We start from the raw sequence: 51,926 nt of genomic DNA on the forward strand, positions 1-51,926 counted from the left end.
GTTAGGAGAGGAAGATAATGTATAACTTTTATTATGATGAGTCCGAACATAGCCGTATTATCAATCTCTCCACAATTACTGGAGAAACCTACTATGATAATTTCCTTGTCGCTATTGTAGGATGGAAATCAGACAAAGAAGCTGAGATAAAGCAGAAATATTTGGCTTTTGAAGAAAAGTATGCTGAGCGTAAGAAAAAAGGTGAATTAAAAAGTGATACCTTCAAAAGCAATCAATTTAAATGTGGCTTTGCTTCGTTTAACAAACAAAACATAGAATTACTTGATGAATTGCTTGAGATTATAGATAACAATATTTATATCTATTTTTGTATAGAAAGTAAGCTTGAATTCATAATATTGCAACTGTTCAAGGATTACCATAATAACTTCTTTGTTGACATGGATGCAATAAAGTATTCAATCGTAAAAACTGTTCTAACATATCATCCTGATTGTGTTTTACAGAATATCTATAGCTTGCCAGAAGTGTTTGTGGAATCTTTGATATTATTTTTCAAGGAACGAATTGAGTTAAATAAAAGAAATCCTGTTCTAAAAGCATCTGAAAATGAAGCTCTTTCAAATATTCTTATGGTTTTACAAGATGTTAAGCCGCCTCAAACGCTTAGTTGGGATTATCATATACCATTTGTTGGATTTGACTATTATCTAAAGAGCAAGAAAATCAATGATTATACTCTTACAATTGATAAAGAAGGCAAAGAAGGAGAGCAAAGTAAAACGCTTTTAGCAGCGATAGAAGTCGGTTTAATGAATTGTGGAGAATTAAACTCAAAAAATCACTTTGGGCTAAGAATTGCTGATATGCTGGCAGGTATTGTTGGTAAGTTGATGAAATCATTGTTTCATTCATTGCATAACGACAGTAATAACTCCGTAGTTTCAAAAACTTTACTTGATAAAACTTGGTTTAAGTTGAATGAAAAACAGCTATGCTTATATAAAAGGCTGTACCATATTCTTTTAGAGATTAACAATGATTGGTATAAAATCTATGCCGGCAATTATTCTGACGATCTTATCTGCCTATTAGCGCTGTTGGATTATATGAATCATTTCAAGTCGGCTGATGAGATACAGAAAGACTTTGATATGCACCCTGAGTATTGCAATGCTTGTATGTGTAGCAGACTTGAAGAACACTTTAATAGGATACACAATAAACTGCCTGTTGAGCCTGTTGTTCCCGAAACAGATGAGTATTTCCGAGACAATAAGGGCGCAAAGATTTACTTTGATGTCAATAAGCAGCCTGAATTGGTGATAAATGAAGGGCATACCAAGTATCTTGTACTGTCTGTTGGGTTTGATAAAGACTGTAATCCTTTAGCAACTATTGCAAGTGAACCTGAGAACAAGTGTTTTAGATTGCCTGAGCAGTTGAGCGAATGGGCGATGACCGTAATAGGAATGGCAAAATTGGGACAAAACTTGTTTCCATCTGAGGTTGTCTTTAGTAGAATAAAAGGCAGATACTATGTAGACATTTTATAGATAAGGAGCTGATAGAATATGCCCTACACCGAAGAAAAATACGAAAACGCTATTATACAGCTATTCGAGGAAATGGGCTACACCCACGCCTACGGTCCGGCGATTGACCGTGATTATCGTATCCCACTGTATATGGACGAGCTGACAGCGGCACTCTATCGGCTAAATCCCACACTCCCCGATGATGCGATCAGCGATGCGCTTTTTAAGCTCCAAAACTTTGAAAACGGCGAGCTGGTGCAGAAAAACGCTGTGTTCATGGACTATCTGCAAAACGGCATTGAAGTCCGTTACACCGATAAGGGCGAGGAACGCTCTGCAATCTGCTACCTTGTGGACTACTCAAACACGGACAACAACTCCTTTATTGTGGCGAATCAGTGGACTTTCATTGAGAATGACGAGAAGCGCCCCGATGTCCTGCTGTTCATCAATGGTCTGCCCGTGGTGCTTATGGAGCTGAAATCTCCGTCCCGTGAGGAAACGGACGCTTCCGAAGCCTACACACAGATCAGGAACTATATGCACTCCATTCCGTCTATGTTCATATATAATGCGATCTGCGTTATGAGTGACCTCTCGGAGAACCGTGCAGGCACGATCACTTCGGGCGAAGATCGTTATATGGAGTGGAAAACAAAGGACGGCAGCTATGAAAATACGCAGTTCGCCCAGTTTGACACTTTCTTTGAGGGTATCTTCACAAAAGACCGTCTGCTCGATATTCTGAAAAACTTTATCCTGTTCTCCAACGAGGGCTTGCAAAGCTATAAGATACTTGCAGGCTATCATCAGTATTTCGCCGTTCGCAAGGCTATTGAATCCACCAAAAAAGCTACTGTCACGGACGGTAAAGGCGGTGTGTTCTGGCATACGCAGGGTTCGGGTAAGTCGCTGTCTATGGTGTTCTATGCCCATTTACTGCAATCAGCTCTTGAAAGCCCGACTATCGTTGTTATCACGGACAGAAACGATCTTGATGATCAGCTCTATTCGCAGTTTGCAAAGTGTAAGGCTTTTCTACGACAGGAACCGGTACACGCTGAGAGCCGTGAACACCTGAAAACTCTGCTCGAAGGTCGCAAGGCAAACGGCATTATCTTCACCACGATGCAGAAGTTTGAGGAGTCGGGCGAACCGCTGTCCGAGCGCAGAAATATCATCGTTATGGCTGATGAAGCTCATAGAGGACAGTACGGTCTGACAGAAAAAATCAAGATGACAAAGAATGAGGACGGCGAGCTTGTTGCCCGTAAGGTTATAGGCACGGCTCGAATTATCCGTGATACGCTCCCGAATGCTACATATATCGGCTTCACGGGTACGCCTATATCCAGAGAGGATAGGAACACCCGTGAGGTGTTCGGCGACTATATCGACATTTACGATATGACGCAGGCGGTTGAAGACGGTGCTACTCGTCCTGTTTATTACGAAAGCCGTGTCATGAAGCTGAAGCTCGATGAAAGCACCCTGAAACTGATCGACACCGAATATGAGATCATGGCGCAGAATGCCGATGCTGATGTTATAGAGAAAAGCAAGCGTGAGCTTGGACAAATGGAAGCAATCCTCGGTCACGATGATACTATAAAATCCCTTGTTGACGATATTCTCGATCACTATGAGAGCTATCGTGAGAACCTGCTGACAGGTAAGGCGATGATCGTTGCATACTCCCGTGCTATCGCAATGAAGATATACAAGCGTATCCTTGAAATTCGCCCAGGGTGGGAGGAAAAGGTTGCTGTTGTTATGACGGCTTCTAACAAAGATCCCGAAGAATGGCACAGTATCATCGGAAACAAGCGCCACAAAGAGGAGCTTGCAACAAAATTCAAGGACAATGAAAGTCCGCTGAAAATCGCTATCGTGGTCGATATGTGGCTGACAGGCTTTGATGTGCCGTCCCTTGCGACGATGTACGTTTATAAGCCTATGATGGGCTATAATCTGATGCAGGCTATCGCCCGTGTTAACAGAGTGTTCCGTGACAAAGAGGGCGGTCTGGTCGTTGATTATGTCGGCATAGCAGGTGCATTGAAGCAGGCTATGAACGATTATACCGTTCGTGACAAGAAGAACTATGGCAATACCGATATTGCCAAGGTCGCATATCCGAAGTTTCAGGAGAAGCTGCAAGTCTGCCGTGATCTACTCCATGAATATGATTATTCTGCATTTTTCGGCGGTAATGAGCTTACGGCAGGACGCACGATCACAGGTGCAGTCAACTTCCTTATGGACAGAAAGAGGGAGAAAGACAGAGAAAGCTACACCAAAGAGGCTCTGCTGCTGAAACAGGCACTTTCGCTGTGTTCCTCTATCGCTGAGGAAGATGAGCGTGAAGAAGCTGCTTTCTTTGAAGCGGTGCGTGTTCTGCTGATGCGCATTCTCAACCAGGGTGGCGGAGGCAAGAAGCTCTCACTTCCGGAGATCAATGCTAAAATCAATGAATTGCTGAAACAGAGTATCAAGAGTGACGGTGTTATCAATCTTTTCTCGGACAAGGAACAGGACTTCTCACTGTTTGATCCGAAATTCTTGGAGGAAATCTCTAAGATGAAAGAAAAGAACCTTGCTGTTGAGTTGCTGAAACGCCTGATAGCTGAACAGGTGTATATCTATAAGCGGACAAACCTCGTAAAATCGGAAAAATTCAGCGAGATAATGCAAAGTGCTATGAATCGTTATCTCAATGGTATGCTTACCAATGAGGAAGTAATACAGGAAATGCTCAACCTTGCAAAGCAGATCAGAGAAGCCCAAAAAGCAGGCGAAGATCTTGGACTTACCGCTGATGAACTTGCATTCTACGATGCACTCACCAAACCTCAGGCAATCAAGGACTTTTATGAGAATGAGGAACTTATCGCTATCACAAAAGAACTTGCTGATAAACTCCGCAAAAGCCGCACAATTGACTGGCAGAAACGCGAAGGGGCAAGAGCAAGAATGCGTATGATGATACGCAAGCTCCTGAAAGATCATCGTTATCCGCCAGAAGGTATGGATGATGCGGTTACTACGGTTATGCAACAATGTGAGCTATGGGCGGATAATATCATGAACATATAATTGTAAAGACAGTATTATTATTGGAGGAACAGGAATGAAACTCGGCAAAATAAAAGAAGTTGATATCAGAAAAGTATGGGCGCATGAACAGTATGACTTCTCAAAGTGGCTGGCTGAAGATGAGAATATAAAAGCGCTCGGAGAAGTTCTGAATCTATCGCTATCCGACGTAAACACCGAGCAGTTCGTTGGCAGCTATCGCTGCGATATCATCTGTAAAGACGAGCTGACTGGAAAATCTGTGCTTATAGAGAATCAGCTTGAGCAGACAAACCACGACCATCTTGGAAAGATTATTACTTATGCTTCCGGACTTGATGCAAGTGTCGTAGTATGGATAGTAGCTAATGCAAGAGATGAACACGCCAGTGCTATTGAATGGCTGAACAATCACACAGATGACAACGTTTCATTCTTCTTGATCGAGATTCATGCTTATAAAATCGGTGATTCCGATCCGGCGCCGATGTTCAAGATAATCGAACAACCGAACGATTTTGTAAAGAACGTAAAAGCTCTCGCAGAAAAAGGTGAGCTTAATGAACGTCAAAAGCACCGTCTCGACTTCTGGACGAAGTTTAATGATGTCATTGATGAGCGTGGGAAACCTTTCAATAAACACAAACCTTCTACTGATCATTGGTACACTGTAGCTGTAGGTTCCTCAAAATGCCACATCTCCATAGATTTAGTTCATAAAGACCATAAAATTAGAGTGGGTCTGTGGATTGATGACAGTAAGGATATGTTTGATTATTTCTTTGAAAACAAAGACACGATAGAATCTGCAGCTAAGGTAAAACTCGAATGGGATAAGCTGGACAATAAAAAGGCTTCTGCCATCTATACATATATTCCTAAACTCAGTTTTAATGACCAAAGCAATTATCCAGATCTGATGAATAAAGCCATCGACTTGGTAATCGCAATCAGAGAGGCTTTTTCACCATTTGTAAATCAGTATTCAGGAGATTGACTATCTATACAAAGGAGTAACCACATATATGCACACACAGAACAGTATAAATTTAACCTTCCTAAATCTGAAGGGTTTTGATACATCTACACTCACAGGTCTCAATGCCGCTCTCCATTGGCTCAAAACCACTGACGCAGACTGCTTAATGCACGGAGAAGGAACCGGAGATCCATTTGATATCATGGTCGGTGAGATGAGAAGGCCAATGTTGATAGCAAGTGTAGAGGAAGCAATCACAACACTTAAAAAAGAATGAATAGCGTTACCAAACAAGGTATGCTTCACGTTGGATTTTGCTGTGTAAACCGTTACGGTTTTAATCACTAAAGTGCGACTGCTAAAGATAATCCTCGAAGAGTTGTGAGTTTTCACATTTCTCTCCGAGGATTATTTTTTATTCCTTAGTATTGTTCTCTAGCATCGTTCCAATACCATCAATACATCTTACTCGAATGTACTCGCTGACAGACTTACAACCAGCTTCTCTAGCTTTTCTTTTGAACAGTTCAACTTCTGCCTCCGTTACCCGGAGGCGTATTACTGTTGAACGTACTGTGGATGGATCCGGAGTTTTAGTTCTCATTGATTTTGGCCTCCTTTTTTGGCATCTCTCCTAATCATATCGCGTTTCTCCAATACTCAAGTGCATCATTGATAATCGCATCAAATCCAATTTCAGGATTCCATCCTGTATGTGCTGTTAACTTATCGTGGTTTCCGCATACCACTGGTGTATCGCTTGGTCTCATTCTAGCTGGATCTTTGCAGATTTCAATCTGAACTTTTGCTAAATTAACAAGCTTGTCGAGTACTTCCTGTGCTGTATGTGTAGAACCAGAACAAATATTATAGACTTCTCCTGCATGGCCTTTTTCAGCAATTAACCTAATCGCACGGCAAGCATCTTTCACATGAGTATAATCTCTTGCACTCTCAAGATTTCCTACAGACAGATATTCTCTCTTTCCTCTCTCAATCTCAACAATACCAGATGCAAAATCAGAGATCATAAACCCTTTAGCTTGACCAGCACCGCCGAGGTTGAACTGACGTACCATACAGATATTCATGTCAAAGGTCTTATTGTAAAGCAACGCAAACTGCTCCTGCGCCTGCTTGGAAATCGCATATGGATTCATAGGGCTAATTAGCATTTCTTCTACCACATTAGCTCCACGTTCTTTAAGATTTCCATATTCATCGGAAGAACCGATTGCAATAACTCTCATTTGGGTATTAACAGTTTTTACTGCTTCCAGTATATTGATCAATCCGATAGTGTTAAGCTGTACAGTAAGCTGTGGTTTCTTCCATGATAATCCAACATTTGCCTGTCCAGCCATATTAACTAAAACATCCGGACGGTGCTGAGATATAATATCCAGCACCATATCCGAATTCAAAATGTCCATTGAAATGATGCTGTTCTCTGCTTTTAGATCACAGCGAATCACTTCATAACCATTTCCTTCGAGCTCAGTGCACAAATTCTTTCCGTAAAAGCCGGCACTGCCTGTAATCAGAGCCTTCACTTGCCTTCTGCCTCTTTTTTAGCAAGCTGCAGATCGTGCTCTGCCATAATAGCACAGAGCTGTTCGTAGCTTGTTTTCTGCGGATTCCAGCCAAGCTTTGTCTTTGCCTTTGTAGGATCTCCCCAGAGGTTTACAACGTCTGTAGGACGATACCACTTTGGATTCACGCAAACAAGCATCTTACCTGTCTTCTTATCGTAACCCTTCTCGTCAAGGCCTTCACCCTTCCACTCAAGCTCAATACCATCATTCTTGAATGCAAGAGTAGTAAACTCACGAACAGTGTGCTGAACGCCTGTTGCAATAACATAGTCGTCTGGCTCATCCTGCTGAAGAATCAGCCACATGCACTCAACATAGTCTTTAGCATAACCCCAGTCACGAAGTGAATCAAGGTTACCAAGTTCAAGATGATCCTGCAGACCACAAGCAATACGACCTGCTGCGAGAGTGATCTTACGTGTAACAAAGTTATCGCCACGGCGCTCAGACTCATGGTTAAAGAGAATGCCGTTACAGGCAAAAATGCCGTAAGCTTCACGATACTGTCTGATCATCCAGAAACCATACTGCTTTGCAACTGCATAGGGACTGTAAGGGTGGAATGGTGTATTTTCGTTCTGGGGAACTTCCTCTACCTTACCATAAAGCTCAGAAGTAGATGCCTGATATACACGGCATGTCTTGTCAAGACCAGCAGTATGTACAGCCTCAAGAATTCTGAGAACGCCAATAGCATCAACATCACCTGTGTACTCCGCTGCATCAAAAGAAACCTGTACATGGCTCTGTGCTGCAAGGTTGTATATCTCATCAGGCTTTACCTGAAGAACGATACGAATAATGCTAGAAGAATCTGAAAGATCCCCCTCATGAATGATCAGCTTATCGAGGATGTGATCTATACGAGATGTGGTAGCTACAGAAGCTCTTCTGATAATACCATGAACCTCATAGCCTTTTTCGAGCAGAAACTCTGCAAGATAAGATCCGTCCTGTCCTGTGATACCCGTAATAAGTGCCTTTTTCATTAGTGTTTTCTCCTTTTACATTCTAGATATTACGATCGATAAATTTCCTTCAACAATCAAAAAAGCATCAGTTGCAGGAATAAATACTGTTTCTCCCGAGTTTATGGGCATTGTCTCGCCCAGCGTAAGAGTACCTGATCCTTTGATACAAGTGATTGAATAGAAGCTGTCGTTTGTCAATGTAATCCGCTGCCTTCCTTTAACATCCAAAAAAACAACATTAAAATACTTGCAACTTACTTTTCCATCGAAATGGATAGACTCATATTTATGATAATTCAGTACATCGAGAGCCTTATCAAGATGAAGTTCTCTCTGATTGCCGAACTTATCTCGCCTGTCATAGTCGTACAATCTATAGGTACTATTACTGCTCTGCTGAATTTCGCAAATCAAATTTCCGGCACCGATTGCGTGGACGGTACCCGCCGGTATAAAGAATACATCACCGGGCTTTGTAAGATTGAAATCAAGAACATCCACTATTGTGTTATCCTTGATTCTCTGAGCTACTTCTTCTCTGCTGACATCTCTGTTAAAACCGACATAGAGACCAGCATTAGGTTCAGCATCAATTACATACCACATTTCAGTCTTACCATAGCCATTTTCATGCTGCAATGCGTATGCATCATCAGGATGAACCTGCACAGATAGATTCTGCTTTGCATCGATGAGCTTTATAAGAAGCGGGAACTCTTTATTAGCATCATATTTCGTTCCAAGAGCAGATAATCCTATCTTTTCAAGATATTCAGTGAAAAGTGTTCCTTTGTACTGACCACTTGCTACTACACTCGTTCCGTCAGGATGAGCTGATAATTCCCAACTTTCAGCAATAATATCAAAATCACAAGGCTTTTCATAAATATCTCTGAGTTTTGTTCCGCCCCATAGATAGTCTTTAAATGCAGGAAAAAGTTTTACAATAGGATCTATGCTCATAGCAATTCCTTCCTGCCAGCCTCATTAAGAGCATCAACAATCTTCTTGACGTTCTGTGCCCTATCTTTCTTACACACCATGATAGCATCCTGTGTCTCAACAATAACAAGCCCCTCAACATCAACAGCAGTTACAGTTTTACCAGAGGAATAAATCACAGAATCCTTAGAATCAATAGCAATAACATCGCCAAGCAAAATATTGCCATCTTCATTAGGCGTATGAAGTACATCCATCATATCCCAGCTTCCTACATCATTCCATCCACAGTCACCAGGAATAACAAGCACATCTCCCTTTGCTGCGCTTGGCTCCATAACAGCATAGTCAATGGATATCTTGCGGATGTTAGGGTAAACATCATTCAATACTTCCTGCTCACTTGGTGTATTCATCGCGTCACCTATCTTCTTCAGATCGGCATATATATCCGGTACATACTCCTTCAACTTCTTTAAAATAAAAGAAGCCTTCCATATGAACATACCGCTATTCCAAGCATAACGCCCACTTTCAATGTACTTCTTTGCTGTTTCTTCATCTGGTTTTTCCTTGAACTCAATAACAGGCTTCACTGCATCAGAAACTGTAGCATCATATTTAATGTATCCGAACCCAGTAGAAGGGAAAGTCGGCTTTAAACCAATAGTAACGAATTTATCCTGTTCTTCAGCAGTTAGAATTGCTGTCTTAAATATTTCAGTCAGCGCTGGTACATTTTCAATATAATGATCAGCTGGAGTAATAATCATTACTCCATCACCATATTTGCGATAAATCTCCATTGCTGCATAACCAATGCAAGCTGCTGTATTTCTTGCAGCAGGCTCAGCCAGAATGTTCATCGGAAACACTTTGCCGTGTGTTGCAGTTATCATTGCTGGTGCCTGTAAATCTGCAGTTACAATGAAGATATTACTTTTGCCTATAACTGTCGCCATGCGTTCTACAGCCTCATTTATCATTAAATCCTTACCAGAAAGATTCAAAAGCTGCTTTGGTGTTTTTTGTCTTGATAATGGCCAGAAACGAGTTCCACCGCCACCTGCCATAATTACTCCATAATGATTCATTGTTTACTCCTTAATAATATATTTAGTTTAGTTCATACCTTCTAACATTATCTCACATTATTTTTGAAAATAAACCATACTTATGAAACTACCCAAGGATCGTATAAACCATTTTCAAGAATATCAGCTATTCGCTCACATGCATGACCATCACCATAAGGATTGCAGGCATGAGACATCTTATGATATTCCTCTTCATTTTCAAGTAGCTCTTTAAAAGCCTTATAAATAACTTCTTCATCGGTACCAACAAGCCTTAATGTTCCAGCTTCAACACCTTCAGGTCTTTCAGTCGTATCCCTCATAACAAGAACAGGTACGCCATAAGATGGACACTCTTCCTGTATTCCACCAGAATCTGTAAGACACAGGAAACTCCGAGCTTCAAAGTTGTGGCAATCAAATACTTCTATCGGCTCAATAATGTGAATTCTATCACAGTCTCCAAGCTCTTCATCAGCAGCTTGCCGAACAACTGGATTCATATGAATAGGATACACAGCCTTACAATCAGGATGCTCATCAAGCACCCTTCGGATTGCTCTAAACATATGATGCATTGGCTCACCAAGATTCTCACGCCTATGAGCGGTAATAAAGATAAGCTTAGAATCTCCAACCCATTCTAGTTCAGGATGAGTGTAATTTTCCTTGACAGTATGTTGCATAGCATCAATAACTGTATTTCCTGTTACATAGATATTTTCAGGATTCTTTCCCTCTGCAATTAAATGATCCGCCGCAAGTTGTGTGGGAGCAAAATTATACTGGCTCACGATACCTACAGCTTGACGATTAAACTCTTCCGGATATGGAGAATAGATATTATATGTCCTGAGTCCAGCTTCTACATGGCCAACTGGAATCTGAAGATAGAAACAAGCCAAAGCAGTTACAAACGTTGTTGAAGTATCACCATGAACTAATACAACATCTGGTTTTTCCTTTTCCAATACTTCTTTAATTTCAATTAATATATTAGTAGTAATATCAAAAAGGGTCTGCCGTTCTTTCATAATGTTTAGGTCATAATCTGGAACAACGTCAAAAGTCTTAAGCACCTGATCAAGCATTTGCCTATGTTGTGCAGTGACGCAAACAATAACCTTAAGTCCAGATCTTTTCTTCATCTCATTAATCAGTGGGCATATTTTTATCGCCTCTGGCCTTGTTCCAAATACTGTCATGATTTTTTTTATCATACTTTTCTCCTTTGTTATTAGACTCTAATTCACTTTTAATTATAATATTATCTAATCTTTAATCACATAAGAATTAATAAGAATGACTATTATTCTTCCTTCTTATAAATTTATTCAATATGTAAATATAATCGGATTTAAAGAATAAAACATTTATAATCAGTCCGACAACAAAAACAATAACACTCTTTTGAATAGCAACAATCATCCATTGACTATATGTTTCTGGTTCTGTTGAAATAACCCTTGAAGCAAATACAGCCACAAGAATAAATATTACATCTACAGCGATATGAACAATAAATGGCTTAATGGAACGCTTCATAATATTACGAGACAAATAATATACAAAATATAATGTTCTATATATAATCGCTGCTATCGTTCCGATTGCAACTCCTATTAACCCATATTTAAACACTAGAACAATTGATAGAACAATATTAATAAGCATTTCTATCATAGCCGATTTTTGTGTTTGCTTATAATGACCAGCAGCAACTATCATAGTATTATATGGTAATCTCAAACAAAAAAGGGCTTGCCCTATAGCCATTAATATTCCAAATAAGGGATAAGTATAATCTACATCATCAACACCTTTAGTATAGATTGAAACAAATGGAACTATCATTATACTCGTAACTGTAAAAACAGATACAACCAAATAATTCAAGAGAGATTCATAACTGTTAAACGTTTTATCTAATAATTCTTTTTCCTTTTTTGCATATATATTACCGAATAAAGCATTAAAACCGTTTGTAAAAGCTTGAACAAATTGCCTTACCCCAATAACAACAAGGTGATAAACAGAGTAAATAGAAACATCTGTTAATGAAGCGAATATAGTCAATACAAATACATCAGTATTATTCATTACAACGCTAGCACAATGCTGTGCTAATCCACTCCATTTTTGATCTACAACTTCTCCACTAGCTTTAATATTTCGATCTATTTTATAGAATTTCTTTACAAAAGCAGAGAGTAATAACGGTCTTAATAAAAATACACAAGACGTCGTTAGTTTTACAATATGGATAGATCCGCCCATTAATATAAAAATAACCGAAAGAACTGTATTAAGAATAACCGTTATGGTGTTAATAATATTCTGAACATATAATCTTTGATCAGCATTCAGTAAAAGCTGATTGGCAATTCCAAAAAAATATTGAGCATAAAGACTAATAGAAATAATAACTATTAAGCTTACGATATATGTTGGATTAAAATTTGATTTGATTTGTGAAGGATAGATAATACACAATCCAACAATGTATATTAAGAATAAGGAGGCAACTGTTCTAAAGAATTTCTTTGAATAGTTTACTATTTCGCTTACTCTTTGCATATTTCCCTCCGAAAGAGGCTTATAAAGAGCAGATTGAACAACTGCGCCTACACCTAAATCTAACAAAGAGATGAATCCAAGGAATTGAGTGAGTGAAGTAACCAAACCATTCACTTCTGATCCATAGGCGCGGAGAATAAATCTTGGTATAATAAACCCACTTACAAAAAGGACCACTTGATATGTGAGTGATGAAACAATATTATATAATAACTTTTTTTTTCGCATATTTACTCTCTCTCATTCTTCCTACTACAAAGTTCATATTCATTATCAAGATTAGCTTGGTATAAACCAAGAACAAGAGCAATAGCCCCAAATAATAATGTTTGATATACACCAACATAAAATAACAACCAAAGAATCCCAATAACCGCCCACGGTGCTTTTTTTACACTTTTAATTCCATATCCAATAATTTTTGCCATTCCAAATAAACCTACTATACCATATTTTAAAAAAATCAAATTTATACTTTCATGTACTCGAATATAAACACCGGCTTCTCTTTGAACTGCAGAAAAACTGCCCGCACCGTCCCAAGACAACGAATTAGTGTGATGAAGAGTACTTCCAACTATACCTTTTCCAAAAATAATATATCCTGGTTTACTAGCATACTCATACATTATATTAATTAATTCATCTAATCTAAATGAAGAGGACGAACCACTTATTACATTCTCATTTTTTCCGAACAATGTTGAAAACAGTTCACTCGCCTCATTATATTTTAATAACAAATAACTATCTGCGCCAAATATGTAACTAATAGCCTCTGTTTGTGTAAGAAAAACAAATGTAACCATTCCTAAAGAAAGCATAGTTAACCCATAAATTGGTGAAGAAGTATAAATTATTAGTGCAAGAACAAAAACAATTGACAAGAACCATTTCCCACCCAGAGGAGTAGGCCTAATGATCATTAAACCAAACATAGCGATTGCACAAATATAAAATACTATCTTTTTATCTCTGAATTGCTTATACTGCGGAAACGCAAATAAACTAAATGCAAAAAAAGCATATAGCGGTAACATTAGCATATTGCTCTGACCAGCCCTATACCCATTAAAACCAATAAGTGTCGCTAATAATCCAGCAGGTACAAGTGAGAATAGTAGATTAGTTAAAGTTACTTCTAATTGCTTACAGAAATCTTTATTAGTTACTAGTAATACAATCGCATTATGAACAGTAAAATATAAAATTGACATTCGATATACTTCGGCAACAGTCATAGTATGGTACCAAGATTGGCCGAATATATTGTTATCATTCAACAAATATGTTATTAACCACATTAACAGGCCAACTATCATCATATAATTGCTAGCCTTATATAAAAAAATCAAACCTTTATTTTGACAGTTTTTTACGTTAGCATTCCAGTTACAACATGCAATGATTAAAAACATAAAAAAATTAATTCCAAACAGCATGTAAATAGTGACATATGGTAAAACAATAAAACTGTAGACAGTTTGACCATCTCGTACACCAGTAGCAAAATAGCTTACCTCTATTGATGCTGTTAAAAAAATAGTGTAGAATCTAAACGATCTACATAAGTCCTTATTTAGGATATAAAACAGGCATAATATGTAACCTAAAACTCCAGTTATAATACCAACAATAGGTAATTGAACCCCCAAAATAAATAGTAACATTAATATAGTATCAAAAATAATAGGAGCTATTTGAATATTCCTTGCACTTAACTTCATTTCATTTTAATCCTCATTATAATCATTCTAATATATTATGTAGCGATTCAATTACTTTGTCATCAGAATGCTCCTCAAGGAAAAGCTCTCTCTCTCTTTGATCAATAGGAGAACAAAAGAAACTCTCATTAATAGTAAATAGATCATTAGGTCTCTTAACAACAGACATGATATGTGGATACTTTTTGCTCTCTGCTTCTCCCATAGGAAATTCATTGAAAATAACTCTTCCATTCTGAGCTATCGCATTAATTAATGTTGAACTGTATCTATTTTGAAACTGTTTGGGGTAACAAATTATAATTGCAGATGCCGAATAATAATACCTATTATATGTTTCATCATCCAAATAACCTTTTATAATTTTAAGAGATTTTCCTTTATATTCTTTTATTTTTGAACGAAGCACTATTGTGTAATTCAAAGGATTTGGCAGTGATTTATCTATTTCGATACAAGAATCAATAAATGCTTCATCATTACTTAATCCTAAACCTACAAGTGTCTTATCACGTTCTTGCAAATCATCATATCCAAATATGCGAGAAATGAGGGGATGCGGAATTGTATGAATCCTCGTAATAGGACAACCTGTCTTTTGAGCGAGTCCCTCGGTTATGAAATCAGCTAAAGTAATATGTTCAACATAATTCATTCCTCTTTTAAACTTTTTAAGCTGCTTTTCTGTTTTTAATGCATCGATATCATTATGATGAATAACAAATACCTTTGTTCCTTTAAACATATTACCTATTATCTTTAGCATTGAGTTATTACAAGACAAAAAGATTATAGCATCATATTTTTTATTTTTTATTATTCTTTTTATAACTCGAAGATTATAGTATATACCAGACTGAATAAATGGCTCATGTTTTTTTATAATAATCTGCTTAGGAAGCTCTACATACTCAATATTGTCGTTTACAAATTCATCCAAGAAACCTTTATAATTCAAAACTGTTAAAGAATTTTCATGCGCAAGCAACTCAATCATTTTTCTATCATATGTTTTATGACCTATAGGATACAGGATCTCTGCTACTATTATCCTTTTCATATATGTATATTTCCTCTCTAATCAAACATTTTCTTGAATTGAATCAGCAAGCCTATTAATCCTTCCATCATAATCTGTAGCTTCTATAAAGCTTTTAGCGCCTTCTACATAATACTCATAATTATCTTTTAAATTTTTTATTGAAGAAGCAAAATCTTCTGAACATACACCACAATGGAATCTATCGCACAAATGCTTTAATGGAGGATTAGTAGAACAAATAATGGGTTTACCCAAAAAAAGACTTTCATACATTTTTCCTGAAGCGCAATACGTATTATTGATTGTATTTTGCAAAAAAAACACAATACTTGCTTTCGAACATTTTAATAAATATCCCCATTCATTTCTATCAATAAAGCCTATATAATCAACATTTGTAATATTGTTGTCTTTTAAATAGGATATAAAGTTTTGTTTATTTCCCCAGTCGTTTCCAACAATAATCAAATTATAATCTGCTCCAAGTTTTTTTAGCGCTGCAGCTATTTCAAAAGTACCGCGATCTTCTCTAATACCCCCTCCGTAAACTATAGTAAAACTGCTTTTTGCAAATAAAGGTGCGTACTTAGTTTCACAAACCTTTTCATCTACCGTTCCATCTATTCTATGCATATTATCAAAAACAATTATATGATTTTTGAGTTTAAAATGTTTTTTTGCAATATCAGCACGCTCTTGATTAGCCGCTATATATACATCAACTTTTTTTACATCTCTCTTTTCAATTCTATCAATTAATGAAAGCCCAAATGTTTTAATTGATTTAACTTTTCTATCAATAACTAATTCGCTTTGATCATATACTATTTTTGTTGATGGAAATGCTTTTTTTAACCATGATATCAGAATTGGAAAATCATGTAAAAGAACAACATCTGGCTTGATTTTTTTTATCATTTTCTTTGTTTCTCTAACATAATTGAAATATCTACTTCCAGGTATTTTAAATACACTTTTTACAATACATGGATGAGTAAATTTATTCTTACACTTATCTGGTATATCAGCATATGTGATAATATAAACTTCGGCAAACTGTTGAAGCGCCTCTAGCACTTCTCTGCTACGTTCTTCCCAACGCAAGTCATGATATACCGAATATACAATTTTTTTCATCTCATTCCTGCTTTCTCAAAATTATGTTATTTGTTGTTTTCCACGAAATCCTCAAAAGAACTATATAACGGTGTGGATGTCTTAAAAAGTGATACCATTTTAGATTTATCGCACCCAATCCATGATTGCTTAGAAACAAGTTGAATACTTTCCTCATTTCTAGGTAAGAATAAAAATGAAAAGTTCATCATTTCTTCCTGCTTTGGAAGCCTTTTTTTTCTATTCATGATCGATTGAATATTATTATGAATTTCATCCTTTAATGATTCTTTCATTTTTTCTCTATATTCATCTAAAGACATAATCTTCTTTGCAGGAACGCCAGCATACACACTATTGTTTTCGCAATTTTTTGTTACTACTGCATTTGCTGCAATAATCACATTATCTCCAATAGAAACATTTCTCAAAATGGTTGAATTTTCACCAATAAAAACATTATTACCAATAATTATTTGCCCGCCTCCTGTTGGATACACCTCATCATACGCTTTCATAAGAACTGTCCAACTATAATCATGAGCGATAATTGACACGCCAGAACAAATAACTACTTCATTACCTATTTTAATAAAAGGCGCTCTATTATAGTCGAATCGAGTTTTTCTTGGATTAACGAAGTATACATTTTCTCCAATTTCAGCTCCAAGGCTTTTTAAATATGCAACAAATTTCTCTCTATTACAAGTAAAAATCACTCTCTTGATTTTTCCCAACATATTTCTCACTCGCATTACTCTTTATATTTTTTTAAATAAAACTCTTGCATCCAAATATATTGTTTACGAATATCAAATCCAGCTTTTTGAAGTATCTGAATATTATCTTTTCTAACGCCATTTTTTATTTTTTCAGTTGCTTTTTTAGCCCAACAAACAGGTGAAGATTTAATAGAAAGAAAATCGACACAATCGCATAGTTTTGTTTCTGAAGGTATTGTGTCACTAGCTATTATAGGCAAATTTGTCATTTGTGCCTCAATAACCACGGTTCCAAATCCTTCATATTTAGAAGGAAATAAAAACATATCTGCTGCTTGGTATAATTCAGCAGCATCTGACCTCGCCCCTAACATAGAAACTGAATCAGAAAGATTGTGATTATTAATATATGATCTAATTTTCTCTTCACACTCTCCAGCACCTGCTAATAAAAGAATTGCATTTGGAATTTTCTTTTTAATCTCTTCAAAAACCATTAATAGATAAATATGGTTTTTCTGTTCCGATAATCTTGCAACATCCAAAAAAACTGTATTCTCTGATACGCCTAACTCTTGACGTTTTTTATCACGTAATGCTGGATCCCACACAAAACGATCAACTTGAAATGCATTTGGTATCACTTTAAAAGTCTTTCCGCGAGAATACTTTTTTCCAAATAACCAATCTCCTGCCATTTGCGAACATCCAAATCTATCTGTAGCATACTTATTAACAAATAATTTGGAAATCATTTTAGGTATTCCACGAAGATTTTTTTCCATACTAGCATTTCTACTATGTGCAATTCGAACAGGCACTCCATGTTTATAAGCTGATCGAAGTACCCATGTGCATAATGAATTAAGATGAGCATGTACTATCCTATACTCTTTGTGTTTACTAAAAAATGCATCCAATTCTTTTATATATCTTATAAAATTTCGGGGTGTTATTCTTGGCATATGATATACTTCTCCGCCTAGTTGCTTAATCTCTTCGCCAAAGTCACCAAGTTCCTCTCTATGGATCATAAAATCAAATTGCACCTTTGATCTATCTATATTTCTATATATATCCATTATTCTACTTTCAAGGCCATTACGATTAAGATGAGTAACAACATGTAATACTCTTATCGGTTTTATATCTTTTTCCATCTATAGGCACTCCTTAATTCTGACATTTTTATTTGAAGAGTTATATTTCATACTCTTCTATACAAGAAAATATTATAAATTAATGCTTCAAACCTTCTCAACCTCATCAACATACTTCTGAACTACAATCTGTCGATCAAATTCATTCTGAACCTTAGTTCTGCCAGCCAATCCCATGTTTCTTCTCTCATCATTTGAAAGTCTCATGAACTTATCAACTGCTTCAATCAGTTTTCTGCCATTCCTGCAAGGAATCATATATCCGTTCACGCCATCATCAATAACCTCTCGGCAGCCTGACCTATCAGTTGTGATAATCGGTCTGCCAGAAGCACTTGCCTCAAGAAGTACATTACTTAGGCCTTCCGGATAATAAGTAGGATGAATAACGCAGTGAATATTTTCTAAGAAATCAGCCACATCATGAATCATTCCATGATAGATGACTGTTCCGTTTTCGTTATATTCATTCAACTTGCCTTCATACTCTGCTTCGCAAAATCCGCATACATGGAACTCGGCATTTGGATATTTCTTCCTGATTACTTTGGCAGCTGCAAGATAGTAGTCAATGCCTTTCTCCTTCATGATACGGCTAATAAAAGCAAATCTAACAACGCCGTTTTCATCAGAAGGATACTCTCTGACAGGAAATCTATCAAGGTTTACGCCGGACCCGGGAAGCATCTTATGCTTTCCCATAGCAATTCTGTTATCAACAAAAAGCTGCCTGTTTTCTGTGTTCTGAAAGAACACACACTGTATATTCTTGAATGCTACTTTGTAAAGATTAATGAAGACCTTCTGCTTCCATCCAGCGTTCTCAACAGCCGTTCCAAGTCCTGTAATGTTTGCAACAAACGGAATGCCGAGGCTGTCTGCGGCCATAGCACCATAGATATTCGGCTTAATAGTAAAACCGAGAACGATATCTGGCTTTACTTCCTTCAACAGTTTTTTATAATCTCTCAGCAGATTCAATTCAGATACAGGATTCAAGCCGTGTCTGCTAATAACTATTTCGTGATATTTGGCACCTAATGCAGTAAGTTCATCAATTCGCTCACCATAAGGAGAGGATATGTGCACTTCATGTCCGTCAGCCAACAAACGCTCAACTATTTCCAGCCGAAAGTTGTAGATTACTACTTCATGATTTACTAGAAACAGTACTCTCTTCTTTGATTTCTTAGTTTCTGACATTTACTTACTCACATCCTCTGTTAGCATAATAGAGCGTCTTAAATTTGCAATTCTATAGTTTTCTTTGTATTCACTTAATGACTGATCATAAGCTAAGTTGCCGAAAGCTTTATCAACAAGCCCAGTGGCTAATCCTGCAAGCTTTAGCGGTACTGTTGCACCTTTCACAAGAACTATTCTCTTACAATGCTCTGCAGCAATCATCTTCACAAGCTCACTTGTATTGCTGTATTCAGCATTCTGCGGCCAGAACGTACCGTGCTCCTCGTTCTCAATCATCAGCCTTACAAATTCCATAAGGTTTTCGATATAAAGCATAGAGCGACAATTATCAACATATGGGAACACAGGCATCTTCTGCGCCAGCTTAGACATCAAAGGATAGTTACCTTTGCTTCCTTTGCCGTAGATCATCGGCGGACGCAAGATAACTACTTTAAAGTTCTCATCTTCAAGCTTCTTTAGACCTCTTTCGGCCCTAACCTTACTATCGCCATAGCAATTTGCAGGAGAAACAGGAGTATCCTTCGTGATTATTCTCTTCTTACCAATCGGCGCACTATCACCATAAACGATAGCAGATGACATGAAAATGAACTGTTTAACACCTGACTTCTTAGCTTTCATAGCAGTCCGTATTGTAAGTTTTGTGTTTACATCATAATAGAGCTTGGCTTTCTCTTTGCTGATTTTACCATTGTCAGAGTGTGCAATACCTGCCACATGATAAACAGTATCATAGCCGGAGAAGTCGTACTTCATCCAGCCATCGCCAATCATATCCACAGTATCTACCTGATACTTATCAGGCCACTGTTTCATATATTTCTCAAATGAAGTGCCAATATATGATCCGGCACCTGTGATCAATATTTTTTTCATACTTCCGCCTTTATATCTTCATCAGGTTGTATATCGCTATTGATAGTTTTAGCTTTTTCAATTTCTTTAGCTATTGCTCCGGTTCCGCCTTCAACTACACCTTTACTTTTAAGAACAGATGTAATCGATCCCATAAACAGCTTAATATCCATCAAGAAGCCTGCTATACTACTGTTTTTCAGAGTCTTAGCATACACACCATCAAGTTTAGCCTTCTCTGGTATCTCCAACTCATCTCTGCCGCTGATCTGAGCCAGACCAGTCAGTCCCGGCTTCACATCATTTGCGCCATACTTATCTCTCTCAGCAGTCAGATAATCCTGATTCCAGAGAGCCGGTCTCGGACCAATAACGCTCATATTTCCTCTGAAAATATTCCAGAGCTGGGGGAGTTCATCGATAGAGGCTTTCCGAATAAAGGCTCCGACCTTTGTAATGCCGCCATTCTGAAGCATATGTGTAGGCACATCCTTTGGCGTATTTACACTCATACTACGGAATTTAAGTAACTCGAAGTAAGACTTATCCGTTCCCACACGCTTCTGCTTGAAGAACACAGGACCGGGATCGTCAGCCTTAATAGCAAGAGCCGTAACAGCGTAAACAGGTGCTAAAACAACAAGGCCACCGAAGGAGAGTACAACATCAAAACCGCGCTTGACGTACTTCTCATAGAATGTCGGGATATGTGTGCTGTTTCCAACAGCTTCAAGGTGTCCCTGTTTTCCGTCTGCGTTCACAGGATCATTCGCATTTTCGACAAACACTACTTTTCTACCCTGTACCGGATTCTGCTCTTCCGGCTGATTAGCATACACAGAGTCGGGATACTGTTTCTTAGCAATATGACGCATAACAAGATATGTAGCCCCCAAAGCCAAACCGGTTACCGTAGCTGCTGTTTTCAGATTTTTCTTAGTCTGCTCTTTCACAATCTCTTACCTCACCTTAATTATTCTATATCTCATAGTTTTGCTATATCAATACTGTGTTCTACACAAGTTCACCATCCAATAAAACCACTCACACAGCAACAGGCAATTTCTCATGCTGTTTCATATGTTCAACTTTCTCGGTATCACATACTTCATTATAGCCTGTCTGCGTACCGGCCTTGATTTCAGCTCTTGCTTTAACAACAGAGCCGCAGTTAACATGGCAGCCTTCGTGAACAACACTGTTGTGGTTTAAGATCACTCCGGCGGATAGTATGCATCCTGTTTCAACACTCACTGCGGTATGAACAACAACCATAGGCTCTATGAAACAGCCCATACCAATTTTAGCTGATGGACTAACATATGCTTTCTCATGTATAAGCGTCGGCACTTCATAGCCGATTTCGCATAATCCTTTTATCAGATTCAGGCGGAGCTCAGTATTTCCAATCGCAACAACCGCCGAATCGTATTCATGAATCAACTTATTAATATCACAGATCTTTCCAACGGCAGACGGATGTACATCATCAACAAAATCGATTTTCTCAAAGCACTTCATCGATTCTGCGATTTCCTTGGCGACCATACCATATTGTCCAGCACCTATGATAAGTAAGTTCTTCATAAACACGCCCCCTAAAAAGATTATAAAAGTGTCAAGATGGATCAATACTACGACTTTTAGAGACCGGGTAATACTCTGGTCTCGGAAATACAATGTATAATAGCCAACCGTGTGCCCTTTACACACTGTGTTCATCAGCAAGCTCATATCAACTGCTAACATATTTAGCAGCTTATATCAACCCGCCAACTTTTATACATCAATACTTCTTATGTACATACTACAACTAATTTACATACCAATGACCTTCTTCAGCTCAAAAGGTAAATTCTCCGCCGATACGTCGGAAGTGTTCATGCGAGGTAATGCAATGATATTACCCTGAAAATGTAACGAAACTATGGTGGTTTTTAATGTACATTTTCCCCGATTTTACGCTGTTTTCGCCATCTTTTCACCTTTTATAAATAAGAGGTTAGGAGTATTCACGCTCATGCTGCGGAACTTTAGCAGTTCAAAGTAACCCTTATTCTGAGCAACACGCTTCTGGCGGAAGAATACAGGCCCCTGGTCGTCCTTTTTGATAGCTATAGCCGTAGCCACATACACGGGAGCCAGGACTACAAGTCCACAGAACGAAAGACCAATATCAAAGCCTCGCTTGACGTATTTCTCATAGAACGTCGGAATATGTGTACTGTTCGCAATAGCTTCAAGATGTCCCTGCTTTCCATCAGCGTTCACAGGATCATTGGTATCCTCCTTGAATACCACCTTACGCCCCTGCATTGGGTTCTGCTCTTCCGGCTGATCAGCATAAACTGACTTTGGATACTGCTTCTTTGCAATATGTCGCATAACCAGATATGTAGCACCTAAAGCTAAACCTGTAACTTTTACAGCTGTTTTTATATTTCTCTTAGTCTTATCTTCCATAATCTCTTACCTCACCTTATATAATCTTCACACCCTAAATTTTGCAACAACCTTAATGTTCTACACAAAATTTGACTCACACGGCAACTGGCAACGGCTGCTTAACTTCCTTGACTTCGGTATCACATATCTCGTTATACCCTGTTCGTGTTTTAGCATCTATTTCTGCCCTTGCCTTTACAACGGATCCACAGTTTATATGACATCCTTTATGAATCGTACTATTGTGATTCAATATCACTCCTGCGGAAATAATGCATCCGGTTTCAACTACTACTTCCGTATGCACGACAGCAAAAGGCTCAATAAATGCCCCCATACCGATCTTAGCAGACGGCGAAACATATGCACGTTCGTGAATCAAACACGGTATATTGTACCCCACATTACGAAGTTCTTCGATGAGCTTTAATCGGAAATCCGAATTGCCTATAGCTACAACCGCAGAATCGTAAACATTGCTTAATTTTTCAAAGTCCCCCAACTTCCCTACTGCAATCGGATTGTTATCATCGAGAAAATCGATATGATCATATTTCCTCATTGACTCGGCAATTTCCTTAGCCACCATTCCGTACTGTCCAGCGCCTAAAATAAGCAAGTTTTGCATACATATACCTCCCTTTTTAAGAAATGAGAAAAATTATATTATGATGATCATTCTTCGGAAAGACTGATCATTTGAAACGAATTAATACTGAAACGACATCTTGTATATCAGTAATACGTATATGTAAAATGAGAAACCATGTTCGTTGCGGTCATGTTCCCCTTAGACCGCCAATTTGGAGATTAACAAACTCATATCAATAGCTATCAATATAGCCTTAAAAAAACAAAAGCAGGCACAAAGCACCTGCATATTTCCCTATTCCGGCTTCAGAATAGTATTCGCCCGTATAAGCGCAGAAATCCCATCTTCTGAAACCTTTAATTTTATTTCCAGACGTAGTCATTTCCTTATGACTTGCTTTCAAAATAAGCAAATTTCTCATACGAACACCCCTAAAAAGCATTAATTAGTTCTAATAAACTGATTATCGATGCGAAACTTGTGCTTTTCGCTGATTGCCCCCACAACCAAAGTCAAGCACTCCAAATAAAATGGAAAGCTATGTGTTTTATGGTCTCCATATGAACTACGAATGCTGATTTCATTATTTTTCTGTGTTGCAAAAACAATGCATTTATTGCGCATTGTTCTGATCCGGAAATCAGCAGCTTAATTCTCAAGATAATGCTTTTTAATATGCTAAATTATATCATATAATAATACTTTATGTCAATATATGGAAATCAATATTGTTTGCTATTTACAAATGGATGCTTATTTTTCTCCTCGTTTTATATATTATTTTATCGATCTTTTTCGCTCTGTATTACGTCATTTAATTATTACATTATGTAAATCATAAATTATTTTTAATAATTAAATTTTAGACAAGAGTTACATTTCCAAATATTAGAAAAGGTATAAAAAATAGATTTATTGTACAAAATTAACAAAGGTGTTTTATAGTACCCCGAACTAAACACAGGTCATAATAAAATTTATATTTCTAACCGTCCTTGTATACGTCTAAAATTCGAACTTTTCAAAAATTGCGGTGACAGTGCATATCGCAAAATGGTACTATCATTACCTTTATTCACTTTGAAGTATTAAGCTTTTTGGGACATCAGCCGAAAGAAACTATTCCATGCATAAAAAACAGCCAATTCATGTGAACTGGCTGTTTTTATCATCGCTGGTCTATATTTATAGTCGCTTACCTTTTACGTTTAATCAAGAAAGGCGAGATCAGATTCATTAACTGCTTCGATTGTACAGGTCTGTTCGTTTTCGACACATACACGTTTAACACAGTCATTAAGTGCAGCTTGTTTGAACTCATCCTTTGACATAGGTAGTGGTTTTGCATCATCTTCTAAAGCTATATCGGTAATTGTGAATGTATAATGCGCGGAACCATAATTTTTTTCTTTAATGTCACTCTTCATCCATATACCTGTTTCATAATCGATCATAATTGTAAATTCACACGTGCATATATCAAAGTTTTCTTCTTCATCAGAAATACTTTCATATGGGATCTTAATATCTGTTGTTCCGTTTATAACTGCACATTTTCTTCCAAGATACTCTTCAAAACCTGTAATATCCCAGTTATCAAGATTTTCAAGGAGATTCTTTCCATCAACTTTAAAATCACAGATTTTAAAGTTCAGTTCTTCATTTTGGAAGGTATAGAATTCTTTTTTGTTGCCTAATTCATTGGTATCAGGCTCGCTAATCCCAGCCGCATCATTATGATGGAAATATTCGATATAATTACTATTGTACACTACACTGCCATCGCCACGATAATATCCGCCATTTACTTTTCGTATTGCTGTATCCTGAGTATTATCGACGTAAATTCCAGTGTTTTCTTCATCATGATAACCGGTTTCATAATAAGATCGATATTCATAAGAATATGATATTTTATCAAAATTCTTTGTCATGCAGTTTTCACATATTGAGAATATCAGCTCCTTGGTTACGTCAGACTGATCAATACTCTGTTCAGCATTGGTTTCATCGATTACACTATTCGCCGTAGTTTCATTGTCATTTATGGTAGTTGTTTCTTCGGTTATTTCAGTAGATGTTTCTTCAGATACTTCAGTTGACGGCGTTATACGGCTGTTGTTTTTCAGCATAATAAAACCACCGCCGACAGCTCCGCCTACAAGAGCAATACTCATGACAGCAGCAGGAACTCTTTTCCACAGCTGACGACGTGTGTATTTTTCAACACCACGGACTTCATCGGTGAATACATTGTCATTGCTGCTCATACGGTCTTTTACTTTTTCATACATTTTATTCTTGTGATCCGGTTCTGCCTGAGGATATTCCGAAGACAGTCTTTCTAAAGTATTTTCATCTGGATTTCTGAGCATATTTATTATTCTCCTTTTACTTTTCATACTTTTTCACTCCTTATCAACAAAAGTCTGCAAGATCATTTTTTAGTTTTTTCATTGCGCGGCTTATTCTGGCACGTACCGCAGTTGACGAAAGCCCCACTATTTTTCCAATCTCTGACGACTTTCTGTCGTAGAAGTATTTTTGTATTATGATTATGGAGTCAGGTTCGCCGAGTGCCTTTATTGCGTTTATAATTGCTTCGGAAACTAACGTATTTTCAGCAGCCTGTTCTACATCCGTACCGGAAACTACCTCACCGAAATCATCGCTGTCAATAGAGATATTATTATATGCTTTTCCATTAGCTTTTCTAAACATATTTATTGAATTTCTTTTCGCCACAGTTCCGATGTATGCTTTCAGTGAGCCTCCTTTGTCAGGATCATAGTTCAGCATAATATTAGCAAATGTGTCGATGACACATTCTTCTATATCGCTCATAGGTACAGTTCCGCGAAGAATACGCAACGCAATCGCATATACGTAGTTGTAGTATTGGTCAAATAAAGCACGCTGGCCATCATTTGGCGAATACTTCAGCTTTTCATTTATTTCGCTTTCACTCATGCGTTGACTCCTTTCATCATTTTTGAGTCTGTTCAGTATAACTGCATTGAATATACTGACATTCTCTAAACAGATCTGCTTTCACTTATACACACACCACAAGTACTGAAACTGTTACACATTTTTTTCAAAAAAACTTTTTGAAATCTCTTTTACCGTACTTCACTATACATTTGCTGTATTATTATATCACAGACGATCCTGATTTTCAAATCAGAAATATCCTCCACATTAATGAATATGCTCATATTTATGGAAAGGTACACTGCGCTAGTATCATTGTCCCTTATTTATATCACAATGTGGAAAAAAGCTACCCCCAATCACTAAAAATGAATTGTTCTGAAATGACTAATACAGGCGATTACTTTAAAATACATAAATCACAAAAGTGTTTTAGGTCTCTTCTATCAATAATACTTGTCAGGGACATTACCCTGATAAGAAATCACCCTGCACAAATGCAAAGTGCAGGGTGATCATTGATGATAATAATATTTAATGGTTGGCAGTTACTGCTTGGTTGATCAATTTTTCTTTTTAAGATATACGTCTATGAATGGAACAAAATAGAAATTCACGAAATTGAATTTCGTATCATTATCATAACCCTGAGTGCAGAAGCCGCGGTCATCAAGAACAATCACCGTATCCTTACTAACACTGTAATTGGCTACATCTCCTACATTAAGTTCAGGAAATTTAAGTTCGTTATCCCGCATAGAATAATCAACTGGATAGTTGAAATTACCTGTTACTCGATATGCACCGGCATAATTTGCTTTTACTATCTTTTCACCAGCAGCATTTCCTTCTAACAACATTTCAACGCCCCTTCTATACTCTCGAGCATCAAGATTTGCTTCGTATCGATTTACACAAACTAACCCCTCAGATGTTGATGTAACAGTTCCACCCTCAACATTCCCCCAATTATTATAAGGTTTTACATCATATTTTTGATGTGATGTAAAATCTATGATTGAATTTGGACTTGTATAATTAAAAGTTCCCATATTATCAGGATCATTATATTCCGTAAGAAGGATACCCTCTTTATTATATACCGCTTCATAATGTCCATTAGTTGATATAAACTTTACGTTATATTCGCCTCTTGGTGAGAAATCGGTATTATTCATATGATACATTGACGTGAAAGGCGACAACAGTTCCCATTCGCCTTTTTCAGCTATAAGGTCATCTAAAGTTGCTGGTGCTCGATTCAGCTTATTTCTGAAATAATGCATCTCCTGTGTAATTTCTCCATATTCTTTAACGCAAAAAACAAATGTTTCGACAAAAGCTTCCCATCGATCATCTGGAATAGTATTCATATCAAATTTGTTTTCATACTTTTCAAAATCTTCCATCATATTATCAGCTAATTGTTTGCAATATTTCTTAAATGGGACTTTTACATCATCAAAAGGATTTACCTGATTTTTGGTTCTTTCAATTAAATCCTCAAAATACTTTTCTGATGCAAAATAGTCAAAATCATCGTTGTGATCGTCATCACTGTTATTATTGTTTTTACTTTCTCCGTCTGTATCATTTGTATTAGTATCCGGAAAATTTATTCCGCCTGTAACATCATCTTTTCCTTTAGTCCAAGTATAAGTGGCTTCATAAACTCCAAAAAGCTCAAAGCTTTTAGCTACACCGGCTGCATCTTGCTCTCTTAAATAATCGTATTTTTCATAGTCATAATAATCTATGATATAATACTTGCATGTCATAGTGATCTTGTTTGTACTTTTATCATATGTATAATGTACAACATTACCTGCGTCTGCAGCATTGAATGTTCCGAACGCAGCAAGATTTAATGCAATGCTTACTCCATTTACCAAAATATCTACACGATTATCAAAAGTACAGTGGCAGAATTCGCCGCCAGGCAGTGGATGTTCTCTGCTATTGGCTATGTATGCTTCATCGTAGCCTGAATTAATTTTATCCTCGACAGCTTTTTTGGCTTCTGCAATATTAGTTATATAATTTTTTCCATACTGATTATAAAGGCCTTGACTGTCTATAAAATATTTATATGCAGGAACGAGTTTTCGAGAAGACCATTGCTCAATGCCTTGTGAATCTCCACCTATTCCTGTATAATAACTATAAAACACATCATGAGCATGGTAATCAAAAAGAGTTGAAGCGCATATTGCAGAATAGATTATAGTATCTTGCATAATATAATCTTTTTTTCTTTGCGCCTTATCCGAAAAAGCATCAAATATATCTTTGTATGAACCATGTACTCCGGCACTGCCATAAACATTTTTATCAGTATGAAAAAATCCTAATTGTATTTCTTTTGTATATTTATCGTTATAGAACTTAGTGGAATATGGAATGTACTCCATTCTTTCGTTATTTGTTTCCCCGTTGGGATTCTCTTTTCCATCTACAAATATGTACTTTGATCCGGATGCTTTGTTTTGCGGATTTCCGTTATTATCAGGTGAGCCATAATATGATAAATACGTATCGTTCATTACATCATGTGCAGCTAATAAAGCCCCGGCTGCATCATTGACCTTTATGTATCTTCCTCCACACAATGAGAGGGTTTTTGCCATATCTGAATCATAGTTTTTTCCGAAATCAATAACATATACGCTGTTATGTGCCTGATCAATAAGCTTTACATAATTATCTACATAGGAATAATGCTCGGCATTTGTGCCGTCTGTCATGATTACTGTGGTATTCAGCACAGAGCTGTTCTTATCATCTTCGGCGTTCAGGCCCAATGTTATAAGATAAGTGTAAGGATCATATCTTTCAGTTCCGTACTCTCCCGATATCATTTTACGACAGTGCTCATTCAGTACACCATCGCTGAAGTTCCTTTTATATCCGCCGCTTCCGCCTTTTCTATGATGAAATATCAGATAATCTTTATTGTCCCATAACTCAAGTATCCTGTCACAAAAAGCAACTGCATTATTATACTTTGTTGAATCGGCACTTTTAGGGAAATAATCCGTGTATATATCGAAATGCCTATTTATACCGGTCAACATATGCTGAGAAATATAAGATTCTATTTGTTGAACACTAAACCTTTTCTTATCTACCACCGCATATGTTGAGAAATGTGTGGTGTCATATGTAACTGTATTGTTTTTCGTATCAACTACGGTGTTATCCAGTAAAACCAGCTGATCGTTTTCAGTGTCATGCCAGATAATTCCAAGATCATTTTCGTCGGTGTCGCCAAGAGCAGCTTCATCATATCTGAATGTTACCTTTGCATTTTCAAAGTCTGAACCAAAATAAATATCTACAGGAACACCTATGAGTCCCGGTGCAGAAGATGCTAACGAATCAATGTCATAAACATTAAGAAGGAACGTATTGCTGTTTATATCTCCGTTTGTTTCTGTATCAATATTTACAGAGAGCAGACCTTCTATCTCAGGTTCTTCCAGGCTTAAGGTTATTTCCTGCTGAATGATCTCCTCTGAATCAGGCACACCATTACTGTCTGTATCAGCTTTATTAGGATCAAATCCCATGTTTATATCTGCAAGATCATTCAGACCGTCTTCGTCGGTATCATATCTGAGAGGATCAGTATTATATTTTAAGACTTCATCACCATCACTGATACCGTCATTGTCAGAATCAGACATATATGTATATGTACCGAGTTTAACTTCTTTTAAATTGCAGAGTCCGTCCTCGTCAGGATCTTCGGTATCATCGGTAATGCCATTTTCATCAGTATCGACCGATAAAGGATCTGAACCAACCAAAATAAGCTCCTCATAATCGGTCAGTCCATCACCGTCTGTATCTGCTTTCTCAGGATCAGTTCCTAATTTTTCTTCAAAATAATTATTCAGCCCATCACTGTCAGTATCTCTGAGATCAGCGTCTGTTCTGGATAGGTTGTCCATATTAGCATTAATAATGATGATGCTGTTTGAGATCTTTTTGCCCTTATTATCAGTTGCTGTTACAGTAACTGTGTTACTTCCTATATCAAGACCGAAATCAAAAATGCTCCAGGTATCATCTATCTTGATATTTCCGGAAGAAACGTTTTTTTCATCTGCATTCTTTATCGTATACTCAAGCTTTGATATCCTGTCCTTGCCTGTTAAAGAGCCTTTAAGCTCAGTTACTGATTCAGATACGGCGTACATATCCAGATCGTTCTTTCCAAAGCCTGTCATATCAAAACTGATACTGATATCTTCTGCTTCGGATTTACTGTTGTCATCGGTATTATCGGAAGGAGAACCGTTTCCTTTTTCGGAACTGGTTGATATATAAGTATAGTATGAAAGAATGTTTGAAGCGTCAACAGCATCTACCTTTCCATCATGATTAAAATCTGCTGCAAGCTTCTGCAATTCCGTGAAACCACCGTCATGATTAGTGGAAATACGAGCATAATACGCAAGAACAACGGATGCATCAACTGCATCTATCATACCATCATTATTTACGTCACCAAGAGTATAATCAACAGGTGTTATTGATAATGTAGTAGAAGTTGATAAAACAGATGTTGAAGCACTTGTTGTTGAGGTATTTTTTGATACAGGTGCAGTAGTAGTGCTTTTACTTGAAGTTGTAGTGACAGTTGTTGTAGAAGCTTTCTGAGTTGTAGTAGTTTCCGCAGCGTTTGCTATAACCGAAGTATCAAAAGAACACTTCTGAATACAGTTAAATGAACCGTCCACTATTGTAAGTGCTAAAGCAGCGGCTATTATTTTTTTAATTTTCATAGATTCCTCCTATTAATCAGCCAATATGTTTTATTATATATCTCTCATTCCTTTTTGTCAAATCATTGATTGCTATAAAAAACTATCATTATCTTTGATAACAAATAGTGCTTTAGGTCTCTTCGAATCCCCTATGCTCCACCAAGAAAAATGGCTATAAATATACGTTTCTTTATTTTGAGGGAACGCATATTTATTTAACCAAATGCTAAAGTGTCATAAATATGTCATAGTTGAAATTAAAAGCTATGAAAAGAAGTGAAAAAAGAAGCTTTCCAATAATCAAAGATCTCAAGTATAACCATAAAAAAACGTTAGTTATATGGTTAAGAATGATATGTTGAAAACTTTCAGACGAGAAACCTTATATATTGGTAGAAATCTAAGTTGATTTTATCTGTAATCTTTAAACTTTATAGATAACATATAAAATTAGCTCGTTCTGACTTAGAATGATGATTTTATAATAAAATAGGGAGGTGAAAATTATGTATAGACTTATTCACAGAAGCAATGTAAATGCTGCAACAGATGCAAAGAATGATAATAACACAGTATCTATAGAAAAGCTTGAGGAACTTCTCTCTCAGGTTAAGCAGCTTAGGAACCACGATATAAGCATTAATACGAGAAAAAATGGAGTTGTTGAACTTACCATTGATGGAATCGTATATGAGACGATCTAAGTAATAATAGACTATATTGTAGTATTTTTATAACTTTCTGGAAAAGCTGGGGGATTATTTTTCACTACTAAAAACAATATTTTACGCGCGCAAAATATTTAGATATTGTTTTAAGAGATATAATCCCCAGATTCCAGAAAAAGTAAAAATAATAGCTAAATAGCCAGCCTACATAAGAACGCTATATTTCATACAGGAGCGAATACTAATGTAAGATATATATGTTATATAGTCGTATATCCTGCTGCTTTACGAAGTTTATTGAACTTCTTGAGCTGGGACTTCGTAAATCCTATTTGTGATAAGATTTCTAGTATTTCATATGCATCCCCAGCATGAATCAGAGTATGAATATCCTTATGGATGATAACCAGATTATCAAATCTGTCAGTACCACCTTAACTTAATGGGATTATATGATGACAGTAACGCTCCTCAAAACTGAAGGGGATGTCTAATGCTCGTGAAGAATATAAAAAAGCATTGATAGGTGAGGCATCCCCATATGGTAATGCTCGCAATTATAAAAGAAAATCTCTCATGAAAATAGGTATATTACTGCACATTTTTGCAGATACTACCGCACATCAGATGTTTTCGGGGTTTAAATCTGACGTAAACAATGTTAAGCTTATTAAAGTCATTAATAACCATACCGGTATGGATGAAACTTCCAAATATAGAGGTAATATAGTCAAATCTTTGGAGAAACTAAAGTCGTACTTTGTTGGCATACATCCTGTAGGACATATGATGATTGCACATATACCTGATTACACACATCTGACATTTACAATGGAGTATACCGATGCTAAAGACCGGGTAGATCAGTACGTATGTAATAATACTGATAAATTCATCGATCGAAGTAAACAGATTCTGAATTACTTGCTTTCGTGTCGCGAACTTGATATGATATCTGACAGTGGTTGGAATAGTTGCTCAGCTAAACTCCAAGACTGCTTCCTGACTGATATATCAAAATGTTCGGATACAAAAGAGATGGTTAGAATATTAATTCCCAAATGGTCCTCTACTGGTGAAAGGTATTATTACAGCAGTGAAGAAATAAAGAAAGGATTCGTTCTTCAATCTATTGTTTTTGAGAATACTGAAGATGATATTTCTGCAGCTCTTGAAGAAGTGCCCGAAGAACTTAGACCTTTATCTTCTACACATGCAAGCGATGACTTTTATTTATTCAACGTATGTGCCGAAGAGGTATTGATAGACCTTTATGGTGCAAAACCCCGTTCATAATATTTTTTAGTAATATAATTTAAACGTCCTGTAATAATCATTTGATTACTTCAGGGCGTTTTTTCATAATAGGTCATCAATATAGATATACACTCCCCTCGCCTCAAAATCAAGGCTTACAAATGATCTAGAATAAGAATTTGCGAACTTATTATTTTGACAAGTTTCCATCAATCGCTTGTTTTTATACCATTCCTGTCCCATATTGACAGAAAACATATACCATGATATAATTTTTGTTGATTATTTATATAGTCACAAAAATCTATTTTGAAAGTGAAGGTGCAAAGGATGAAGATATTTAAGAAACTTGCAGCTGTCGCAATGTCAGCAGCAATAACTGCGGGAAGCACATTTGTGGTCGGTATTTCTGCTTATGCCGGAAACAATGATTATTCGGTTCAGGAATTCAAAAACAACTGGAGCTCTATCATCAATGCAGAAAAACAGAAATATCCGCAGACTGTAAATGGAAAACAGTGCTACTGGAACGGAGGTAATCTGGAGTCATATACTACTACCGCATGCAATCATCAGAAAAATAACATGGATAATTGTAACTTCATGGATCAGGAGTATGTTTATGACAGTTCTAGTTATGACAAAACAGCGACATTAGCATCTGGTTCAGGTGACTATACTATAGTGCAAAAATACAATTGCTGTATGGCATTCGCAAGGAAGCTTCAATATGATGTTTTCGGTACTAAGAATATGGTACGTTATAATCTTACGAATGGAATATACTCTCTTCCTGACGGAACTAAAATGCTATATTATCCGCAGCCGGGAGATTTAGTACGCTTTGATAAAAATGAATCAGATCCAGAGCGTTTTCCCGGACATTCTATATTCTTGAGTGATGTGTCATCAAATTATCAGAAAATAAATATAGCGCAAAGCAATGCTCACGATACTTGCGCTATTGAATGGGATTCTACAACATACGGCCCCAGAAACGAAAAAATTGATCTTACATACATCCGCTGTTATGCAACATATTTTGAACGTCCTATGATGGAAGGCGATATTAATCTTGATGGTATTGCAAACTACAAAGATGCAAATATTTTTAAGAATACCATTATGAAAAATGGATCAACATACTGTGATTGTCCATTAGCTATGTATGATGTTTCACATGATGGTAAGGTTGATACAAACGATTATTATGATTTGTTATATGGAATGAATTATAGTCCTCATTATTATAATCAAGGCAGAAGCGTAGTATCAGATTGGGTTTCATGTTCTTATAAGGATTCTTTCTGTGACAATGGCTTATTCTATAAGAAGACAAGTTCAAATACAGCAACATTTGTTGGAACTATGAACAGAACACAGACTATTATAGAAGTTCCGCCTACGGTAAAAGACAGCGCAACAGGTAATTCATATACAGTAACAGAAATCGGAGTTGACAGCGAAAAAGCACCAATGACAGATTATATAAATAAAATACAAACACTATCGATCCCTGCTACTGTCACAAAGATAGGAAAAAAAGCATTATATTCCTGTGAAATTATGAATATCAATATCCCTACAGGATCAAAACTTCAGAAAATTGATGAATATGCCTTTGCGTACAGCAAATTAAAACAGGTTTCTTTCAGCGATGCAACATCATTAACTTCTATAGGGAACTATGCATTTATGAACTGTCCGTCCTTGCGCGATTTTATTGCGCCATACAGCCTAAGTACCATAGGAGAAGAAGCCTTTGCCAACTGTAATCATATGCTCAGTTTCAGAACAGATGGCGATGGCAGTGGTAACTGCAATCTGAAAAGAATAGAGAATAATACCTTCAAAGGATGCACAAGTCTTGAGGTAGTAGAGATCAAGAATAATCTGAAATATTCTATCCTCCTTGGAACAGATGAGGGTATTTTTGACGTAGCCTGCCATTCAAAGCTTTACTTACCGAATACCACATCTGTTCAGGGAATTTTGTACCTGAATGATTCTGACAAGAAGCTTTTCAAGGATGGTAAAATGACTTTATTTGCAGGAAAATACAGGATTAAGAATCTGAACGGCATATCGCTTGTGAATAAAACTTCCACATCATTTGATAAGGTTATATTCCCATAAGTCAGTAATTTCAATAGTTAAAGAGAAAAGGCAGCCTGTATTTACAGGCTGTCTTGTTTTATATCTGCTGTTCAGTTAAGCCCTAGTGGTACGACTTATGAACTGGCTTAGCCTCTATTATGCATATATCGTTTGATGCTTACGTTAGTTTAAAAAAATCTTTATTACAGCTATCAATATGTTAAACTATTGACTTATGATATAAAATATGTTATAATATTATGGGGTTCAGGACTTATAAACGAAATAAGCGTTTTTTTCAACAGAGGAAAATGCTTTGTTTTTTGTACCTACCTGATAAAAAATTATCGAGGAGAATTATCATGAACATCAAAAAAACTATCGCAGGAATAAGTGCTCTTTCTTGGCTGATAAGCTCAGGCGCATTTACAGCCATGAACGCTTTTGCAGCAGATGCCGCTGAGTACAGAACAGGACAGATCACAGCACATCTCTATTCAGAGGACAATTTAAGGGACATCGAATGCCGTTATTACAACGATATGCCAAATGTCCCATACATAAAGCTCTCAGATTATTACAGCTGTTGAACAAGTCAGGAGCTTCAGATAACAAACAAGAATAATGGAACATATGAGGTCACAGTCCCCATTGGTGCAACAGGTATAATAGACGTAAATAAGGATACAGTATCTTCAGATGACATTGGAGGATTTTGTTATCCTCAGTATGTAATCGAAAGCAATACTTCAAATCTCTATACATACGTCAAGAGTATTTCGGAACCAAATGAAAAGGAAAGTTATACTACAGATTTCTCAGATTATAAGATAGACCTTCGCGGAGATGATAACGATATCTGGTGGCCTGTAGCAACATTATGTGATTTTTATGATTTTAATTTAAATCAGGGCGCTTTAATTGATGATAACCTGTATTTCTTCAACAGTATTCTCGATATTAAATATTCGAGAACTGCTATTGGTAATTCTGCAGCGCATAAAGAAGCGTTTATTGAAAAATACCAAAACGGGCGTCCAAAGGATATGGTCGAGTATAACTACAACGAGTTATGTTTTAATTTTGATAGGACCTATGGTTTCCCGGGAAGATTTATATACAATGATCTTCTTGCTGAGACCAATTTTGACACAATGCTCTCAACTCAAGTGACAGCACAAAAAAGATAAAAGAGCTGCTTCTTTCCGAAGATGCACATGAATACTGTGCAGGCTACGAACTCCTGAACAATTATTTCTGGGACGGCGGACATACTTTTTTTTATGGTACTATGATCAGTGAAGAATCAGATTTTACTGCTAAAGTTGCTGAAGTATTTGCCTCCATAAGCGGACTGAAAGATGCAATGAATTACAGAGCAATAAATGCAAACTCAGAATACAGCGGTAATTCTGCATATACAGCATTAATTAAAATGTGTGAAACAGCTGATACATATGAAGAATTTAATAACTCAATATATGCCGTAAAAGGCGATACAGCTGTTTTCTCATTTTTAATGTTCAATGATGAATCAGATAAATGGAGCTCATATTATTATGAAAACGGAGAAATGCCTCAGGATCTCATCACTGAATTCTATAACTGCGTTACTAAAGCAAATGCAGATCCTGCAATAAAGAACTTCGTTATTGATCTTGGTGCAAACTTCGGCGGTTCAGCAGCTGTATTGGAATATATGATGGGAATCATAAGTGATCTTGACAATATCACTATTATTTTAGGAAACGGCGATAAGTCTGTTACAGAACAGTATTTAGTAGACAAGAATCTTGACAAGTCATATGATGAAAAGGATAAGGCTATGAAGCTTGACCTTAATTTCGGTATCATTACCTCGAATTACTCATTCTCATGTGCTAATCTTATGCCTGCACTCGCCAAGGATGCAGGAATAATGCTGGTAGGTGAAAAAAGCGGCGGCGGTACCTGTGCAACAAACCGTTACGTTACACCTGACGGACTGGTGTACGCTCTTTCAACAGGTCAGAAATTCGTCGATAAAGCCGGCACTCCTATTGATAACGGTATTCAGCCTGATTATGATATCGTAAAGATAAACGATGACGGTACAAAAGACTATTCCGAGGTCTATAACTTCAGCAAACTCAGTTCTCTCTTCAGTGATTTCTATGGCAAGAAGGCTGAGACAGATCCTTCAGTAACTACAACTACAACTTCAACTACCACAACGACTTCAACAACAACCACCACAACTACTACATCTTCATCGTCGACAACAACCTCTGAAACAACAACTGTTTCATCAACATCGTCATCTTCTGCTTCAACATCAGGCAGCACAACTACAAATGCAAATGGAACTCTTCCAAGCACAGGAAATAATTCCGCAGGTACAGCAGCCGCTGCTGCTTGTGCAGCTATAATAACAATTGCAGGCGGAGCTTTGATCTTCATATCACGCAGAAGCAGAAATAAAGAAGATAACGGTATATCCTGATAAAAAGCTCAGGGACAATACGCACCGATGACGCCAAAAAGCTTTATCGCAGCGCACTTACTTATAATAATGCCTTATAAAACTGATAAAAAGGAACTGTTTTCACAACAGTTCCTTTTTTATAGTATCAAGTCTGCTTTTAATGCAAAATTAACAACTGAAGTTACGTCTGGATTTGACTCTTATTATAAAGTTATATAAAAATATACATTTCACACTCAAAAATATCATTTCACGCAGATACGTTGATTTATGCCTGTATGATATGTTATAATATATGTGCTGCTTTGTGGTACAGAATAGTTAATGGAATGATGATTCAAATTCAATTGTGTCAGAATATACAAAAGGTAATCATCCTGTAAAGCATCTTATCCTTAATACTTTTGCTGAATCTGCTGCCAAGTTATCATATGTTCAACAAAAATACAAACAAAGTTATATTGAGACAATCTATGGAGCTGATATGTTGGGAGAAGATGTTTATTCACTACCTGCCCCAGCAAAAGTTACTGACAATGAATTAAAAGCTCTTCAAAATGCTTTTGTTAGATTAATAGGAGAGAAATTGAATGAAGAAACAAAATAAGATCATATTATTATCAATACTATCATGTTTAATTGCTTTTATTACAAGTTGTTCATTCACACATAATACGAAAATAAAAACTAAATTTGGTGATGAATTTATAGTATCATCTGATAGTTGGACTGACTCTTATTATATAAAAGATGTTAACTCTGATTTTGGTTTAAGCATTTCATATTTTGAAGATGAAAACGATTTTAAACCAATATGTGATACAAAACTGTTTCGTTGTTACAGATTAAAAAACAGTATCGATGATATATATATTTGTAAATTAAAAAATGAAACCAGCTTCTTTTGGATTGGTGCTGATGTAAATGAACCACCATCTTTTTTTAAAGATAAATATGGTGAACAATTAAAAAGTCACTATTTAGCAGATATTTATATTATGGAAATATGCACGGAATATCTTTATAAAATATATCATGAAGAATTCATTGAAATGGCAGAGAAAATCAAAGAAAAAGATTATGAATATTTAAAAAAATACGGGCTTACATTAAAAATGATTGAAAATACTGATGAATTCAAACAAAAAGAAGAATTAATAGCGAAATATGTAGATGAACCATAATAATGGTTATCTGAACAATATTAAATAGGTATACTTAATAAGAGCAGCTCAAAAACTGCCCTTATTATATCCTTGTAAATAGGTTTATTTGTCAATGGATTGATTTAAAAATCACCGAAGAGAGGAATGTAAACTAAGAAATGAAAAATAGTATTTATCCTACCACACAAAAAAACGGAAATAAAATTTTATTAATTACAGCTATAATTATATTAATACTTTGCAATACTTGATGCAACTGTTAATACAAGTAAATAAATACTATTTTCAATAAACACTCAACTTCGGGGAGTATTTTCTTCACACCGCCACAACGTCCAGAATATGAAAGCTCTCGGTAGCAGTTACTCATCTTGACATGACAGAGGATATGATATTGTGTCCGACAGGAAAGCTTATGCCTGAGGATATAGCATATATGGCTGTTACGGATAAGCTCTGCAAGGTTAGCGTAGAAACAAACGATGATGTCATATGTCATGATGTAATGGAAAAGGCTTTGTCAAGACGCTGAGAATATAAAAAAGCTAATGAATAAAGCAACCCCGTGGAGTAATCCTAGGGGCTCTTTTTCATTCAAATTTGTCCGGAGAAATCATTTATATTCATAAACAATACCGAACTGCAGTTGTATGGCTTGACTTTTGATCGTTTATGTTATAAAATATATCTGTATAATCATGATACAGGGGGGATAATTATGCCGCATTCATCTGGAGGAGGCTCCCATGGAGGAGGTTCACACGGTGGACATCACGGGGGATATCACGGAAGTTCGGATAACAGGGATAACAGTACAAGGACCAGCAGTCGTCCGTTCCGTAATTCACGGAGATATACCTATTCTCACCGTGGTATGCAAAGGTATTTTTATGCAGGCACTGATTTCAAGCCGGGATTTCAGGTATCAAAGTTCCTGACGCTGATTCCGCTGATATTGATAGGCGCATTTCTTCTTTACAGAGCCATACCGCACATACCTTCATACAGCGATCACAACATAGTGATAAAGGACGAAGCGAATGTCATCAGCAATGAGGACAGAATTATCTCGGAGCTGAAGGCTTTTCAGACAAAAACGGGAATAACTCCGTCGGTCATCACGATATACAATGAGGAATGGATGGAAAACAGTTATTCTCTCGAAAATTATGCCTATAACAGGTACCTTTCTGAGTTTGACGATGAGATGCACTGGCTGATAATGTATTCTCAGCCCAACGTAAAACTGGCAAAACGCGAATACTGGTACTGGGAAGGTATGCAAGGAGATAAGACGGATAGTGTACTTACGGTATCAGCAGCGAACAGCTTCAATAATACTTTCCAGTCGTATCTGAGCGATAACGAGAGCTTTGACGATGCGCTGACAAAATCATTTGCCAAGCTTACTAATGAGATCTCTTTGAAACCAGCATTGGAGGATCTGTTTTTTCCACTGTTTATTCTGGCAATGGCGTTGTTACGTTTGGCCACTATAGTGTACCAGTCTGTCAAATACAGAGATGCAGTTCCTGCTCCGTTTGGGGCTGATGCAGGTGCATACAGCGGTACAAATGGTGATACGGGCGGTATTTACGGCGGCACTGACAACGCATACGGCAGAAGTTCGATGGCCGGGCCTTACATCTCAGATGTATATGCAGGTACCGATAAGAAGCCTTACGATCCGCAGGAGGAACGCCGAAGAAGAATAATCGACTCAGGACAGAATTACACCTTTGCCGATTACAAGGCTGACAAAAAGGAAAGAGATGCTGAATTCCATACCTTCATCAATCAGTACGAGCAGCTCATACCCGATGACCGAAGAAGCAATAAGATGCCGACTATGGACAGCGTACCTTCAGCTGCCAATGAGAGAACTTCATACAGCCAGGACGGAATGGTTACCTGTGAGTACTGCGGTGGCTCATTTGCAGAAAAGTATAAAAAATGCCCCTTCTGCAATGCAAAGCGCTGATATATGCTAACTGAAGGAATTGATAATATATAAGAACAACAGCTCCCTTGCGGAGCTGTTTTTTTCATATCGTTCATGAATACAAAAAAGTACACATAAAATGTGACGGAGCCAGGTCATTAACCGGCTCCGATTCTTTTTAATAGGGTGTCACTTTTATTTGCCATATTTCAAAAGTGAAAAAACAACTTATATGACTCGCTATTGAGAAGAATTCTGATTATTGTATTCTTCATCAGAAACAACTTCATACTATTATGGCTGATTTCAGCTTTGTCATTTACCTATAAGCTTAAATATCTCCGCAGGTTTCAGAGTTTTTCTAAAGAATAGATATCAAATAGGGTATTCACTTTAGCTTCTTGACATATGAATGTTTAAATGATATAATTTTAAATACATACATAAAGAGTATGTATTAAAAACTATCAGTTGATGACCGGAGGCTTAAAATGTCAGAAAACAAAAATGAGAAAAAGCAGGCTGCCGAGAAGCAGCTTGCAGAAATAGCCAAAATAACAGACGAGGAGCTTTTTCAGAGACTTGATACCTGTGACGAGGGACTTAATCAGGTAGAAGCGAGCGATCGTCTGGAAGAATATGGAAAGAATATAATAGACACAGGTAATGAGAACAGTCTGTTGAAACGTGTACGTGCAGCGATCATCAATCCGTTCAATATCGTACTTCTCATTGTTGCGGCAGTCACGCTTGTAACCGATGTCATCATCGCTACTAAGCCAAGTTGGGCTACTTTCCTTATGCTGATATTCGTAGTTGCAGTATCTGGCATCATTTCATTTGTGCAGGAAGAAAAGTCCAATTCCGCCGCACAGAAGCTTCAGAACATGATAACCAATAAAATAGATGTTATCAGAAACGGCAGTAGCATGGAAGTTAATATAGAAGATGTTGTTCCTGGCGACGTTGTAAAACTTGCTTCAGGAGATATGCTTCCTGGAGACGTTCGATTTATCGAAACCAAAGACTTGTTTACCGATCAGTCGCAGCTTACTGGCGAAAGTCAGCCTATCGAAAAATTCGCAGGTCCCGATCCCGAGGGTTCGGATATAACAGAGCTTGATAATATTGGCTTTATGGGAAGTAATATAATCTCAGGTAGTGCTAAGGCTGTAATACTTACAACAGGAAATCGTACATATCTCGGTAGTATGGCCAAGAGCCTCAACACCTATCAGGACAAGAGCAGCTTTGAGCGCAATATCAACTCAATAAGCAAGCTGCTCATAAAATTCATGATAGTTATGGTACCGATCATTTTTATTGCCAATTTCATCACCAAGGGAAGCTGGCTCGATTCACTGATGTTTGGTATAACCATCGCAGTAGGACTTATGCCGGAAATGCTTCCCGTTATCATGACATCATCGCTTGCAAAGGGCGCCATAAACATGTCCCGCAAGCAAACCATAGTAAAGCGTCTCGGTGCTATACAGACATTCGGAGAAATGGACGTACTCTGTACGGATAAAACAGGTACTCTTACTCAGGACGAGATAGTGCTTGAAAAATACATGGACGTTCTCGGACGCGAAGATAAGCGAATTCTGCGTCATGCTTTTATGAACAGCTTCTTCCAGACAGGCTTGAAGAACCTTATGGATGTAGCTATAATCAACCGTGCTGAAAAGGAAGAGCTCTCATATTTAAAAGAGGCTTATGTGCGTGAAGATGAAATCCCATTTGATTTCAGCCGCCGCCGCATGAGCGTTGTGCTGCGAGACAAGAATGGCAAGAGGCAACTGATAACCAAGGGCGCAGTAGAAGAAATACTGTCAATATGCGGATATATTGAGATAGAAGGCGAAGTTAAACCAATCACACAGGAGCTTATCGACAACGCTCAGAGAATAGCCACTGAAAACAACCTTGAAGGTATCCGCGTAATAGCTGTTGCACAGAAAAACAATATCCACGATGTTGAGACGTTCGGTGTAGATGATGAGAGCGACATGGTGCTTATTGGATTTGTCGGCTTCCTCGATCCTCCTAAACCTTCTGCGGAGTCGGCTATCGCAGCTCTTCAGAAAAATGGTGTCCGTACAGTAGTCCTTACAGGCGATACCGAAGGCGTTGCAATCAACATCTGCGGCAGACTCGGAATACCCACAGATTATACTCTGACAGGTGCACAGGTTGAAGAAATGACCGACGACGAACTGAACGAGGCCTGCGAGAAATGCCACATCTATTCCAAACTCTCACCATATCAAAAGCAGCGTGTAGTAAAGGCTTTCCAGACTAAAGGACATACAGTCGGATATATGGGCGATGGTATAAATGACAGCTTGCCGCTTAAACAGGCTGATGTTGGTATTTCTGTAGATACAGCCGTTGATATTGCAAAGGAAGTTGCGGATATCATCCTGCTTGAAAAAGACCTTAATGTTCTTGATGAAGGTGTTATCGAAGGAAGACGCACCTTTGCAAATATGTCCAAGTATCTGAAAATGTCTGTCAGCGGTAACTTTGGTAATATGTTCTCTGTACTTATAGCAAGTATCTTCCTGCCGTTCCTGCCGCTTCTGCCTATACATATCCTTGTACAGAATATCCTCAATGATTTCGCACAGCTCGGAATGCCATTCGACCATGTTGAGGACGAGAGTATCAGGCTGCCTAAGAAATGGAATATCCCCGGCATAAAAAAATTCATGGTGATATTCGGATTGCTCAGTACAGTTCTCGACGTTCTGTGTTTCCTTGTGCTGTGGTTTATTTATAAATTCAACTGCAACGATATGGCAGGCTTCTTCCAGAACGGTTGGTTCATGTTTGGTATAATCTCACAGACTGTAGTTATCCATACGATCAGAACTCCCAAAGTACCGTTTATCAAAGACCGTGCTTCATTACAGTTAAATATATCTACGCTGGCAGTGGTAATAGTTACGCTTATTATAGGTTTTACTGCAATTGCAAAGCTTTTCGATCTGCCTGTAATGATCCCGTCCTATGTAATATGGCTTGCTGTTCTCATGCTTGTATACACTATACTTGCACAGATACTGAAGCATATCTACATCAGGAAGAACCATGAGTGGGTATGAGTACCAGATCAGTATTAATACAAAATGCAGCCCATAATGATATAATCCCCTCGCCTCCACCAGTTTTAAACTGTGGGAATGGCTATATATAGCCATTCCCATGAGTTCACATTTTGCTTATATACAATCTGTTCTTTATTTGTTCTTTGTTCAAGAATCAAGCAAATCAACCATTTCAGAAGCCAATCGGTCAGGCACCTTTTGGCTCTATTTTTTTGTTTGAATAATCCAGTGCAGTGCTGATAGCTTCAGTGATTTTTGCTCTTGCTTCATCAAGTATATGACAGTAAATATTGCTTGTTGTTGAAACTACCGAATGTCCTAACGCTCCTGATACCGTAACAATATCTACTCCCTGATTGACAAGAATCGAAGCAAAGGTGTTCCTGAAAGAGTGTATTCCATAGAACGGTATATTATTTCGCTCGCAGAATCGCTTTAACCATGAATGCGAAACCCACTGTATATCATCAGTGTGAAAAATACTCTGAACTGAAGCTGTTCTTTTTCAAGCAATACAAGTATCCTTTGTATATCGTCTGATGTGTATATCTGCTTTTCCGTGTATTGTATCTTTGGCAGGATAACCTTCTTACATGGATTTTTGCTGACTACTCCCCTTCTTTCACCATATGTAAAAACTTCAGATATAAAGCTGTGATAGTGTCTGATTGCTTTAAGTGATAGTGGGTTTCCGTTAAGCATATTGGCATCTTTCTCAGAAAGCGAATTGATAAACGCCTGAACATGGCGCGGCGTGATCTTATCCATGCGGAGATGACCTATTGCAGAATACACTCTTGGACACAAGCGACGCATGGAAAAGTCCTGTACAATACAGGCTTAGCCTCTTGCAAGCATAAAAATAGCGTAGCAGTCAATTAACTGCTACGCTTATATAGTCTAACTTTTTGGGGGCACATCATTAACCGGCTCCGATTCATTTCAATAGAGTGTCACTTTTCTTTTCCATATTTCAAAAGCAAAAAAGCATTTATATGACGTACTTTTTTGTATTTCAATAGACCACGGGCTATTGCCATAGTATAGCATTTCATTTAATGAGGAGAATTTAGATTATTGTATTCTTCATCAGAAATAACTTTACACCTTTACGGCTGCCTTCAGTATTGTCATTTGCCTATAAGCTTCATTATCTCAGCAGGCTTCAGAGTTTTACCAGAGGAAACGAGATTTTCATTGACAACGAGCGCAGGCATTGACATAACGCCGTACTCCATTATCTTCTGCAAGTCAGTGACATACTCGACCTCGATACCCATACCCTCGACAGCCTTGACAGTGTTATCGTAGAGCTGATGGCAGGCTTTACAGCCAGAACCGAGGACTTTAATTGTAGTTTTCATAATAATGACCTCCTAAATAATGTAATTCTGAATGAGATTAAAGAAATACCCCACAAAGATAATTCCAACCGTGCAGATAGCGATAAAAATGCCAAGCAGCTTTGACTTTATTGCCTTTTTAAGCATTATCATCGACGGCAGCGAGAGCGTGATAACGCCCATCAAAAAAGCGATAACTACGCCGAGATTTGCTCCTTTTGCGACAAGTGCTTCTGCAATAGGAATACAGCCGAATATGTCTGCATACATCGGTATGCCACATACCGATGCAAGGATAACTCCGAAAGGATTTCCGGTGCCAAGAACGTTTACTATCCATTCCTCAGGTATCCAGTTGTGGATGATCGCTCCGATACCTACTCCTGCTATAATATAGGGCAGGACCTTTCTGGCTGTTTCAGCCACTTGCTCCCAGGCGTATTTCATTCTATCGCGATTTGTCAACTCATTCTGCGGAGTATCAATGCTTCTGCCGTTGCGGATAAACTCCTCTACCTGATCTTCAAGGTGCAGCTTTTCGATAAGCGAACCGCCTGTGACTGCGATAACAAGTCCGACAATTACATAAATCACAGCGACCTTCCAGCCGAATATGCTCATCAGCAGGACAAGCGAGCCTAAGTCCACCATTGGCGATGATATAAGGAATGAAAACGTCACACCCAGCGGAAGCCCTGCACTTGTGAAGCCCATAAACAGCGGAATTGAAGAACATGAACAGAACGGCGTGACCGTGCCGAGCAGTGCCGCGATACAGTTCGCACCGATACCGTGAAATCTACCCAGTATCTTTTTCGTCCTCTCAGGCGGAAAATAGCTCTGTATAAAGGTTATAACAAAAATCAGGAAGCCCAGCAGCATCATAATTTTTATCGTGTCATAGATGAAGAATTGCAAACTGCCGCCCAGTTTGCTTTCAGTATCAAGACCGCAGGCTTTCAGCAGTGAGCCAATAAGCCTGTTCAGCCATTTCATGCCGAATAATTCGTCCTGTATGAAGTCCCACACTCTTATTGATTACCTCCGAGCATTTCTGTCAGAATTTCTGCCGCCGTCCTTACCATTTCGGGACAGAGGGTCTTGAAAAGACCGTTTGACAGTGCAAAATTCTTACCCTCCTCAGTTCTGAGGTCGCAGCCGAGAATGTCCCTACAAATATACGAGCCCTTACGCTTCTCGAATTCGTCGAGGAACTTAACTGCCACAGCGCCGCTTTTTGCACGGCTCTCGGTGTCGCTGAGGTCGAACTGCCCGTACTTCATTCCGAGAACCATAAGAGCTCCCGTACAAGCGCCGCAGACCTCGCCCATACACATTCCTCCGCCGAAGCAGGCACCTATCTGAAATGCCTGCTTTTCTGTTATGCCGAACTGCTCCGCAAACGCCGCAAATACAGCCTGCGAGCACTTATAGCCTTTCTCATAATACTGAACTGCTTTCATTACATTATCCATTTTCGTTCCCTCCGATAGTTATATTTAGATATATCAATTTGTAACTGATGCTTTAAGCCGTATGGTCATACGGCTTATTTATTGCAGCATTTACATTCGCTTTCGTTTACTGCCGTGATCTCTTTCAGGCAGTCCACAGCGATTTTTGCTCCCTCTGCTGAGATAGAGTAGTGCATCCACTTCCCCTCTTTTCTGCCGACCACAAGTCCGCTGTCGCAGAGTACCTTCATATGATGAGAAAGCGTGGGCTGACTCAGGTGAAGCTCCTCAAGGAGATGACAGGCGCATAGTTCGCCGTTTTGCAGGATTCTGAATATCTGCACTCTGTTTTCATCACACAGGGATTTGAATATTACTGTAATCTGCTTGTTTGATAACTCCACGTCCTCACCTCACATCAAAGATTTTCTATATTATATCATACACATAGAAAAATGTCAATATGTTTTTCTAAATTCTATTATAACCCCAATCCGTATCCTGCGCCTATCCCTATCACCGCAGACAGCAGAATGATCTTGATCGGGTGTACCTTTTTGAACGCAAGCACGGCAGTAATGGCAAATAATCCGAGAAATACCCAGAAGCTCGCAGAAGAAAAAACAGATACGCTCAAACCTGCCGGGAAGAACACCGTCCTTGCAACAGATATAAAGGCTGAACCTATCATTCCGACAACAGCAGGTTTCAATCCCGACATGATACCGCCCACCGCTTTGCTTTTCTTGTACTTTTCAAAGCACTTTGCGATGATAAGTATGATGATAAAGGACGGCAAAACTATACCGAGGGTAGCTATTATCGCCCCTAAAATGCCGCCTGTTCTGATACCTACAAAGGTCGCCATATTGACTGCAAGGGGGCCGGGTGTACTTTCGCTAAGAGCAACGAAATCCACAAGCTCCTCCTGCGTCAGCCAGCCGTGTCGTTCTGCTTCCGCCTGTATCATAGCAATCATAGCGTATCCGCCGCCAAAGGTGAACGCCCCTATTTTCAGAAAGACAAGAAACAACTCAATCAGTGCCATTGCTCTGCTCCTTTCTGTTCAGGATTGACCACAGCAGACCGAACAATCCGCATCCGATGATGACAAATACGGCATCTATTTTCAGAAAAGCAGTCAGAACAAGAGAAAGTCCCATGATCACATAGGAAAATGGCTTCTTTTTCTTCTTCACCGATTTGAACATCATCCATAGTGCTTTCAGTATCAGAGCAAGTACGGCTGCCCTGATACCCATAAAGGCGTACCGAACTGCTCTGATGCTCTGAAACTGCGTCAATATCAGGGATATAAGCGAGATTATAAGAAACGAGGGCAGGACAACACCGAGGGTTGCCATACACGCCCCAAGAAAGCCCGATGTCTTATATCCTACAAAGGTTGCGGCATTTATAGCGATCGGTCCGGGCGTTGACTCAGAGATTGCAACAATATCGGTGATGTCTTTTTCATTAAGCCATTCTTTGTTTTCGCATACTTCCTTCTGTATCAGCGGTATCATCGCATAACCGCCGCCAAAGGTAAACGCCCCGATTTTCATAAATGTCAGGAACAGATCAAGATTCTTATTCATGGTATCACTCCTACAAAGAAATTATACCAAATGAAGCAGTAACCGTCAATATCCTAAAATGCCAAGAATATACTTGACATAAGTCGATAAATATGTTATAATCGACATAAGTCAGAAAGGAGATGCTGTTATGCCAAGACCTCAAAAATCACGCCGTATCTGTTGTTACCCCGATTACTGGAGCTTTGCTCCCGATCAGGATACAGCAAACGATACGGTCGTTATGACGCTTGACGAGTTTGAAACGATACGACTGATCGATTATCAGTCAAAGACGCAGGAACAATGCGCTCAGGAGATGAACGTGGCGAGAACAACCGTCACGGCGATCTATGACACTGCAAGAAAAAAACTCGCTCAGGCCCTGGTCGAAGGCAGACGCATCGTCATTTCGGGCGGAAATTATACTCTTGATAACACGATCTCGGAGGAGATCACACGGAAAGGAAGCACTATTATGAGAATCGCAGTAACCTATGAAAACGGACAGATCTTTCAGCATTTCGGCAGAACCGAGCAGTTCAAGCTTTATGACGTTGCCGATGGCAAGATCATCAATGAACAGATAGTTGGAACAATGGGTGCAGGACATGGTGCGCTCGCAGGATTTCTGAAGAACGCTCAGGCTGACGTTCTGATCTGCGGAGGTATCGGCGGAGGCGCACAGATGGCTATGCAGGAGGCAGGCATCGCTCTCTACGGCGGTAATATGGGAAGTGCAGATGATGCTGTTGCTGCTTTTCTTGCACAGACACTTGTTCAGAACGAGAACCCGACCTGCGATCATCACGCTCATGAACACGGCGAAGGTCATTCCTGCGGAGATCATGGCTGCGGCACGCACAGCTGCGGTAACCACTGATGAAGTTCGATCATACTGAAAAGGCAGTCAGCCTTTTTACGCAGGGGTATAACTGCGCACAGTCTGTTTTTGTTGCATTCTCCGATGTTACCGGCATGGACGAGGAGCTTGCAAAACGGCTTTCGTCATCCTTCGGAGCCGGAATGGGACGTATGCGTGAGGTCTGCGGTGCTTGCTCAGGCATGTTCATGGTGGCAGGTATCCTTTACGGACAGGGCACGGAACTTGATGACAATTTGAAAGCGGCGCATTACCAGCGTATACAGTATCTCGCAGAGAAATTCCGAAAAGCACATGAAGCTATCATCTGCCGAGACCTTTTGAAAGGATTGGCGGTAACAAGTACGCCCACCCCCGAAAAACGTACCGAGCAATATTACAGAGTAAGACCCTGCGTGAAATTCGTCAAAACAGCGGCAGAAATACTTGACCGCTATTTTAAAGATAATCCGCCTGTGAGGTAAAAGCCTATGAAGATCATCACAATTGTAGAAAACTCCTTCGGTCACGAAGGCTGTATCGCTGAACATGGGCTTTCCATTTATATCGAGACTGAAAAGCATAAGCTCCTGCTTGACACGGGACAGAGTGATGCTGTTGTAAAGAATGCAGAAGTTCTTGGAGTTGACCTGTCCTTAGTCGATACGGTGATACTCAGCCACGGACATTATGACCATTCAGGCGGTATCCTTCCGTTCTCGCAGATCAACCATACCGCACAGATCATTATGCAGAAGTCAGCTGCCGAGCCTCATTACAACGGTGAACGCTATATCGGCATCGACAAGGATATACTTGAATTGCCGAATGTGCGGCTTATCAACGGCGATGTTCAGCTTGACGATGAGCTGTTTCTGTTCAGCGGTATCACAGGCAGACGGTGTTATCCGCAAGGTAATTCTAAACTCTCACGTATGGAAAGCGGAGAGAAAGTCCCCGATAATTTCGCTCATGAGCAGTGCCTTGTAATAAAGCAGAACGGAAAGCACTGGCTGCTGTCTGGCTGTTCGCATAACGGTATTCTCAATATTCTCGATCGATATGGAGAGATTTTCGCCAACGCTCCCGACTATGTTATCACAGGTTTCCACATGATGAAAAAGGACGGCGAGCATACCGAAAAAGAAAAAGCGATCATCATTCAGACAGCGCAGGAGCTTGCAAAAATGAACACTGTTTTTTACAGCGGACATTGCACAGGTATCCCTGCCTTTGATCTTATGAAAGAGATAATGGGAGATAAGCTCATTGCTCTGCATAGCGGAGAAGAAATTTGTTATGAGCTTAGGAAATGAGTATACAACGACAAGATATATAGCAGAAAATGGAAATAACCCCACATCATAAAACTTGTGATATGGGGTTTACTGTATCTATTCATTTTTGATGATAATTATCATACCAAACTCAAAGCAGTAAATGCTGCAAGACCGCCAATACAGTGTAGTATCTGCATGGTTATTTCGTGCAGAATACTATATTAGGCTTGGTAAGCTTTTCAATAAGTTTCTCAATATATGCCTTTCTTTACTCGATACCTTTAATGTCATTATCAGGCTCCAATGCAAATATTAACATAATATCACCCTACAAGAACAACAGCTCCCACGCGGGAACTGTTTTTTTCGTATCGTTAATACTAAGATTGAAAACATCAATACTATAATCGTTGTAAGGATTTTATACCGTTTACTGTAATCTGCATTTTACAATTGCTTCTGTAACATCAGTCAATACAAGCTCACCATTTTGATTATAAACATCAAAGGATACGGCAACAATTCCATTTTTATCATTACGCTTAATGAGGTTTGTTATAGTTGCTTTTCCTGTCAGCACATCTTCTGCGAAAACGGGCTTGTGCCATTCAATTTTTGTTGATTTACCCGCAAGCAGTTCATTACCGAAAAAATCTACTTCAAGGTACTTTGCCCATACAATCATGAATGACATAACGCCGGGAGCAATAAGTTTACCAAAGTGAGTTGTCTTTGCATATTCCTCATCTGTATGCAGCGGTAAATTATCATACTCTTTTGCAAACGCAAGCATTTTACCTTTGTCTATAACAGCAGGGGCTACGTCAACGCTCATTCCGATTTTCATTTCATCAAAATATATATTATACCTCCAGAATATAAAAGAAAATAGCTATTGGAAATAAGTGTATTATACCATAAACAGGATTATTTTTCAATAATATAACCAATCCTTATCGAAAAGCCTCAAAACAACTTACAAAATATCAACTTACAGCTATAGAATAAGGTTCAGAGAACAAATTCAACTTCCTGACAGCAGGATTTTAGTATTTTAATCAAACAATATTTTGCGATAATTAAAAAATAATTTTTCAAAAAGGTATTGACAAACGAATCTTTGTATGATATAATCCAGAACATAAGCTATGAGGAAGACAAGCAGAGGATTGCCAATGTCTGCAGAGAGCCGGCGGTAGGTGTGAGCCGGTGATAAGCAATGCTATGTATCCCTTCTGAGCCGGAATGCTGAAAGTTATCAGTAAGCGTTCCCGTGAGTCTGCGTCAAGGAATAGGGCTTGCTGGAGTCTGAAGTGGTGTTACGCAATAGCGGCACAATTTGAGTGGTACCGCGGGTAATCAGATTATGATACTCGTCTCAAAGTTTTCTTTGAGACGGGTTTTTTGTTTTTTAT

At 38.1% G+C, this 51,926-nt stretch carries 46 protein-coding genes and 1 other annotated feature; of the genes, 16 read left to right on the forward strand and 30 right to left on the reverse strand.

All coding sequences use genetic code 11. The features are described 5' to 3' along the window. Positions 1-17: 17 nt before the first annotated feature. Genes RF007C_RS05970 through RF007C_RS05985 form a run of 4 tightly spaced genes read left to right on the forward strand, consistent with a single transcriptional unit; the run spans position 18 to position 5,830 of the window. The gene (locus RF007C_RS05970) at positions 18-1,517 is read left to right on the forward strand and encodes a DUF3800 domain-containing protein (protein ID WP_037298221.1); all 1,500 of its coding nucleotides are present in this window, start codon (positions 18-20) and stop codon (positions 1,515-1,517) included. An 18-nt stretch (positions 1,518-1,535) separates the two neighbouring features. Then, positions 1,536-4,595 carry a type I restriction endonuclease subunit R gene (locus RF007C_RS05975; RefSeq protein ID WP_037298223.1) on the forward strand — a complete coding sequence of 1,020 codons (3,060 nt, stop codon included), beginning with the start codon at positions 1,536-1,538 and terminating at the stop codon, positions 4,593-4,595. A 34-nt stretch (positions 4,596-4,629) separates the two neighbouring features. Then, positions 4,630-5,571 carry a DUF4268 domain-containing protein gene (locus tag RF007C_RS05980; protein WP_037298224.1) on the forward strand — a complete coding sequence of 314 codons (942 nt, stop codon included), beginning with the start codon at positions 4,630-4,632 and terminating at the stop codon, positions 5,569-5,571. 28 nt (positions 5,572-5,599) lie between these two features. After that, the gene (locus RF007C_RS05985; RefSeq protein ID WP_037298226.1) at positions 5,600-5,830 is read left to right on the forward strand and encodes a hypothetical protein; all 231 of its coding nucleotides are present in this window, start codon (positions 5,600-5,602) and stop codon (positions 5,828-5,830) included. A 138-nt stretch (positions 5,831-5,968) separates the two neighbouring features. Here the strand turns inward: RF007C_RS05985 and RF007C_RS05990 are convergent, their stop codons facing one another. From RF007C_RS05990 to RF007C_RS06090, 21 genes are all read right to left on the reverse strand, one after another. After that, complete coding sequence (locus tag RF007C_RS05990) at positions 5,969-6,157, reverse strand: plasmid mobilization protein (protein ID WP_037298227.1); 189 nt, start codon at positions 6,155-6,157, stop codon at positions 5,969-5,971. Positions 6,158-6,191: 34 nt separating this feature from the next. Continuing rightward, entirely contained in the window at positions 6,192-7,106 is a 915-nt protein-coding gene (locus RF007C_RS05995) for a GDP-mannose 4,6-dehydratase (protein ID WP_037298229.1), read from the reverse strand. Beyond that, positions 7,103-8,137 carry a GDP-mannose 4,6-dehydratase gene (gene gmd, locus RF007C_RS06000; RefSeq protein ID WP_037298232.1) on the reverse strand — a complete coding sequence of 345 codons (1,035 nt, stop codon included), beginning with the start codon at positions 8,135-8,137 and terminating at the stop codon, positions 7,103-7,105. Before gmd ends, RF007C_RS05995 begins: the two co-directional genes overlap by 4 nt. A 15-nt stretch (positions 8,138-8,152) precedes the next feature. Beyond that, on the reverse strand, positions 8,153-9,082 hold the full coding sequence (locus tag RF007C_RS06005; RefSeq protein ID WP_037298234.1) for a type I phosphomannose isomerase catalytic subunit: 930 nt from the start codon (positions 9,080-9,082) through the stop codon (positions 8,153-8,155). Continuing rightward, positions 9,079-10,155, reverse strand: a complete 1,077-nt coding sequence (locus tag RF007C_RS06010; protein WP_037298235.1) for a mannose-1-phosphate guanylyltransferase — start codon at positions 10,153-10,155, stop codon at positions 9,079-9,081. Before RF007C_RS06010 ends, RF007C_RS06005 begins: the two co-directional genes overlap by 4 nt. 80 nt (positions 10,156-10,235) lie before the next feature. Then, complete coding sequence (gene wecB / locus RF007C_RS06015; RefSeq protein ID WP_037298280.1) at positions 10,236-11,354, reverse strand: non-hydrolyzing UDP-N-acetylglucosamine 2-epimerase; 1,119 nt, start codon at positions 11,352-11,354, stop codon at positions 10,236-10,238. 76 nt (positions 11,355-11,430) lie between these two features. Beyond that, positions 11,431-12,942: an oligosaccharide flippase family protein gene (locus RF007C_RS06020; RefSeq protein ID WP_037298237.1), complete on the reverse strand. Its 1,512-nt coding sequence runs from the start codon at positions 12,940-12,942 to the stop codon at positions 11,431-11,433. A gap of 2 nt (positions 12,943-12,944) precedes the next feature. Next, complete coding sequence (locus RF007C_RS06025) at positions 12,945-14,441, reverse strand: hypothetical protein (RefSeq protein WP_037298239.1); 1,497 nt, start codon at positions 14,439-14,441, stop codon at positions 12,945-12,947. Positions 14,442-14,463: 22 nt separating this feature from the next. Further along, positions 14,464-15,501: a hypothetical protein gene (locus RF007C_RS06030; protein WP_037298241.1), complete on the reverse strand. Its 1,038-nt coding sequence runs from the start codon at positions 15,499-15,501 to the stop codon at positions 14,464-14,466. 21 nt (positions 15,502-15,522) lie between these two features. Further along, entirely contained in the window at positions 15,523-16,620 is a 1,098-nt protein-coding gene (locus RF007C_RS06035; RefSeq protein WP_037298244.1) for a hypothetical protein, read from the reverse strand. A gap of 26 nt (positions 16,621-16,646) precedes the next feature. Beyond that, complete coding sequence (locus tag RF007C_RS06040; protein ID WP_161634877.1) at positions 16,647-17,339, reverse strand: acyltransferase; 693 nt, start codon at positions 17,337-17,339, stop codon at positions 16,647-16,649. 14 nt (positions 17,340-17,353) lie between these two features. Further along, positions 17,354-18,481 carry a glycosyltransferase family 1 protein gene (locus tag RF007C_RS06045; protein ID WP_037298246.1) on the reverse strand — a complete coding sequence of 376 codons (1,128 nt, stop codon included), beginning with the start codon at positions 18,479-18,481 and terminating at the stop codon, positions 17,354-17,356. Between the two features lie 87 nt (positions 18,482-18,568). After that, positions 18,569-19,684 (reverse strand): glycosyltransferase family 4 protein, encoded by a 1,116-nt coding sequence (locus RF007C_RS06050; RefSeq protein ID WP_037298248.1) that lies wholly within the window; start codon positions 19,682-19,684, stop codon positions 18,569-18,571. Then, positions 19,685-20,566 carry an NAD-dependent epimerase/dehydratase family protein gene (locus RF007C_RS06055; protein WP_037298250.1) on the reverse strand — a complete coding sequence of 294 codons (882 nt, stop codon included), beginning with the start codon at positions 20,564-20,566 and terminating at the stop codon, positions 19,685-19,687. Beyond that, positions 20,563-21,498 carry a sugar transferase gene (locus tag RF007C_RS06060; protein WP_275450838.1) on the reverse strand — a complete coding sequence of 312 codons (936 nt, stop codon included), beginning with the start codon at positions 21,496-21,498 and terminating at the stop codon, positions 20,563-20,565. Before RF007C_RS06060 ends, RF007C_RS06055 begins: the two co-directional genes overlap by 4 nt. Positions 21,499-21,589: 91 nt before the next feature. After that, positions 21,590-22,132, reverse strand: a complete 543-nt coding sequence (locus RF007C_RS06065; RefSeq protein WP_152537149.1) for a PglB — start codon at positions 22,130-22,132, stop codon at positions 21,590-21,592. A gap of 372 nt (positions 22,133-22,504) precedes the next feature. Then, the gene (locus RF007C_RS16400) at positions 22,505-23,008 is read right to left on the reverse strand and encodes a sugar transferase (RefSeq protein WP_051456556.1); all 504 of its coding nucleotides are present in this window, start codon (positions 23,006-23,008) and stop codon (positions 22,505-22,507) included. Between the two features lie 76 nt (positions 23,009-23,084). After that, positions 23,085-23,618 carry a PglB gene (locus tag RF007C_RS06075; RefSeq protein ID WP_242836274.1) on the reverse strand — a complete coding sequence of 178 codons (534 nt, stop codon included), beginning with the start codon at positions 23,616-23,618 and terminating at the stop codon, positions 23,085-23,087. A gap of 1,172 nt (positions 23,619-24,790) precedes the next feature. Next, positions 24,791-25,984: a hypothetical protein gene (locus tag RF007C_RS06080; RefSeq protein ID WP_037298252.1), complete on the reverse strand. Its 1,194-nt coding sequence runs from the start codon at positions 25,982-25,984 to the stop codon at positions 24,791-24,793. Positions 25,985-26,000: 16 nt separating this feature from the next. Next, positions 26,001-26,552 (reverse strand): RNA polymerase sigma factor, encoded by a 552-nt coding sequence (locus RF007C_RS06085; protein WP_037298254.1) that lies wholly within the window; start codon positions 26,550-26,552, stop codon positions 26,001-26,003. Between the two features lie 527 nt (positions 26,553-27,079). Next, a complete protein-coding gene (locus RF007C_RS06090; RefSeq protein WP_037298255.1) occupies positions 27,080-31,306 on the reverse strand; it encodes a dockerin type I domain-containing protein in 4,227 nt (1,408 codons plus the stop codon). A 488-nt stretch (positions 31,307-31,794) separates the two neighbouring features. On the opposite strand from RF007C_RS06090, the gene RF007C_RS06095 reads away from it, so the two are divergent. From RF007C_RS06095 to mgtA, 9 genes are all read left to right on the forward strand, one after another. Beyond that, positions 31,795-31,992: a hypothetical protein gene (locus tag RF007C_RS06095; protein ID WP_019679554.1), complete on the forward strand. Its 198-nt coding sequence runs from the start codon at positions 31,795-31,797 to the stop codon at positions 31,990-31,992. Positions 31,993-32,442: 450 nt separating this feature from the next. Next, positions 32,443-33,252 (forward strand): DUF6765 family protein, encoded by an 810-nt coding sequence (locus tag RF007C_RS06100; RefSeq protein ID WP_037298258.1) that lies wholly within the window; start codon positions 32,443-32,445, stop codon positions 33,250-33,252. A gap of 291 nt (positions 33,253-33,543) precedes the next feature. Beyond that, positions 33,544-35,349: a leucine-rich repeat protein gene (locus RF007C_RS06105; RefSeq protein ID WP_037298260.1), complete on the forward strand. Its 1,806-nt coding sequence runs from the start codon at positions 33,544-33,546 to the stop codon at positions 35,347-35,349. Positions 35,350-35,672: 323 nt separating this feature from the next. Continuing rightward, a complete protein-coding gene (locus RF007C_RS06110; protein ID WP_037298262.1) occupies positions 35,673-35,900 on the forward strand; it encodes a hypothetical protein in 228 nt (75 codons plus the stop codon). Positions 35,901-36,676: 776 nt separating this feature from the next. After that, entirely contained in the window at positions 36,677-37,792 is a 1,116-nt protein-coding gene (locus RF007C_RS06115) for a S41 family peptidase (RefSeq protein ID WP_161634878.1), read from the forward strand. Positions 37,793-38,123: 331 nt separating this feature from the next. Then, entirely contained in the window at positions 38,124-38,381 is a 258-nt protein-coding gene (locus RF007C_RS17235; RefSeq protein ID WP_019679549.1) for a hypothetical protein, read from the forward strand. Continuing rightward, entirely contained in the window at positions 38,365-38,958 is a 594-nt protein-coding gene (locus RF007C_RS06120; RefSeq protein ID WP_019679548.1) for a hypothetical protein, read from the forward strand. The genes RF007C_RS17235 and RF007C_RS06120 overlap by 17 nt, the downstream gene beginning before the upstream one ends. A 700-nt stretch (positions 38,959-39,658) precedes the next feature. Further along, entirely contained in the window at positions 39,659-40,921 is a 1,263-nt protein-coding gene (locus RF007C_RS16405; protein ID WP_152537151.1) for a hypothetical protein, read from the forward strand. 452 nt (positions 40,922-41,373) lie between these two features. Continuing rightward, the gene (mgtA, locus tag RF007C_RS06130; RefSeq protein ID WP_037298265.1) at positions 41,374-43,992 is read left to right on the forward strand and encodes a magnesium-translocating P-type ATPase; all 2,619 of its coding nucleotides are present in this window, start codon (positions 41,374-41,376) and stop codon (positions 43,990-43,992) included. 190 nt (positions 43,993-44,182) lie between these two features. Here mgtA and RF007C_RS17995 read toward each other — a convergent pair whose 3' ends face one another. The 8 genes from RF007C_RS17995 to RF007C_RS06165 form a co-directional block, all read right to left on the reverse strand. After that, complete coding sequence (locus RF007C_RS17995; RefSeq protein WP_343203232.1) at positions 44,183-44,476, reverse strand: tyrosine-type recombinase/integrase; 294 nt, start codon at positions 44,474-44,476, stop codon at positions 44,183-44,185. Next, positions 44,431-44,763 (reverse strand): hypothetical protein, encoded by a 333-nt coding sequence (locus tag RF007C_RS18000; protein ID WP_051456558.1) that lies wholly within the window; start codon positions 44,761-44,763, stop codon positions 44,431-44,433. Before RF007C_RS18000 ends, RF007C_RS17995 begins: the two co-directional genes overlap by 46 nt. A gap of 362 nt (positions 44,764-45,125) precedes the next feature. Beyond that, the gene (locus RF007C_RS06140) at positions 45,126-45,359 is read right to left on the reverse strand and encodes a thioredoxin family protein (protein WP_037298266.1); all 234 of its coding nucleotides are present in this window, start codon (positions 45,357-45,359) and stop codon (positions 45,126-45,128) included. A gap of 12 nt (positions 45,360-45,371) precedes the next feature. Then, positions 45,372-46,334, reverse strand: a complete 963-nt coding sequence (locus RF007C_RS06145) for a permease (protein WP_051456560.1) — start codon at positions 46,332-46,334, stop codon at positions 45,372-45,374. Positions 46,335-46,369: 35 nt separating this feature from the next. Continuing rightward, on the reverse strand, positions 46,370-46,813 hold the full coding sequence (locus tag RF007C_RS06150) for a C-GCAxxG-C-C family protein (RefSeq protein WP_037298269.1): 444 nt from the start codon (positions 46,811-46,813) through the stop codon (positions 46,370-46,372). Positions 46,814-46,887: 74 nt separating this feature from the next. After that, positions 46,888-47,196, reverse strand: coding sequence for an ArsR/SmtB family transcription factor (locus RF007C_RS06155; RefSeq protein WP_037298271.1), 309 nt, complete (start codon positions 47,194-47,196; stop codon positions 46,888-46,890). Between the two features lie 77 nt (positions 47,197-47,273). Then, positions 47,274-47,840 (reverse strand): chromate transporter, encoded by a 567-nt coding sequence (locus RF007C_RS06160; protein ID WP_037298273.1) that lies wholly within the window; start codon positions 47,838-47,840, stop codon positions 47,274-47,276. Next, complete coding sequence (locus RF007C_RS06165) at positions 47,827-48,390, reverse strand: chromate transporter (protein ID WP_019679538.1); 564 nt, start codon at positions 48,388-48,390, stop codon at positions 47,827-47,829. Before RF007C_RS06165 ends, RF007C_RS06160 begins: the two co-directional genes overlap by 14 nt. Before the next feature lie 130 nt (positions 48,391-48,520). Between RF007C_RS06165 and RF007C_RS06170 the strand changes: the two genes are divergently transcribed. From RF007C_RS06170 to RF007C_RS06180, 3 genes are read left to right on the forward strand one after another with little or no spacing between them, the layout of a single operon-like run. Then, a complete protein-coding gene (locus tag RF007C_RS06170; RefSeq protein ID WP_037298275.1) occupies positions 48,521-49,252 on the forward strand; it encodes a DUF134 domain-containing protein in 732 nt (243 codons plus the stop codon). Next, the gene (locus RF007C_RS06175; RefSeq protein ID WP_037298276.1) at positions 49,252-49,716 is read left to right on the forward strand and encodes a C-GCAxxG-C-C family protein; all 465 of its coding nucleotides are present in this window, start codon (positions 49,252-49,254) and stop codon (positions 49,714-49,716) included. Before RF007C_RS06170 ends, RF007C_RS06175 begins: the two co-directional genes overlap by 1 nt. A 6-nt stretch (positions 49,717-49,722) precedes the next feature. Next, positions 49,723-50,547, forward strand: a complete 825-nt coding sequence (locus RF007C_RS06180) for an MBL fold metallo-hydrolase (RefSeq protein WP_037298277.1) — start codon at positions 49,723-49,725, stop codon at positions 50,545-50,547. A 394-nt stretch (positions 50,548-50,941) separates the two neighbouring features. On the opposite strand, the gene RF007C_RS06185 is transcribed toward RF007C_RS06180, so the two are convergent. Then, positions 50,942-51,358, reverse strand: a complete 417-nt coding sequence (locus tag RF007C_RS06185; RefSeq protein WP_037298279.1) for a MaoC family dehydratase — start codon at positions 51,356-51,358, stop codon at positions 50,942-50,944. A 292-nt stretch (positions 51,359-51,650) separates the two neighbouring features. After that, positions 51,651-51,895 (forward strand) — a binding site (T-box leader). Positions 51,896-51,926: the final 31 nt, after the last annotated feature.

Source organism: Ruminococcus flavefaciens 007c, from assembly GCF_000571935.1.
Classification (GTDB): Bacteria; Bacillota; Clostridia; order Oscillospirales; family Ruminococcaceae; genus Ruminococcus; species Ruminococcus flavefaciens_F.

What these genes read in the sequence shown, in the direction of transcription:
- RF007C_RS05970 (WP_037298221.1), top strand. Translation starts at nt 18, where the DNA reads ATGTATAACTTTTATTATGATGAGTCCGAACATAGCCGTATTATCAAT.
- RF007C_RS05975 (WP_037298223.1), top strand. Translation starts at nt 1,536, where the DNA reads ATGCCCTACACCGAAGAAAAATACGAAAACGCTATTATACAGCTATTC.
- RF007C_RS05980 (WP_037298224.1), top strand. Translation starts at nt 4,630, where the DNA reads ATGAAACTCGGCAAAATAAAAGAAGTTGATATCAGAAAAGTATGGGCG.
- RF007C_RS05985 (WP_037298226.1), top strand. Translation starts at nt 5,600, where the DNA reads ATGCACACACAGAACAGTATAAATTTAACCTTCCTAAATCTGAAGGGT.
- RF007C_RS05990 (WP_037298227.1), bottom strand. Translation starts at nt 6,157, where the DNA reads ATGAGAACTAAAACTCCGGATCCATCCACAGTACGTTCAACAGTAATA.
- gmd (WP_037298232.1), bottom strand. Translation starts at nt 8,137, where the DNA reads ATGAAAAAGGCACTTATTACGGGTATCACAGGACAGGACGGATCTTAT.
- RF007C_RS06005 (WP_037298234.1), bottom strand. Translation starts at nt 9,082, where the DNA reads ATGAGCATAGATCCTATTGTAAAACTTTTTCCTGCATTTAAAGACTAT.
- RF007C_RS06010 (WP_037298235.1), bottom strand. Translation starts at nt 10,155, where the DNA reads ATGAATCATTATGGAGTAATTATGGCAGGTGGCGGTGGAACTCGTTTC.
- RF007C_RS06020 (WP_037298237.1), bottom strand. Translation starts at nt 12,942, where the DNA reads ATGCGAAAAAAAAAGTTATTATATAATATTGTTTCATCACTCACATAT.
- RF007C_RS06025 (WP_037298239.1), bottom strand. Translation starts at nt 14,441, where the DNA reads ATGAAGTTAAGTGCAAGGAATATTCAAATAGCTCCTATTATTTTTGAT.
- RF007C_RS06030 (WP_037298241.1), bottom strand. Translation starts at nt 15,501, where the DNA reads ATGAAAAGGATAATAGTAGCAGAGATCCTGTATCCTATAGGTCATAAA.
- RF007C_RS06035 (WP_037298244.1), bottom strand. Translation starts at nt 16,620, where the DNA reads ATGAAAAAAATTGTATATTCGGTATATCATGACTTGCGTTGGGAAGAA.
- RF007C_RS06040 (WP_161634877.1), bottom strand. Translation starts at nt 17,339, where the DNA reads ATGTTGGGAAAAATCAAGAGAGTGATTTTTACTTGTAATAGAGAGAAA.
- RF007C_RS06045 (WP_037298246.1), bottom strand. Translation starts at nt 18,481, where the DNA reads ATGGAAAAAGATATAAAACCGATAAGAGTATTACATGTTGTTACTCAT.
- RF007C_RS06050 (WP_037298248.1), bottom strand. Translation starts at nt 19,684, where the DNA reads ATGTCAGAAACTAAGAAATCAAAGAAGAGAGTACTGTTTCTAGTAAAT.
- RF007C_RS06055 (WP_037298250.1), bottom strand. Translation starts at nt 20,566, where the DNA reads ATGAAAAAAATATTGATCACAGGTGCCGGATCATATATTGGCACTTCA.
- RF007C_RS06065 (WP_152537149.1), bottom strand. Translation starts at nt 22,132, where the DNA reads ATGAAGAACTTACTTATCATAGGTGCTGGACAATATGGTATGGTCGCC.
- RF007C_RS16400 (WP_051456556.1), bottom strand. Translation starts at nt 23,008, where the DNA reads ATGGAAGATAAGACTAAGAGAAATATAAAAACAGCTGTAAAAGTTACA.
- RF007C_RS06075 (WP_242836274.1), bottom strand. Translation starts at nt 23,618, where the DNA reads ATGCAAAACTTGCTTATTTTAGGCGCTGGACAGTACGGAATGGTGGCT.
- RF007C_RS06080 (WP_037298252.1), bottom strand. Translation starts at nt 25,984, where the DNA reads ATGAAAAGTAAAAGGAGAATAATAAATATGCTCAGAAATCCAGATGAA.
- RF007C_RS06085 (WP_037298254.1), bottom strand. Translation starts at nt 26,552, where the DNA reads ATGAGTGAAAGCGAAATAAATGAAAAGCTGAAGTATTCGCCAAATGAT.
- RF007C_RS06090 (WP_037298255.1), bottom strand. Translation starts at nt 31,306, where the DNA reads ATGAAAATTAAAAAAATAATAGCCGCTGCTTTAGCACTTACAATAGTG.
- RF007C_RS06095 (WP_019679554.1), top strand. Translation starts at nt 31,795, where the DNA reads ATGTATAGACTTATTCACAGAAGCAATGTAAATGCTGCAACAGATGCA.
- RF007C_RS06100 (WP_037298258.1), top strand. Translation starts at nt 32,443, where the DNA reads ATGTCTAATGCTCGTGAAGAATATAAAAAAGCATTGATAGGTGAGGCA.
- RF007C_RS06105 (WP_037298260.1), top strand. Translation starts at nt 33,544, where the DNA reads ATGAAGATATTTAAGAAACTTGCAGCTGTCGCAATGTCAGCAGCAATA.
- RF007C_RS06110 (WP_037298262.1), top strand. Translation starts at nt 35,673, where the DNA reads ATGAACATCAAAAAAACTATCGCAGGAATAAGTGCTCTTTCTTGGCTG.
- RF007C_RS06115 (WP_161634878.1), top strand. Translation starts at nt 36,677, where the DNA reads ATGAATTACAGAGCAATAAATGCAAACTCAGAATACAGCGGTAATTCT.
- RF007C_RS06120 (WP_019679548.1), top strand. Translation starts at nt 38,365, where the DNA reads ATGAAGAAACAAAATAAGATCATATTATTATCAATACTATCATGTTTA.
- RF007C_RS16405 (WP_152537151.1), top strand. Translation starts at nt 39,659, where the DNA reads ATGCCGCATTCATCTGGAGGAGGCTCCCATGGAGGAGGTTCACACGGT.
- mgtA (WP_037298265.1), top strand. Translation starts at nt 41,374, where the DNA reads ATGTCAGAAAACAAAAATGAGAAAAAGCAGGCTGCCGAGAAGCAGCTT.
- RF007C_RS18000 (WP_051456558.1), bottom strand. Translation starts at nt 44,763, where the DNA reads ATGGATAAGATCACGCCGCGCCATGTTCAGGCGTTTATCAATTCGCTT.
- RF007C_RS06140 (WP_037298266.1), bottom strand. Translation starts at nt 45,359, where the DNA reads ATGAAAACTACAATTAAAGTCCTCGGTTCTGGCTGTAAAGCCTGCCAT.
- RF007C_RS06145 (WP_051456560.1), bottom strand. Translation starts at nt 46,334, where the DNA reads ATGAAATGGCTGAACAGGCTTATTGGCTCACTGCTGAAAGCCTGCGGT.
- RF007C_RS06150 (WP_037298269.1), bottom strand. Translation starts at nt 46,813, where the DNA reads ATGGATAATGTAATGAAAGCAGTTCAGTATTATGAGAAAGGCTATAAG.
- RF007C_RS06160 (WP_037298273.1), bottom strand. Translation starts at nt 47,840, where the DNA reads ATGGCACTGATTGAGTTGTTTCTTGTCTTTCTGAAAATAGGGGCGTTC.
- RF007C_RS06165 (WP_019679538.1), bottom strand. Translation starts at nt 48,390, where the DNA reads ATGAATAAGAATCTTGATCTGTTCCTGACATTTATGAAAATCGGGGCG.
- RF007C_RS06170 (WP_037298275.1), top strand. Translation starts at nt 48,521, where the DNA reads ATGCCAAGACCTCAAAAATCACGCCGTATCTGTTGTTACCCCGATTAC.
- RF007C_RS06175 (WP_037298276.1), top strand. Translation starts at nt 49,252, where the DNA reads ATGAAGTTCGATCATACTGAAAAGGCAGTCAGCCTTTTTACGCAGGGG.
- RF007C_RS06180 (WP_037298277.1), top strand. Translation starts at nt 49,723, where the DNA reads ATGAAGATCATCACAATTGTAGAAAACTCCTTCGGTCACGAAGGCTGT.
- RF007C_RS06185 (WP_037298279.1), bottom strand. Translation starts at nt 51,358, where the DNA reads ATGAAAATCGGAATGAGCGTTGACGTAGCCCCTGCTGTTATAGACAAA.